Origin of the sequence: Paraburkholderia phenoliruptrix (assembly GCF_902859825.1) — a bacterium.
Classification (GTDB): domain Bacteria; phylum Pseudomonadota; class Gammaproteobacteria; order Burkholderiales; family Burkholderiaceae; genus Paraburkholderia; species Paraburkholderia phenoliruptrix.
In genome coordinates this window covers 113,408-171,078 of sequence record NZ_CADIKB010000003.1, presented here as the reverse complement: position 1 = coordinate 171,078, position 57,671 = coordinate 113,408, and the positions used below count along the sequence as shown (strand labels likewise).

Annotated in this window: 47 protein-coding genes (2 of these 47 running past the window's edge); 29 read left to right on the top strand and 18 right to left on the bottom strand. The window is 65.2% G+C overall.

Going from position 1 to position 57,671, the window contains the following annotated elements; all coding sequences use genetic code 11:
- The 3 genes in view from HV711_RS05375 to HV711_RS05365 are tightly spaced (at most 50 nt apart) and all read left to right on the top strand, a layout consistent with a single transcriptional unit that may run on beyond the window.
- Positions 1-752: the 3' portion of a glycosyltransferase family 9 protein gene (locus tag HV711_RS05375; RefSeq protein ID WP_035478116.1), read on the top strand. The gene continues 388 nt to the left of window position 1, outside the view; the window shows 752 of its 1,140 coding nt (coding positions 389-1,140); the start codon falls outside the window, past its left edge; it ends in the stop codon at positions 750-752.
- Entirely contained in the window at positions 742-1,698 is a 957-nt protein-coding gene (locus HV711_RS05370; protein ID WP_035478113.1) for a glycosyltransferase family 4 protein, read from the top strand. Before HV711_RS05375 ends, HV711_RS05370 begins: the two co-directional genes overlap by 11 nt.
- A 50-nt stretch (positions 1,699-1,748) precedes the next feature.
- Positions 1,749-2,756: a UDP-glucuronic acid decarboxylase family protein gene (locus HV711_RS05365; RefSeq protein ID WP_013591821.1), complete on the top strand. Its 1,008-nt coding sequence runs from the start codon at positions 1,749-1,751 to the stop codon at positions 2,754-2,756.
- On the opposite strand, the gene HV711_RS05360 is transcribed toward HV711_RS05365, so the two are convergent.
- The gene (locus tag HV711_RS05360) at positions 2,735-4,483 is read right to left on the bottom strand and encodes a RecQ family ATP-dependent DNA helicase (RefSeq protein ID WP_035478110.1); all 1,749 of its coding nucleotides are present in this window, start codon (positions 4,481-4,483) and stop codon (positions 2,735-2,737) included. The genes HV711_RS05365 and HV711_RS05360 overlap by 22 nt on opposite strands.
- A gap of 194 nt (positions 4,484-4,677) precedes the next feature.
- Between HV711_RS05360 and HV711_RS05355 the strand changes: the two genes are divergently transcribed.
- Positions 4,678-4,935 carry a hypothetical protein gene (locus tag HV711_RS05355; protein ID WP_028360205.1) on the top strand — a complete coding sequence of 86 codons (258 nt, stop codon included), beginning with the start codon at positions 4,678-4,680 and terminating at the stop codon, positions 4,933-4,935.
- Positions 4,936-4,992: 57 nt separating this feature from the next.
- On the opposite strand, the gene HV711_RS05350 is transcribed toward HV711_RS05355, so the two are convergent.
- The 6 genes from HV711_RS05350 to HV711_RS33400 all read right to left on the bottom strand — a co-directional run bounded on the left by HV711_RS05350 (position 4,993) and on the right by HV711_RS33400 (position 8,692).
- Complete coding sequence (locus HV711_RS05350; RefSeq protein ID WP_028360206.1) at positions 4,993-5,604, bottom strand: hypothetical protein; 612 nt, start codon at positions 5,602-5,604, stop codon at positions 4,993-4,995.
- A gap of 89 nt (positions 5,605-5,693) precedes the next feature.
- Entirely contained in the window at positions 5,694-6,863 is a 1,170-nt protein-coding gene (locus HV711_RS05345) for a zinc-dependent alcohol dehydrogenase (RefSeq protein WP_035478107.1), read from the bottom strand.
- 151 nt (positions 6,864-7,014) lie between these two features.
- Positions 7,015-7,317 carry a hypothetical protein gene (locus tag HV711_RS05340; protein ID WP_013591816.1) on the bottom strand — a complete coding sequence of 101 codons (303 nt, stop codon included), beginning with the start codon at positions 7,315-7,317 and terminating at the stop codon, positions 7,015-7,017.
- Positions 7,314-7,688 carry a phage holin family protein gene (locus HV711_RS05335; RefSeq protein WP_035478105.1) on the bottom strand — a complete coding sequence of 125 codons (375 nt, stop codon included), beginning with the start codon at positions 7,686-7,688 and terminating at the stop codon, positions 7,314-7,316. Before HV711_RS05335 ends, HV711_RS05340 begins: the two co-directional genes overlap by 4 nt.
- A 107-nt stretch (positions 7,689-7,795) precedes the next feature.
- Positions 7,796-8,077, bottom strand: a complete 282-nt coding sequence (locus HV711_RS05330) for a CsbD family protein (RefSeq protein WP_013591814.1) — start codon at positions 8,075-8,077, stop codon at positions 7,796-7,798.
- Positions 8,078-8,491: 414 nt separating this feature from the next.
- A complete protein-coding gene (locus tag HV711_RS33400; protein WP_244142657.1) occupies positions 8,492-8,692 on the bottom strand; it encodes a hypothetical protein in 201 nt (66 codons plus the stop codon).
- 393 nt (positions 8,693-9,085) lie between these two features.
- Between HV711_RS33400 and HV711_RS05320 the strand changes: the two genes are divergently transcribed.
- From HV711_RS05320 to HV711_RS05295, 6 genes are all read left to right on the top strand, one after another.
- Complete coding sequence (locus tag HV711_RS05320; protein ID WP_035478103.1) at positions 9,086-11,125, top strand: TonB-dependent receptor plug domain-containing protein; 2,040 nt, start codon at positions 9,086-9,088, stop codon at positions 11,123-11,125.
- A 1-nt stretch (position 11,126) separates the two neighbouring features.
- Positions 11,127-11,657 carry a YfiR family protein gene (locus HV711_RS05315; RefSeq protein ID WP_013591811.1) on the top strand — a complete coding sequence of 177 codons (531 nt, stop codon included), beginning with the start codon at positions 11,127-11,129 and terminating at the stop codon, positions 11,655-11,657.
- Positions 11,654-13,597, top strand: coding sequence for a putative bifunctional diguanylate cyclase/phosphodiesterase (locus HV711_RS05310; RefSeq protein WP_035478102.1), 1,944 nt, complete (start codon positions 11,654-11,656; stop codon positions 13,595-13,597). The genes HV711_RS05315 and HV711_RS05310 overlap by 4 nt, the downstream gene beginning before the upstream one ends.
- A 95-nt stretch (positions 13,598-13,692) precedes the next feature.
- Entirely contained in the window at positions 13,693-14,145 is a 453-nt protein-coding gene (locus HV711_RS05305; protein WP_035478101.1) for a MarR family winged helix-turn-helix transcriptional regulator, read from the top strand.
- A 30-nt stretch (positions 14,146-14,175) separates the two neighbouring features.
- The gene (locus HV711_RS05300; protein WP_028360213.1) at positions 14,176-14,739 is read left to right on the top strand and encodes an isochorismatase family protein; all 564 of its coding nucleotides are present in this window, start codon (positions 14,176-14,178) and stop codon (positions 14,737-14,739) included.
- A gap of 52 nt (positions 14,740-14,791) precedes the next feature.
- A complete protein-coding gene (locus HV711_RS05295) occupies positions 14,792-16,132 on the top strand; it encodes an MFS transporter (protein ID WP_014973081.1) in 1,341 nt (446 codons plus the stop codon).
- A gap of 15 nt (positions 16,133-16,147) precedes the next feature.
- Here the strand turns inward: HV711_RS05295 and HV711_RS05290 are convergent, their stop codons facing one another.
- A complete protein-coding gene (locus HV711_RS05290) occupies positions 16,148-17,671 on the bottom strand; it encodes a CoA-acylating methylmalonate-semialdehyde dehydrogenase (RefSeq protein WP_035478099.1) in 1,524 nt (507 codons plus the stop codon).
- Between the two features lie 333 nt (positions 17,672-18,004).
- On the opposite strand from HV711_RS05290, the gene HV711_RS05285 reads away from it, so the two are divergent.
- A complete protein-coding gene (locus HV711_RS05285) occupies positions 18,005-19,414 on the top strand; it encodes an MFS transporter (protein ID WP_014973079.1) in 1,410 nt (469 codons plus the stop codon).
- 75 nt (positions 19,415-19,489) lie between these two features.
- Here HV711_RS05285 and HV711_RS05280 read toward each other — a convergent pair whose 3' ends face one another.
- Entirely contained in the window at positions 19,490-20,560 is a 1,071-nt protein-coding gene (locus tag HV711_RS05280) for a hypothetical protein (RefSeq protein WP_035478096.1), read from the bottom strand.
- 66 nt (positions 20,561-20,626) lie between these two features.
- On the bottom strand, positions 20,627-21,034 hold the full coding sequence (gene hpaR / locus HV711_RS05275) for a homoprotocatechuate degradation operon regulator HpaR (protein ID WP_013591803.1): 408 nt from the start codon (positions 21,032-21,034) through the stop codon (positions 20,627-20,629).
- Positions 21,035-21,226: 192 nt separating this feature from the next.
- Between hpaR and HV711_RS05270 the strand changes: the two genes are divergently transcribed.
- From HV711_RS05270 to hpaI, 7 genes are all read left to right on the top strand, one after another.
- On the top strand, positions 21,227-22,000 hold the full coding sequence (locus HV711_RS05270) for a fumarylacetoacetate hydrolase family protein (protein ID WP_035478094.1): 774 nt from the start codon (positions 21,227-21,229) through the stop codon (positions 21,998-22,000).
- Positions 21,997-22,755, top strand: coding sequence for a fumarylacetoacetate hydrolase family protein (locus tag HV711_RS05265; protein WP_014973075.1), 759 nt, complete (start codon positions 21,997-21,999; stop codon positions 22,753-22,755). The genes HV711_RS05270 and HV711_RS05265 overlap by 4 nt, the downstream gene beginning before the upstream one ends.
- Positions 22,756-22,796: 41 nt before the next feature.
- The gene (gene hpaE, locus HV711_RS05260; protein WP_035478091.1) at positions 22,797-24,254 is read left to right on the top strand and encodes a 5-carboxymethyl-2-hydroxymuconate semialdehyde dehydrogenase; all 1,458 of its coding nucleotides are present in this window, start codon (positions 22,797-22,799) and stop codon (positions 24,252-24,254) included.
- 63 nt (positions 24,255-24,317) lie between these two features.
- The gene (gene hpaD / locus HV711_RS05255; RefSeq protein ID WP_028360220.1) at positions 24,318-25,181 is read left to right on the top strand and encodes a 3,4-dihydroxyphenylacetate 2,3-dioxygenase; all 864 of its coding nucleotides are present in this window, start codon (positions 24,318-24,320) and stop codon (positions 25,179-25,181) included.
- Positions 25,182-25,202: 21 nt separating this feature from the next.
- Entirely contained in the window at positions 25,203-25,604 is a 402-nt protein-coding gene (locus HV711_RS05250) for a 5-carboxymethyl-2-hydroxymuconate Delta-isomerase (RefSeq protein ID WP_035478088.1), read from the top strand.
- A 42-nt stretch (positions 25,605-25,646) separates the two neighbouring features.
- Positions 25,647-26,450: a 2-oxo-hept-4-ene-1,7-dioate hydratase gene (gene hpaH / locus HV711_RS05245; RefSeq protein ID WP_013591797.1), complete on the top strand. Its 804-nt coding sequence runs from the start codon at positions 25,647-25,649 to the stop codon at positions 26,448-26,450.
- An 8-nt stretch (positions 26,451-26,458) separates the two neighbouring features.
- Positions 26,459-27,262, top strand: a complete 804-nt coding sequence (gene hpaI / locus HV711_RS05240; protein WP_035478085.1) for a 4-hydroxy-2-oxoheptanedioate aldolase — start codon at positions 26,459-26,461, stop codon at positions 27,260-27,262.
- Between the two features lie 37 nt (positions 27,263-27,299).
- On the opposite strand, the gene HV711_RS05235 is transcribed toward hpaI, so the two are convergent.
- A complete protein-coding gene (locus tag HV711_RS05235; protein WP_035478083.1) occupies positions 27,300-29,633 on the bottom strand; it encodes a bifunctional diguanylate cyclase/phosphodiesterase in 2,334 nt (777 codons plus the stop codon).
- A gap of 617 nt (positions 29,634-30,250) precedes the next feature.
- On the opposite strand from HV711_RS05235, the gene bcsD reads away from it, so the two are divergent.
- Genes bcsD through HV711_RS05200 form a run of 7 tightly spaced genes read left to right on the top strand, consistent with a single transcriptional unit; the run spans position 30,251 to position 43,303 of the window.
- The gene (gene bcsD, locus HV711_RS05230) at positions 30,251-30,706 is read left to right on the top strand and encodes a cellulose biosynthesis protein BcsD (RefSeq protein ID WP_013591794.1); all 456 of its coding nucleotides are present in this window, start codon (positions 30,251-30,253) and stop codon (positions 30,704-30,706) included.
- 29 nt (positions 30,707-30,735) lie between these two features.
- Positions 30,736-31,596: a cellulose biosynthesis protein BcsP gene (bcsP, locus tag HV711_RS05225; RefSeq protein ID WP_035478082.1), complete on the top strand. Its 861-nt coding sequence runs from the start codon at positions 30,736-30,738 to the stop codon at positions 31,594-31,596.
- Positions 31,593-32,381: a cellulose biosynthesis protein BcsQ gene (gene bcsQ / locus HV711_RS05220; protein WP_035478081.1), complete on the top strand. Its 789-nt coding sequence runs from the start codon at positions 31,593-31,595 to the stop codon at positions 32,379-32,381. The genes bcsP and bcsQ overlap by 4 nt, the downstream gene beginning before the upstream one ends.
- Positions 32,378-34,582, top strand: coding sequence for a UDP-forming cellulose synthase catalytic subunit (gene bcsA / locus HV711_RS05215; protein ID WP_035478080.1), 2,205 nt, complete (start codon positions 32,378-32,380; stop codon positions 34,580-34,582). The genes bcsQ and bcsA overlap by 4 nt, the downstream gene beginning before the upstream one ends.
- Before the next feature lie 3 nt (positions 34,583-34,585).
- On the top strand, positions 34,586-37,246 hold the full coding sequence (bcsB, locus tag HV711_RS05210) for a cellulose biosynthesis cyclic di-GMP-binding regulatory protein BcsB (RefSeq protein WP_035478079.1): 2,661 nt from the start codon (positions 34,586-34,588) through the stop codon (positions 37,244-37,246).
- Between the two features lies 1 nt (position 37,247).
- Positions 37,248-38,441 (top strand): cellulose synthase complex periplasmic endoglucanase BcsZ, encoded by a 1,194-nt coding sequence (gene bcsZ / locus HV711_RS05205; RefSeq protein WP_035478078.1) that lies wholly within the window; start codon positions 37,248-37,250, stop codon positions 38,439-38,441.
- Positions 38,432-43,303: a cellulose biosynthesis protein BcsC gene (locus HV711_RS05200; protein ID WP_035478076.1), complete on the top strand. Its 4,872-nt coding sequence runs from the start codon at positions 38,432-38,434 to the stop codon at positions 43,301-43,303. Before bcsZ ends, HV711_RS05200 begins: the two co-directional genes overlap by 10 nt.
- A 69-nt stretch (positions 43,304-43,372) precedes the next feature.
- Here the strand turns inward: HV711_RS05200 and HV711_RS05195 are convergent, their stop codons facing one another.
- On the bottom strand, positions 43,373-44,641 hold the full coding sequence (locus HV711_RS05195) for a DUF2252 domain-containing protein (RefSeq protein WP_014973064.1): 1,269 nt from the start codon (positions 44,639-44,641) through the stop codon (positions 43,373-43,375).
- 311 nt (positions 44,642-44,952) lie between these two features.
- Here HV711_RS05195 and HV711_RS05190 point away from each other — a divergent pair, with 311 nt between their 5' ends.
- Both HV711_RS05190 and HV711_RS05185 read left to right on the top strand, forming a co-directional pair.
- Positions 44,953-47,631, top strand: coding sequence for a hybrid sensor histidine kinase/response regulator (locus tag HV711_RS05190; RefSeq protein ID WP_035478073.1), 2,679 nt, complete (start codon positions 44,953-44,955; stop codon positions 47,629-47,631).
- 193 nt (positions 47,632-47,824) lie between these two features.
- Positions 47,825-48,097, top strand: a complete 273-nt coding sequence (locus HV711_RS05185; RefSeq protein ID WP_013591785.1) for a hypothetical protein — start codon at positions 47,825-47,827, stop codon at positions 48,095-48,097.
- An 82-nt stretch (positions 48,098-48,179) separates the two neighbouring features.
- On the opposite strand, the gene HV711_RS05180 is transcribed toward HV711_RS05185, so the two are convergent.
- The 6 genes from HV711_RS05180 to HV711_RS05155 form a co-directional block, all read right to left on the bottom strand.
- Positions 48,180-49,544 (bottom strand): ATP-binding protein, encoded by a 1,365-nt coding sequence (locus tag HV711_RS05180; protein ID WP_035478071.1) that lies wholly within the window; start codon positions 49,542-49,544, stop codon positions 48,180-48,182.
- A complete protein-coding gene (locus HV711_RS05175) occupies positions 49,541-50,254 on the bottom strand; it encodes a response regulator (protein WP_013591783.1) in 714 nt (237 codons plus the stop codon). Before HV711_RS05175 ends, HV711_RS05180 begins: the two co-directional genes overlap by 4 nt.
- 17 nt (positions 50,255-50,271) lie before the next feature.
- Positions 50,272-53,412, bottom strand: coding sequence for an efflux RND transporter permease subunit (locus HV711_RS05170; RefSeq protein ID WP_035478068.1), 3,141 nt, complete (start codon positions 53,410-53,412; stop codon positions 50,272-50,274).
- The gene (locus tag HV711_RS05165; protein WP_035478067.1) at positions 53,409-54,530 is read right to left on the bottom strand and encodes an efflux RND transporter periplasmic adaptor subunit; all 1,122 of its coding nucleotides are present in this window, start codon (positions 54,528-54,530) and stop codon (positions 53,409-53,411) included. The genes HV711_RS05170 and HV711_RS05165 overlap by 4 nt, the downstream gene beginning before the upstream one ends.
- Before the next feature lie 18 nt (positions 54,531-54,548).
- A complete protein-coding gene (locus tag HV711_RS05160; protein WP_035478064.1) occupies positions 54,549-56,120 on the bottom strand; it encodes an efflux transporter outer membrane subunit in 1,572 nt (523 codons plus the stop codon).
- A 97-nt stretch (positions 56,121-56,217) separates the two neighbouring features.
- Complete coding sequence (locus HV711_RS05155; protein ID WP_014973058.1) at positions 56,218-56,508, bottom strand: EF-hand domain-containing protein; 291 nt, start codon at positions 56,506-56,508, stop codon at positions 56,218-56,220.
- Positions 56,509-56,872: 364 nt separating this feature from the next.
- Here HV711_RS05155 and HV711_RS05150 point away from each other — a divergent pair, with 364 nt between their 5' ends.
- Both HV711_RS05150 and HV711_RS05145 read left to right on the top strand, forming a co-directional pair.
- A complete protein-coding gene (locus HV711_RS05150; protein ID WP_013591778.1) occupies positions 56,873-57,118 on the top strand; it encodes a hypothetical protein in 246 nt (81 codons plus the stop codon).
- Positions 57,115-57,671 carry the 5' portion of a formate/nitrite transporter family protein gene (locus HV711_RS05145; RefSeq protein WP_028360235.1) on the top strand. Its footprint extends 352 nt past the window's final position, so only the first 557 of its 909 coding nucleotides appear in the window; the start codon lies at positions 57,115-57,117; its stop codon lies beyond the right edge, outside the window. The genes HV711_RS05150 and HV711_RS05145 overlap by 4 nt, the downstream gene beginning before the upstream one ends.

The following is a 57,671-nucleotide window of genomic DNA, read 5'->3' as shown; positions in this document are numbered from 1 at the left end:
ACGAAGCCCCGCGCGATGGCCTATTCATCGGCTGGCCGGACGATCTGCCGGAGCCGGAGCGCTACCTTGCGCTCATGCGCGCGCTCGGCGCCGACACCCACGACCGGCACTTATCTTTTCCGCTCAGCGACCGCGACGGTGAAGAGTACGCGTCACTCGCGGCTACGCACGGTATAGAGGCGGAGCGTCTCGTGCTGATTCATCCGGGCGCGCAATTGCCATCGCGACGCTGGCCCGCCGCGCGTTTTGCCGAAGTCGCGGACCGTCTTGCCGCCGACGGCTGGCAGATTGCGATCACGGGCACCGCCGCGGAAGCCTCGCTGACCGGCGAGGTGCTCGGCGCAATGACCGCGCCCGCCCTGCATCTGGCTGGCGCGACGTCGCTCGGCGGACTCGCTGCACTGGTTGCGCAAGCGCGGCTGGTGGTGTGCAACGACACCGGCATTTCGCATATCGCAGCTGCCATGGCAACCGCGTCCGTCGTGATCGCGTCGGGCAGCGACACACAGCGCTGGGCCCCGCTCGACCATGCACGGCATCGCGTACTCGCGGACTATCCGCCGTGCCGGCCTTGCATGTTCCGCGAGTGTCCGTATGGTCATCCTTGCGCGCTCAACGTCAGTGTCGAGCGCGTGGTCGAGACGGCGCGCGCGCAACTGGCCGGCGTTCAGGACGCTCGCCCCGCCGGTCCGTATGCATTACATACGCAGGCCGAAACAGGCCCTTTCGAGGAGTTGCATCATGCTGCGTAACTGCCGCCGTCTGCGTGTGCTGACATGGCACGTCCACGGCAACTATCTGTATTACCTGACCCAGGCGCCGCACGACTTCTATCTGGTCACGAAACCAGGCCATCCGCCCGGCTATGCAGGCAAGGTGGGCGTGCTGCCCTGGGGCGACAACGTCCACGAGATCAATGCGGACGACGTGCCCGATCAGGAATTCGACGTGATCCTGTATCAACACAAAACACATTGGGAATATGACCGCGAACACGTGCTGAGCGAAGCGCAGCGGCGTCTGCCGCGCGTCTATATCGAGCATGATCCGCCGCAGGAAAATCCGTTTCAGCAATGGCATTGGGTCGACGACCCGGACACGCTGCTCGTTCACGTCACGCACTTCAATCAGTTGATGTGGGATTGCGGCGTGACGCCCACGCGGGTGATCGAACACGGCGTGGTGGTGCCCGAAGGCGTGCGCTATACCGGCAAGCTCGAACGCGGCATTGTGGTGGTCAATCATCTTGCGCAACGCGGACGGCGTCTGGGCGCCGACGTGTTTGCCGACCTGCGCACACGCGTGCCGCTCGATCTGGTCGGCATGGATGCGGAACGGCTCGACGGCATCGGCGAAGTCGGCAATCTGGATCTTGCTGCATTCACCGCGCGCTACCGCTTCTTTTTCAATCCGATTCGCTGGACGAGCCTCGGTCTCGCCATTGTAGAGGCGATGACGATCGGCATGCCGATTGTCGGCCTCGCGACCACGGAACTCGCCACGGTGATTCGCAACGGCGAAAACGGCTTCGTGCATACCGACGTCAACGCACTCGTCGATGCGATGCATGAACTGCTGCGCGATCCTGCGCAAGCCCGGCGTCTTGGCGAAGGCGCGCGTCGCACAGCGCTGGAGCGATTTCATATAGATCGCTTCGCGCAGGACTGGCACGACGCCCTGCTGCAGGTCACCGCATGAGCTTCGGGTCGGGACGACCTGCGCCGAATCATCGATAAGGACGACGCAACATGAAAGAACTTACCCGCAAGCGGATTCTCGTCACAGGCGGCGCCGGCTTTCTCGGCTCGCACCTGTGCGAGCGGCTCGTAACGCAGGGCCACGACGTGCTGTGCGTGGACAACTTCTACACCGGCACGAAGGACAATATCGCGCACTTGCTGGACTGCCCGAACTTCGAACTGATGCGTCACGACGTGACGTTTCCGCTTTACGTCGAAGTGGACGAAATCTACAACCTGGCCTGCCCTGCGTCGCCCATTCACTATCAGCACGATCCTGTGCAAACCACCAAGACGAGCGTGCACGGCGCGATCAACATGCTCGGCCTCGCCAAACGCGTGAAGGCAAAGATCTTTCAGGCGTCGACGAGCGAAGTGTATGGCGATGCGCTCGTGCATCCGCAGAAAGAAGATTACTGGGGGCACGTGAACCCGATCGGACCGCGCTCGTGCTACGACGAGGGCAAACGCTGCGCGGAAACGCTCTTCATGGACTACCGCCGCCAGCATGGCCTGTCGATCCGTATCGCGCGAATCTTCAATACGTACGGGCCGCGCATGCATCCCGCCGATGGCCGCGTCGTCTCGAACTTCATGATGCAGGCGCTGCGCGGCGAGCCGCTGACGCTCTATGGCGACGGCTCGCAAACGCGTTCCTTCTGCTATGTGGATGACATGATCGACGCGTTCATCCGCCTGATGAACACGGACGAAGACCCGGGGGGCCCGGTCAATCTCGGCAATCCTCACGAAGTCAGCATGCGCGAGATTGCCGAGCGAATCGTCGCGATTACAGGCTCGAGCTCGCCGCTGGAATTGCACCCGTTACCGACCGACGACCCGTGGCATCGGCAGCCGGACATTTCGCGCGCCCGCGAGCTGCTCGGCTGGCAGCCGCACACCGCGCTTGACGACGGTCTGGAGCAAACCGCGCGCTACTTCCGCGCGCGGATCGAAGCAAGCTCCGAAGCGGGCGCGGCAAGCGCTCCCGCGGCTCAGCGGCCGGCTCTCACGTAGCTCGCGAGAAACGTGCGCGTGCTGCCGTCCGGAAACTGCACGGCCACCTGCTCGCCGCTCGCCAGCGCGACCTCGCCGGCGCCGTAACGCGGCACGCGCACTGCATCGCCGGGTGCCCAGACGTGCGGTTTTTCCGGCTCTTTCTTCTTGCGCGGCGCGGCCTCGTTGGCTGAAGTTGCGCCCGCAACGATCGCGTCCGGTGCCATATCGATCTGTGGCGGACGCACGCAGTTGTCGCACACGCCGCAGCGCTCCACAGCAGGCGTGTCGCCGTAATAGTCGAGAATGGCGCGCCAGCGGCATTGCCCGGTTTGCGCGTAGTCGAGCATCGCCTGCAGCGTTTCCCTGTCGTGCGCGCTCATCTGTTCGAACTGCTGCGCGGCCTTCTCCACCGTGTCGCGTGCGGACTCGCGCGTGTCGTCCCGCGTCCGCAGACGATAGCGGCGCTGCCGGTCGCGGCCCGCCACGCGTGCGTCGAGCAGCATGTTCAGCGCGACTTCCAGCTTGCCTGCGCCGACCTCGGGCAACGCGTCTTTGAGCGCCTTCAGCGTGACGCCTTTGGGTTCTTCGCGAAGCCGCGCCGCCAACGCGTCATACACGCGTTGTGCGAGTTCGACACTCGGGTAGCGCCCCGCCAGAAAGAACTGCTGAATGCGCTTATCGTTCAGATCGAAGAGCAGCACGCAGTCGGCGGGCTCGCCGTCGCGGCCCGCGCGGCCCGTTTCCTGATAGTACGCATCGAGGCTCCCGGGTATCTGGTAATGAATCACGAAGCGTATGTCCGCTTTGTCGATGCCCATGCCGAACGCGTTGGTGGCGACCATCAAACGGGTCGCGCCCGACATGAACTGCTCCTGCGCCTCCTCGCGCGCCGCGGCCGCCATCCGGCCGTGATAGCGCGAGACCGATTCGCCCGCTTCCGCGAGCCAGCCGTAGATGCGATCGACGTCGCGCACGGTCGCTGCGTAGACAATGCCCGCGCCGGCAAGGGACGCAATGAGCTTCGACAACTGCTCGCACTTCGCAGCCATCGCACGCGCCGCGCCGTCCTTGCCGCCCGCCGTGCTGACCTGCACGACGCGATAGCGCAGATTCTCGCGATACGTGCCCGTGCGAACCACGCGCGGGTCGCGCAACGCCAGCGAATGCACGATATCGTCGATCACGCGTTGCGTCGCCGTTGCGGTCAGCGCGAGCACGGGCGGTTCGCCCAGCGCCTTGACCGCGGCCGCGATCTCCAGAAACGCCGGGCGGAAATCGTGTCCCCAATGCGACACGCAGTGCGCTTCATCGACCACGACAAGGCCGACACGATTGTCCGGCCGCGCACGCAATGTCTCGATGAACGCGGGCTGCGCAAGACGCTCGGGCGTCACGAACACAATGCCGCTGTGGCCCGCTGCGATCCGTTGCAGCGCTTCGCGCTCGGCGCGGCTCCTGAGCGTACTGTTGACCAGCGTGCAGTCGATGCCCGCCGCCAGCAGCTTGTCGGCCTGGTCCTTCATCAGCGCAATCAGCGGCGAGACGACGAGCGTCATGTCGTCCAGATGCAGCGCCGGCAACTGATAACACAGCGACTTGCCGGCACCGGTCGGCATCGTGGCGAGCGTGTCGCGGTGTTGCAACACGCTGCGGATGATGTCCTCCTGGCCCGCGCGCAAACGGGCGATGCCGAACATGTCGCGCATGGTCTTGCGCATGCTGCGAAGCCGTTGGTCGACTGTCATGGTTGGAAGCGGGCGTCCTTGCAGGCGCAACTGCCTGCGGTGAAGTGAAAGAGGAGTCGAAGCGTATCTTCAGTACAGCAATTCACGTGCAGCACTCGGAGGCAGGCATGGCCTCACGCGCGCCGCGGGTATCGCGCTTGCTCGATTCGTCATGTGCATGAACGAATGCGTGAATCCACCAAAAGGAGAAAGCGATGAATCAGGAACCGTCCGATCCCGTCGAACGCGCGGACCAGCGGCGCGAACAACTGCGCGATGGCGACGTCAAGGTGAAGTCCGACGGCACGGTCGAACAGCGCCCGCATGGCAACATGGACGCCACGCTTATTCCAAAGGGAAAAGATCACCCGTCACAGGGGCCCTACACGCCCGAGCACGATCACGTCGATCCGGATCTCGAACCGGGCGGCGCGAAAGGTCATCCCACGGGTAAGGATGATCTCTCCGCGTGAACCGATGCGTGCCGTACCCGGTGCGCTGACGGGTACGCTCTTCGCCCTCATGCACCCTCATGCGCCGTTGTTGGCGCTGCCGATGCGGCCCGCTTCCGTTCGCGCAGACGACGGCTCGCCGCGCGTGTAGGGCGCCAATGCCTCGGGCGTGCGCATGTCGCGTGGCGTTTCGAAGTCCGCGAGCGCGGCGCCGCGCATGGCATCCGGCGAGCGGCCAAAGCCCGTGCGGTCGCTATAGTCGACCGGCGGCACGCTCGCTGCGTTAGCCGTGCACTTCGCCGCGTAGACGTCGAGCGCCGTGATACAGGCGACGTTGGCGGCCGCGACGCTCGCGCGTTGCCGGTCGCGCGCGCTCAACCGTTTCGACGATAGTGCCAGCGTGCCGAGGTCGAGTGCGTCGCCGCCCACACGCGCCCATAGGAACGGCCGAGGATTGCGCGACGCCAGAATGCCCACGCCGCACGCGATCTCACGCAGTCCGTAGAAACGCATGGCACCGCTTCCTGTCTCCACACCGGCGACGCGCGCCATCATGCGCGGTGCGACGAGCTCAGCGACACCCAGCGCAATGCTGAACCAGCCGAGGCCGCGCGCCACCGAATCCGGCTGCGGCAACTTGTCCTTCAGCGCGCGAGCGCCATCCTGCTTCGAGTCGTTACGAGATTCCATTCACATCACCTTCGTGGTGAAGAGCGGCGCGCGAGGCCGCTCCGGTAGTCAAAAGTGCAGCACGTCTGCGTGTTCGACCGAACAGGCACTCAAGGCTTGAGCACGACCTTGATGCAGCCGTCTTCCTTGTCGCGAAACGTCTTGTACATGCGCGGACCTTCATCGAGCGACACCGTATGCGTGATCACAAACGACGGATCGATCTGCCCTTCCTGGATGCGTCGCAACAGGTCGTCGGTCCAGCGGTTCACGTGCGTTTGTCCCATGCGCCAGGTGAGCCCCTTGTTCATGGACGCGCCGAACGGAATCTTGTCGAGCAAGCCGCCGTACACGCCCGGCACCGACAATGTTCCGGCGGGACGGCACACGTAGATCATTTCGCGCAGCACATGCGGGCGGTCGGTTTCGAGCATCACGGCCTGTTTCGCGCGGTCGTACATGGCGTCGAGCGAGCGCGTGGCGTGTGATTCCATGCCCACCGCGTCGATGCATTTTTCCGGACCCTTGCCGCCTGTCAGTTCCTTCAGCCGTTCGAGCACGCTCTCTTCCTTGAAGTCGATCGTGACCGCGCCGCCCGCACGCGCCATCGAAAGACGCTCGGGCACGCAGTCGATCACGATGACCTGCTTCGCGCCGAGCAGCACGGCGCTGCGGATCGCCATTTGCCCGACGGGCCCCGCGCCCCAGATCGCGACCGTGTCCGTCGGTTCGATATCGCATTGCACCGCCGCTTGCCAGCCCGTCGGGAAGATGTCGCCGAGAAACAGCACCTGCTCGTCGGTGAGGCCGTCCGGAATCTTCACATGCGTTTTATCCGCGTAGGGCACGCGCACGAACTCGGCCTGCCCGCCGGGATAGCCGCCCGTCAGATGCGTATAGCCGAAAAGGCCCGCCGTGGTGTGGCCGAACATCTTGTCGGCGATGTCCTTGTTGCGGTTGCTGCGCTCGCATACCGAGAAGTTGCCGCGTTTGCATTGATCGCATTCGCCGCAGATGATCGTGAACGGCACGACCACGCGGTCGCCAACCTTTAACGCCGTGTTCTCCTTGCCGACTTCCATCACTTCGCCCATGAACTCGTGACCCATGATGTCGCCGGATTCCATGCCGGGCATGAAGCCGCCGTACAAATGGAGATCGGAGCCGCAGATCGCGCAGCTCGACACCTTGACGATCGCGTCGCGTGGATGTTCGATTTTCGGATCCGGCACGGTGTCGCACCGGATGTCTTTCTTGCCATGCCACCTGAGCGCCTTCATATATTCCTCCGCACTGTACGGTTGATGTGCTCCCGGGCGGGCTCCGGACCTGCGCATAAGCAGGAGCGCGCCGCGCGAACGGCGTCGCGCGACCGTTGCTACATCGCGCTTGTAAATTCGCGGCGCCCGTATCGACGCACCGCGTCATGGGTCAATGCTGGAACACGCTTCGCGCGGACCTGGTGAGCCACGCCATCACGCTGGTGCGTGCCAGCGTTCCGATCGCCTTGCGCGGTCCGAGCAGCACGGCGGCGAGACCGGCCGCCAGCACCAGTGCCACGTAGGGCGTATCGGCGAGCGAGGTCATTACGTTGACGGCCGGCACGCCGGCCTTCATCGCTCGACGCGGCGTGCGCAGCGCGAGATTCGCGGCCAGCAATTGCGCTCGCGATGTCGCCATGCGCTGAAGAATGGCCGCACGGTGTTCCTGATGCCAGCGTGGATCGTGTTTCATTTCAGGGCATCCTTCAGGGCTTCGAGATCGCTCGACACTTCGTCGCGCAGCACGTGTAGCGGCTCGGCGGGCCTTTGCGTCTTCATCATCGCGAAGGTGATGATCGAGATGACCAGCCACGCGGCGGCGACGCCCCACGCGACAGCCACGACGTAGGGCGTATTCCACGCCGTGACGATGATGGCCACGCAAAGAAAAGAGAGGGTGAACATGGCGGCCACCGCGAGCACCACCATCGCGATCACCTCGCGTACCAGCCGCGCTTTGGCCTCGTCCAGTTCGAGCGCGAGGAGTTCGGCGTAGTCGACTGCTCGACTGGAACAGAAGCGCGCCACGTTGCGCCACTGGCTCACCTTGGTATGTATCGACATCGTGTATCTCCCGCCAGCAGTTGCCGTCGCGCGCGCTCGCCGCCGGATGTGCCGGCCGGCGGCGAGCGCTTCATCGGACGATGCAATCGGCTCTGTGCCAACCGTATCTAACGGTATTCCCTGTCGCGCACATCGCGCGCAGTCGCCGAGCGCAGCGCACCGAGTATGAAACCCGCGGCAGCTGCGATGGCAAGCGCGGTGAAGGGCCGCTCGGTGGTGGTCTCGCGCACGACGTCCGCGAGATCGGCCCACACCTGCTGAGCTTTGCCACCGAGTTCCCGCGCGGTGCCGGCCATTTGCGTGCCGGTGTCACCGAGCATTTCACCCGCCGTCTGTTCCAGCTTGCCGCCGATTTCCTTCACCGTTCCTTCTACTTTCCCTGTTTCCATGTCTGCTCTCCGTGGTTTGCGCGCACGAGGGTGCACGGCACTGGCCGCGCAGCCGGAGCTCCGGCATGCGTTGCCGTCACGCCGCAAGAAGCGCGCCGCGCGAACGCGTGAGGAAGAGCCGCCTGGTCAGCACGTGACAATGCCGCGAGTCATGCCGGCGCGCGCGAAACAAAAGCAGTGGAGAAGTGAACGACTAAATAGAAGAGAAACGATGAAGTAAGACCCGCGCGTTGCACGCGAGGCCGAACGCAAGACAAAAGCGCAGGGCAAAAGCGAAAAGCAAAAACGCAAATAGTCCGCGACCCGCGAATGCATGAATGAACGCATTCGCGCAACCAGGGCAATTCACGACACTCGGTGATGCGCTCGACGAGCCGCGCTCAAGCCGTGTCGAAAGAACTCACGAAGACAGGGTTAACCCGGCGAAAGCTCGGCGTCGAGAACACGCTGCAAGCTGTCGATCTTGCGAAGATGCACGCCCCACAGCTGGCCGCCGTCCTTGATGCGGCGCAAGCGGTCGTGCCAGTAGCTAAGAGGTAAAGCGGAGTTGTCGCGCGCGCTCGCATGCGAGTGCAGCAGCACGTGTTCGATATGGGCGAGGTCTCGTTCGATCATCGCCTGTCGCATGGAGCCGAGGGCTTGAGGTGAGAAAGTCTGTCGCATGGACGTGGCGGGCAGCAGTAAAAATAACGGAAAGAGCAAGCGCCGTGCCGGACCGTCTCGCGCGAGCCGTCCAAAACCGCCGAAACCCATGCCGGGCGCGCTACAAACGCAGGGGAAGCGCATTAAAACGAGCATCGCCGTCCCGCTTTCACGCGTGTTTGCGTCGCGTAAAAGCGACCTCTCCATGCCCCTTTTTACAATCGTCTCGCCCGCCACCCACACTTCGTGGCCGCGCTACGCGTTGCGGCGGCGGCCGTGCCGCTATCAAGCTTCGCCTCCGTCAGCCGATAACAAAAAGGTGACGATCCATTTCGAGGAGCGTTCCCCCAAGATCTATCGGCTGTCATGGCTCCCATTACGCGCGTTCACTCTTCCATTACGCACCGCCTGGTCATTTATTCGGTCGCTGGACTGGCGACGCTCTGTTCGCCCGGCGCATTTGCCGACAACAGAACCGCCGGCGGTATGGCGCCGGTCCCGGAGACGGCCGAGCTGGCCGCAATGCCGCTGGAAGCACTCATGGAGGTGACAGTCAATACCGCGTCGCGTTTCGACCAGTCCGTCACCGAGGCCCCGGCCGCAGTGGTCGTGCTGAGCGCCGACGACATCCGCCAATTCGGCTGGCGCACGCTGGCGGACGCGCTCGCCTCGCTGCCCGGCCTGTATGTCACGAACGATCGATCATACGAATACCTCGGCGCGCGCGGCTTCCAGCGACCCGGCGACTACAACAGCCGCTTCCTGCTGCTGATCGACGGCATTCGCACGAACGACGGCGTGTATAACCAGGCGCCGATCGGTTCGGACTTTCCGCTCGACATGGACCTCGTCAAGCGCATCGAGTATGTGCCGGGCCCCGGTTCGTCGGTGTACGGCGCCAATGCGCTCTTTGGCGTCATCAACGTGATTACGAAGAGCGGCAGCGATCTGGCGGGCGCGGAAGCCGCCGTCGCGGCGGGCAGCTTCGGCGAAAAGAAGGCGCGTGCGTCATACGGCTGGCACGGTGCGCACGGAGCCGACATTCTGCTTTCGGCAACAGCATATGGACGCAATGGCCAGGACCTCTATTACCCGGAGTTCGACACGCCGGACCAGAACCACGGCATCGCAAACCGGCTCGATTACGACCGCGCACAGGACTTTCTCGCGAAAGCCGCTTATGGCGATTTCCGGCTGAGCTTTATCTACGGCAACCGGACCAAGGGTATTCCCGACGCGCCGTACGGCGCGGTATTCAATGCGCCGTTCAGCGTCTCGGACACGCACAGCTATCTCGACCTGAGCTACCAGCATGCGCTCTCCGATGGGGTGATGCTGGCATCGCAGCTTTACTGGGGCCGCTACGACTATCGGATGCCGGCAATCAACGGTCCGCAACCTTACGTGGTCAACGTCGACGGAAGCCATGCGCTCTGGTATGGAGCGGACGTACACGCGACGATCTCGTCGATTGCAAAGCATCGCATCGTGATCGGCACGGACTTCGCGAGAGACGCGCGCCTTGATCAGTACAACTACAACGTCGCCCCGTACTCGCAGATTCTCGACGACCATCACAGCGGCAATCGCGCCGGCGTCTATATCGAGGACGAAATCACGCTGCCCGCGAATTTCACGCTGAATGCGGGCTTGCGTTACGACCAGCAGACGGCCGCGGGCGGCAACCTGAGTCCGCGCATCGGGCTCATCTACAAGCTCACGCCGCGCGACACCTTCAAGCTGCTGTACGGCGAGGCCTATCGCGCGCCCAATGCGTACGAGATGTACTACGCGATCAGCGGCCCGGACGGCCAGTTGGGAAATCGATCGCTGAAAGCCGAGCATATCTCGACGACCGAGCTCGTCTATGAGCGAGCCGTATCGGCCACGGGGCGCGCCACGCTTTCACTTTTTCAGTACAACGCGCGCGATCTGATCAGCGAGACGCTCGACTCATCGGGCCTTTTCATGTTCCGCAATGTCAACCGCGCGACCGCGCGCGGCGCCGAACTCGCCTATGAACAGCGGTTTGCGCTCGCGCGTCTGCGCGCAAGCTATTCCTATCAGATGGTTCACGACTCCGACACCGGCGCCGCGCTGCAAAATTCGCCGCGGCATCTCGCGAAGCTCAATCTCGCCGCACCCTTTTTTGCCGATGCGTTGATGACGGGACTCGAAGTGCAATGCACGTCGTCGCGTCTTGCGGCCGTCGGCGAGGCAGGCGGCTTCTGTCTTGCGAACCTCACGCTCAGTACACGCCGGCTGATTCGCGGAGCCGAGCTGTCTTTCTCGATCTATAACCTGACCGACAAACGGTACGCCGACCCAGTGGGCCCCGGCTTTACACAGGAGACTGTTGCGCAGCAAAGCCGGACCTTCCTCTTCAAGGCCGTCTACGGGTTCTGATATGGATCGCGTTCGCATCCAGATCATTGCGGCGTGTTTGGTGTTGGCGTCCCCGCTCGTCGTGCAGACATCCGTCGACGCGCAAGTGGATCTGCCCGCGCTCGAGGCCGCGTACATCTTCAACTTCGCGCAGTTCACCGACTGGCCTGCCGGCCGCCCCGCCGACAACATTCTGTCGGTCTGCGCGGATCCGGACAGCCCGCTCGGCCAGGCACTCGCGAGACTGGACGGCAAGCACGGCGGCAAGCAGGCGTGGCGCGTTCGCCCGTTGCCGCGCGGAGAAAAAGCGGCGGATTGCCAACTGGCGGTACTGACGACGGGCACCACGGTGAGCGCCGCGATCAAGGCTTTGCTCGGTTCGGACGCGCCGGTCGTGATCGTGAGCGAAGCGGATGCCGCGGACCAGGGCTGGGTGATTCGCCTCGTGCGCGAAGGCGAACATCTGAAGTTCGATATCAACGTGACCGAGGCTTCACGCCGGCGCATTACGCTCAGTTCGAAACTCATGCGGCTAGCAAGGACGGTCTTATGAAAAGTTTCCCGGTCTGGCGCATCCTTGCATGGCCGCGCGAACACGTGAATCTCGTCGGCGTCGCCATTGCACTGCTCATTTCGAGCGTCGTGCTGCTCGTGTATCAGGCGCTTTCGCTGCGCACGTCATTGACCGAAGACGTCAGCATGCAGGCTTCGGTGCTCGCCGAAAACCTGACCGCCTCGGCGATGTTCGGCGACCGCGACGCCACCGCCGAAGTGCTCGGCTCGCTGCGCAAAGTTCCGCACGTCGAAAGCGCCACCGTCTACACGCCGAGCGGCGACCTGTTCGTACGCTACACGCGCCCGGGGCTTAATCGCAAGGAGTCCCAGGAAGGCACGCTCTCACAGGTCGGCAGCACGCCGCGCCTCTCGCTCGCCGATATATTCGTCGCGGCGCCGATCATGCACAACGATCAGCTGCTCGGCAGCATCGTGATCGTGGCCACGACCGACGCGATCAAGATGCAGCTCGCACAATACGGCTGCTTCCTTGTCGGCGCATCGTTGTGTTCGGTGTGGATCGCCTCGCTCGTCATGCGGCGCATGCGCGATCGCGTCACGCGCGTGGAGAAGGATCTCGAATATCTCGCCTCGACCGATCCGCTGACAGACCTGCCCAATCGCCGCGCGTTCTACGACGAATTGACAACGCGCCTGCACAAGGCGAATACCGCCGACAAACGCGTCGCGCTGATGATGGTGGACCTCGACAACTTCAAGATCGTCAACGACACGCTGGGTCACGGCGCGGGCGACGAACTGCTCAAGCAGGTCGCGGAGGCCTTGCGCAATGTGGTACGGCCGAGCGACCTCGTGAGCCGCATAGGCGGCGACGAATTCGCCGTGGTGATCGGGCCCGACGCAAGCCGCGTCCGCGCGCGCGCGACCGCCGGCCGCATCGCGCGCAATCTGTCACGTCCGTTCATCCTGCACGGCAGCGATTCTGCCGTGACGGCGAGCGTGGGCTTCAGCGTCTATCCCGAGGACACGGTGGAAATGGCCGAGCTGGTCAGCAATGCGGACATCGCGCTGTACTCGGCGAAAAGCAGAGGCAAGAGCATTGCCGTCGAGTTTCAGAGCGAGATGACGGCAGAGGCGCAGCGCCGCGCGCGTATCGAGGCCGAGCTGCGCAAGGCCGTCGACCAGGATGGCCTCGATATCGTCTATCAGCCGCAATTCGACTGCCTGTCGGGACGCCTGCTCGGCGCGGAGGCGCTCGTGCGTTGGACGCATCCGTCCGAAGGGCCTATTTCGCCGGCCGAATTCGTGCCGATTGCCGAAAACAGTGACCTGATCGTGCTGCTCGGCCGCTGGGTTCTGTGGCGTGCGTGCCGCGACGCAGCCAACTGGAACGCCGGACGCAGCGCGGCCGTGCATGTGGCGGTGAACATTTCGGCGCGGCAACTGCGCGCCGAGGGCTTCACCCACGAAGTCTGCAATGCGTTGCAAAAAAGCGGCCTGCCCGCTTCGCTGCTCGAACTCGAACTGACGGAAAGTCAGTTGATGTCCAACATGTCAGTGGGCATTCAGGCCATGCAGGAATTGCGCGCAGCCGGCGTGCGTCTCTCGCTCGACGACTTCGGCACCGGCTACTCGTCGCTGTCGTACCTGCAATCTTTTCCGGTGCACAGCATCAAGATCGACCGCAGCTTCATCTGCCCGTTGCCAAACGGAGGGCAACCCATCGTCACCGCCATCATTTCGATGGCGCATAGCTTCGGGCTGCTGGTCGTCGCGGAAGGCGTCGAATATCCGGCACAACTCGAATGGCTCAGCGATGCGCACTGCGACGTCGTGCAGGGCTTTTTGACGGGCCACCCCATGTCGCTCGACCAACTGCTCGCCATCATTCGCGCGGAAGACGCACAAGACGAAGACAGGCGCGTCAGCCACCGAGCGCCGCTTCGAACACGGCCGCAACGCGCGCCGACCGCTTGACTGTCTGCTGGAATGCTCGCTTGAATGTCAGCTTGACCCTTGCGATATATGAAGGTAACCTACACAGGTAACCTTCATATAGGACCTACCTTCGCATGGTCAGGAACGATCCGCCGCTCGACTCCGACTCCCTGCACACGTTGGCCGAAGAGCTGCGTGTGCTGAACGGCAAGCTGCGCCGCCGTCTGCGCGAAGAGGCGCATCTCGGCGACTTCACGCCTTCGCAAATACAGGTGCTCGGTTTGCTGGAGCGCGAGGGCTCGGCCACCGTGTCCGAACTCGCGCGCGCCCACGGCATGCGCCCGCAATCCATGAGCGAAACACTTTCCGTGCTGAAGGCCGCGGGCCTCGTGAGCGGCGCGCCCGATCCGAACGACGGCCGGCAAACCGTGCTGAGCGTCACGCCGGCCTTCCGCAAGAAGATCAAGGCAAGCCGCGCCGCGCGCGAAGACTGGCTCTTTCGCACTATCCAGACGCGCTTTTCGGCGGCCGAGCAGCAGCAGCTCGCCACCGGCGTCGAATTGCTCAAACGCCTGATCGACTCGTAATCCGTCAGACAAACCTTCGCAGGAGCACGCATGGCACTGACTACACTCGATGCAAAGACCGCACTGGTCGTGATCGATCTGCAGCAAGGCATCGTGGCGATACCCACCGTTCACCCCGCAGCGGACGTCATCAGGCGCGCCGCCTCTTTAGCCGATGCATTCCGGCGCCACGCGCTGCCCGTCGTGCTCGTCAATGTGGCGGGCGGCGCGCCCGGGCGGGCAGAACAGGCGCGCCCCACCGGCAACTTTCCACCCGGATTCGCGGACCTCGTGCCCGAACTGAAGCGAGAGGCATCGGACCATCTGGTGACGAAACGGACGTGGGGTGCCTTCACCAACACGGATCTCGAAGCGTATCTGCGCGAGCAGGGTGTGACGCAGATCGTGCTGGCGGGCGTGTCCACCAGTATCGGTGTTGAATCCACGGCGCGTTTCGCGCACGAGCTCGGCCTGAACATCGCCTTCGCCGTCGACGCGATGACCGACCTGCACCTCGACGCTCACACGAACAGCCTGACGCGAATTTTTCCGCGGCTCGGCGAAACGGGCACCACGCAGGAAGTGCTCGACATGCTGGAGCGAACCCGCGCATGAGTCTGCGCCGCGAGCCACACATCAGTTGCGCGCCAGCGCGAAAGGAGGCCTGGTGAGCAGCACATTCCGTTCGCTGCGCAACTTCAACTACCGCATGTGGGCGAGCGGCGCCATCATCTCGAATGTCGGTACATGGATGCAACGCACGGCGCAGGACTGGCTCGTGCTGACCGAACTCACGCAGCACAATGCGACTTCTGTGGGTATCGTCATGTCGCTGCAGTTCGGGCCGCAAATGCTGCTGTTGCCGCTGACCGGCTATGCCGCGGATCACTTCGACCGCCGCAAGCTGCTGTTCGTCACGCAGGCGGCCATGGGCAGTCTCGCGCTCGGGCTCGGCCTGCTGACCATCACCGGACTCGTGCAGTTATGGCACGTCTATGTTTTCGCGGGACTGCTCGGCTGCGTGACGGCTTTCGATTCGCCCGCGCGTCAGACCTTCGTATCCGATCTCGTCGGCGAAGGCGATCTGGCTAATGCTGTTGCGCTTAATTCGACGTCGTTCAACGCGGCGCGCATGATCGGCCCGGCGGTGGCCGGCTTGCTGATTGCTTCGGTGGGAACGGGCTGGGTGTTTCTGATCAACGCGCTCTCTTTCATTGCCGTGCTGGGCGCGTTGCGCATGCTGCGCGTGCGCGAACTGCATGCGAAACCGCTTGCCGTACGCTCACGCGGCAGCTTCGTGGAAGGCTTCAGGTATGTGTGGAAGCGCCCCGATCTGAAGGCCGCGCTCCTCATGCAGTTCCTGATCGGCACGTTCGGACTGAACTTCCCGATTTTCATTTCGACGATGTCCGTCACCGCGTTTCATGCAGGCGCGGGCGAATACGGCGTACTGAGTTCGACCATGGCGGTGGGCTCGGTGACGGGCGCGCTGCTCGCCGCACGCCGCGCGCGACCGCGCATGGCCTTGCTGCTCGCCGCAGCGGCCATATTCGGCGTGGGCTGCACGGCGGCTTCGCTCATGCCGAACTACGTGCTGTTCGGCATCGTGCTGGCCTTTATCGGCGTGTCGACGCAAACCTTCAACACGTCCACCAACAGCCTCGTGCAACTCTCCACTGAACCCGCGATGCGCGGCCGCGTGATCGCGATTCTGCTCGCCATCGCGCTGGGCGGCACACCGCTCGGCGCGCCGGTGGTCGGCTGGGTCGCGGATCGTTTCGGCCCGCGCTGGGCGCTGGGCGTAGGCGCGGCCTCGGGATTTGCGGCCGCGCTGGTGGGCCTGCTGTATCTCGTCAAATACCGCGGCCTGCGCGTGTTTATCGACGCGGGGCGCCTTCGCTACAGCATCGACGACCCGCGTCAGGCGCCGCCTTATGTGAGTCCCGCCATCGCCGTGCAAAATGCGGTGCTCGATGAGGCGGAAGAAGAATCGTCTTCCGGCGTGTAAAGAGATCAGTACCGCTTACTTCGCCACCGGCATCGTAAATTCGGCGCCCTTGGCGATGCTGTCGGGCCAGCGCTGCATGATGCTCTTGTAGCGCGTATAAAAACGCACGCCTTCTTCGCCGTAGGCATGGTGATCGCCGAACAGCGACTTCTTCCAGCCGCCGAACGAATGCCATGCCATCGGCACCGGAATCGGCACGTTGATGCCGACCATGCCGACCTGAATCTGCCGGCCGAACGCGCGCGCCACGCCGCCGTCGGACGTGAACAGCGACACGCCGTTACCGAACTCGTGCGCGTTGATCAATTCGACTGCGCTCGCGAAATCGGGCACACGCACCACCGCGAGCACCGGGCCGAAGATCTCTTCCTTGTAGATCTTCATGTGCGTGCCGACGTTGTCGAACAGCGTTCCGCCGATAAAGAAGCCTGCTTCGCCTGCAACCGGATGCGCGCGGCCATCCACGATGAGATTCGCGCCCTCTTCCACACCCGACGCGATATAACCGGCCACTTTCGCCTTGTGCTCGGCGGTCACGAGCGGACCCATTTCGGCGTCGAGATGTTCGCCATTCTTGATGACGAGCGACTTCACGCGCGGCACCAGCTTTTCAATCAGCTTGTCGGCGACATTGCCCACTGCGACCGCTACCGAAATCGCCATGCAGCGCTCGCCGGCCGAACCATACGCTGCGCCGATGAGTGCGTCCACGGCTTGATCAAGATCGGCGTCGGGCATCACGACGAGGTGATTCTTCGCGCCGCCGAGCGCCTGCACGCGCTTGCCGCGCTTCGACGCCTCAGTGTGGATGTACTCCGCAATCGGTGTGGAGCCGACAAACGACAGCGCCGCGACGTCCGGATGGTCGATCAGCGCGTCGACCGCGACCTTGTCGCCGTTGACCACGTTGAACACGCCGTCCGGCAGACCGGCTTCCTTCAGCAGTTCGGCAATGCGCAGCGACGTCGACGGATCGCGCTCCGACGGCTTCAGCACGAACGTGTTGCCGCAAGCGAGCGCCACAGGGAACATCCACATCGGCACCATGACGGGAAAATTGAACGGCGTGATGCCGGCGACCACGCCGAGCGCCTGACGCAGGTTCCAGTTGTCGATGCCGCCGCCGATCTGGTCGGTGAAATCGGTCTTCAGCAGGTTCGGAATGCCGCACGCGAACTCGACCACTTCGATCCCGCGCACCACCTCGCCTTGCGCGTCCGTGAACACCTTGCCGTGCTCGCGCGTGATGAGCATGGCAAGCTCGTCGTGGTGCCGGTTGAGCAGCTCCTTGAACTTGAAGAGAATCCGCGCGCGCTTGATGGGTGCCGTTTCGCTCCATGCCGGGAATGCCGCTCTCGCCGATTTCACGGCGGCATCCACTTCTTCGACCGACGCGAGCGCCACCGAGCCCGTCACCTTGCCCGTCGCGGGATTGAAGACGTCCTTGAAGCGGCCACTGGTGGGCGCAACCACCGCGCCGCCGATGTAGTGGCCCAACTGCCGCACTGACAGCTTGTCCTGCTCGTTTGCTGCATTCATTTGGTACCTCGCGTTCGGGAAAGGCCAGGCGTTAGGCGCCGGGCGGGTAGACGGATTCGAGACCCGCCAACTGTATCGACGCAACGCCGCTTATTCCCGATACAGCCAAACAGAACCGCGCCTCACTGTATTGTTTTTTGCGTAGCAACTGTATTGGATTGCCGCGCCACTGCTCGCGAAAACGCGCGGATGCGGGGCGCTGTGACGCATCGCAGCATGCGCCGGCGCCCTGCCTGTCGCCGTGTAAGTCCTGGGTTGCATAGTTCGCGCGCCGGACGCCAAATGAAGCAGCCGCACGGGGCGGGTCACCGCATTTCGGTGAGGAGGCGCGACATGGCAACGAACGCAACGGCGAGTGGCCGCAAGCATCGCGGACAGGCTGGCAAGGCAACCGCCAGCGGCTGGATCGGCTCCGCCCTCGAGTACTACGATTTCTTCATCTACGCGCAGGCCGCGGCGCTGATTTTCCCGCAGCTGTTCTTTCCATCCGGCAATCCGAAGATCGCGATCGTCGCCTCGCTCGCCACGTATGGCGTGGGTTATGTCGCGCGGCCCATCGGCGCATTCGTGCTCGGACACTGGGGCGACACGCACGGCCGCAAGAACGTCCTCCTGCTATGCATGTTCATGATGGGTTTTTCGACGATGGCGGTCGGCCTCCTGCCGACCTATCAGCACGCCGGGCTGCTCGCACCGACGCTGCTCGTCGTACTCCGTCTGATCCAGGGCTTTGCAGTGGCCGGAGAAATCTCGGGCGCGAGTTCGATGATTCTCGAACACGCCCCCTTCGGACGACGCGGCTATTACGCGAGCTTCACGCTGCAAGGCGTGCAGGCGGGCCAGATTCTCGCGGCCGCCGTGTTCCTGCCGCTCGCCTATTACATGGAGGAAAGCTCCTTCAATTCGTGGGGCTGGCGCATTCCGTTTCTACTAAGCGCGCTCGTGCTGGTGGCGGGCTACATCATCCGCCGCGAAGTCGAGGAAACGCCGGCTTTCGCGAAAGAGGACGCGAGCGGCGGCGTGCCGAAGTCGCCGATTGCCGAGGCCTTCCGCTACAACTGGCCCGACATGCTGCGTGTCGTGGGCTGCTCGCTGATGAACGTGATTCCGGTCGTCGCGACGATTTTCGGCGCTGCGTATGCGGTGCAGGCGTCGTACGGCATCGGCTTTTCGAAGAGCGTCTACCTGTGGATTCCGGTGATCGGCAATATTGTTGCCGTGCTCGTGATTCCGTATGTGGGCAACCTGTCCGACAGGATCGGGCGGCGCCTGCCGATCATCGTCGGCGCACTGGGTGCGGGGCTGCTGTCGTTCGCGTATCTGTACGCCATCAGCATTCACAACGTGGCGCTCGCGATCGTCATGTCGATCCTCATGTGGGGCGTGATCTACCAAGGCTATAACGCGACGTTCCCGAGCTTCTACCCCGAGCTTTTCCCCACGCGTTCACGCGTCTCCGCGATGGCGATCGGGCAGAACGTCGGCACTACGATTACCGCGCTGCTGCCGGCCCTGTTCGCTTACGTCGCGCCGCCGGGATCGCACAACGTTCCGGTCACCATCGGCGCGATTACCTTTGCCATTACGGTCATCGCGGCGATTACCGCGTGGAGCGCACGCGAAAATTACCGTGTCAGGCTGAGCGATCTGGGGCAGCCCGACGCAGTACCGCTCGATAAACCCAGCTATGAGCGGTTGAGGGCCGAGACCCTGGCCGAGTCGAAAAAGGCCGTGACGTCCTAGCGCGCTGCCACTTTCCGGGCGCTTGACGCAGCAGCGCGGCTGGCAGGCGCCAGCTTGACGCTACTGTGCCGCGAACTAACGCCACTGCGCGGTCAACTCGTTCGCAAGCACCATTTTTTCGCGCACCCGTTCGACGAAGGCCGCGTCCACGCCGCCTTGCGCCTTCAGAAACTTGAGCGCCGCCGAATGAACCGCGCGCGTCGCTCCACCGTCTATTCCTCCGATGCGCGCGGCGCTGCGCCGCGTTTCCTCCACCAGATCGCGCGCGCCGCTGAAATCCGGCGAGAGCCCGATCTGCGCTTCAAAGCCGGCTCGCAGGCTCGCCGCATAGTCGCGCGACTGTCCGGGCAGATCCATGTCGACGAGCAGATCGACGCCTTGTCCCATTCGGCACGCGCCGAGAATCCATAGCGCGACAAACGCGCGGTACGCATTAGTACCCTCCGCGCTGCGCGCGTACTGCTCGCACGCCGTGGCGTAAGCGTCGTCGGAAGCGGGCGCGGCCGGCGGCAATTTCACGTCGCATACGTCGATCACGTGCTTCACCAACGGCTCGGTGCGATTCAAACCGAGCATCCGGAACGGTGCCGCCACAAAGAACGGGTTGCGCCACTGCTGATTGAGCAGCCAGCCGGAAGCGAATTGCGACGCGGGATTGCGCAGCACGCCCACATGCATGGCATCGGCAAACGCGTGCCTGAGCCAGGGCAATCGTCCTGTCGACCGGCAGAACTTGAGCACCGGCACGCGGCCCTGCCGGACCGCGTCTTCGCAAAGGCTGCGCAAATAGGCCGCTAGGGCGGGAAATTCCGCGTCCGGTACGTCGCCGAAACGGTCGATGCCGAAGGTTTTGCGGTATCCGGTCACACCGCGCACGCTTTCTGGCAGGAACGGCTTGTATTCGTCGAAGTAAGGCGCCTCGAGCGGCGGATGTCCCGACGTCAGCGTGGGACGGCTCGCGGCGATCCCTTCCGTGCTCAGATCGGCGAGTACGTTACTGAGCGGCTCGTAAAAACCCGTCACGGTGTTGAGCGCGCGAAGACGCGACCACACCCACGTGCCCGCGCTGCGCCAGCCCGTGTGCAGAAATACTGCCTGTTTCAGGGCACTTTTGGGTGCGGCGTCGGCCTCTTGTGACAACGGCATCGGACTCTCTTCGATTGGTTTTGGTGGCTTTCGAACTGCTCGCGGTGTGACGGATGTAAGACGCGTTCACTCGTCCTCTTCCGCGAGACCGGCGAGCAGATCGTCGACGGCGCGATAAACGCGCTCGACGATCTCCGGGCCGACCTTGCGCTCCACTTCGCGGTACTGCGCTTCCAGATCCTTCGAGATCACGCGCACGAGGTCCACGCTCGCATCGGTGAGCGAAACCAGCACGCGGCGCTGGTCTTCCGCGAAGCGCTCCTTCGTGATCAGCTCCATGCTCTCCATGCGCGCGAGCACGCCCGCCATGCTCGGGCTCGAAATCGTGCAGATGTCCGAGATGTGGCGCGGCTCCATCGGGCCGTGCTCATCGAGCGCGCGAATCACGCGCCATTGCTGCTCGGTCAAGCCGTGCGCGGTAATCAAAGGACGAAAGCGCTCCATCATCTTTTCTCTGGCGCGCAGCAGCAGCATCGGCAGGTTGCGGTGCAAAACTCGTGTGGAAGCGGACGAAGACATAGTGGACGATGATTGAAAGCAGCCGTCGAAGCTTAAGGGAAAACCCGCGATCAGCCGACTGGCTATTGACCCTGGATCATATCAAGCGCAATACTACTAACATGTTAGTATTCATGTCGAGCCCTTCTCCAGAGGCATAGCCACTTCATGTTTGCACTTGCCGATCATCTGCTGCACCCGGAAGGCGACGCGTTGCCGCGCGACGTGGATGCACACGCCGCGGCCGCGCTGCTCGCACGCGGCGTGGCGTGCCGGCCGCCCGTCAGCGGCGCGGTCTACGGGACCTTGCTGAACGACCGTGCCGCGCTCGAGGCGCTGGGTGATGCCGTGCACGCCGCGCCCTACAAGGCGCCGCCGAAAGCGCCGGTCCTTTATCTGAAGCCGCGCAATACGCTCGCGGGGCATCGCGCGAAAGTGGTCGTGCCCGACAACGAACTGGGCCTGGAGGTGGGCGCGTCGCTCGGCATCGTGATCGGCCGCACGGCGACGCGCGTCAGCGTCGAGCGGGCATTCCATTACATCGCGGGCTACACGCTCGTGGCCGATCTCAGCGTGCCGCATACGAGCGTGTACCGGCCCTCGGTACGATTCCGCGCACGCGACGGGTTTTGCGTGATCGGCCCGGCAGTGGTCGCCGCTCGCCATGTCGCGAATCCGGACGCACTCTCCATCGCGGTTTCGCTGAACGGTGCGCCTGCATTCACGGCGAACACGGGGTCGTCGGTGCGCAATGTCGCCCGTTTGCTTGCGGACGTCACGGACTTCATGACGCTCGCGCCCGGCGACGTCATCACGCTCGGTGTGCCGCACGGCTCGCCGGTCGCGCATATCGGCGACGAGGCCGTTCTTTCGATCGGAGAACTGCCGCCGCTTGGCGTGTCGTTCGTCGGCGCAACGCAACACGACGGAGAACAGCCATGATGCGCGGCCGTGTAGCGTATGCAGGCGCGATCCACGAAGCCTGTCCGCACGCAGAAGGCGTGCAACTCGCAGACGGACGCGTGCGCCGCGAAGAAGAGCTTGTCTGGCTCGCGCCTGTCGAAGTGGGCACCCTCTTCGCTCTTGGCCTGAATTACGCCGAGCATGCGAAGGAATTGCAGTTCAACAAGCAGGAAGAGCCTCTCGTGTTTCTCAAGGGACCGGGCACCGTGATAGGTCATCGCGGCTCGACTCGCCGCCCCGCCGACGTCGCTTTCATGCACTACGAGTGCGAGCTCGCTGTCGTGATCGGCCAGACTGCGCGCAATGTCGAGCGCGAAAACGCCATGCAGCACGTGGCCGGCTACATGATTGCGAACGACTACGCGATTCGCGACTACCTGGAAAACTATTACCGTCCCAACCTGCGCGTGAAAAATCGCGACGGCGCCACGGTGCTCGGCCCCTGGTTCGTCGATGCAGCCGATATTGAAGACGTAACGCAACTCGAACTGCGCACGTTCGTCAACGGCACACTGCAACAGCGCGGCAATACGCGCGATCTCGTGACCGATATTCCCGCGCTGATCGAATACCTGAGCGGCTTCATGACACTCGCACCCGGCGACGTGATTCTGACCGGCACGCCCGAAGGCATCGTCAACGTGAACGTGGGCGACGAAGTGGTATGCGAGATCGACGGCCTCGGGCGCCTCGTCAACACGATTGCCTCCGACGCGGATTTCGGCCGCGCCTGAGTGCCGCAGGAACCAGCGCGAAAACAGTAAAGGACAACGCAATGCGAATCGAACATCTGATCGACGGCAAGACGGTCGGCGCAAAAGACTACTTCGAAACCGTGAACCCGGCGACGCAGGAAGTGCTCGCCGAAGTCGCGCGCGGCGGCGAGCAGGAAGTCCATGCCGCGGTGCGCGCCGCAAAAGAAGCGTTTCCCGCTTGGGCGGCCAAACCTGCGGCCGAACGCGCGAAACTGATCCGCAAGCTCGGCGAGTTGATCGCGAAAAACGTACAGGATATTTCGGAAACCGAAACAAAAGACACGGGCCAGACAATCTCCCAGACGGGCAAGCAACTCGTGCCGCGCGCCGCCGACAACTTCAGCTACTTTGCCGAAATGTGCACGCGGGTGGACGGCCACACCTATCCGACGGACACGCACCTCAACTACACGCTGTTTCACCCGGTCGGCGTGTGCGCGCTGATCTCGCCGTGGAATGTGCCGTTCATGACGGCGACGTGGAAAGTCGCGCCCTGTCTCGCGTTCGGCAATACGGCCGTGTTGAAGATGAGCGAACTGTCGCCGCTGACCGCCTCGATGCTCGGCGACCTTGCGCTGGAAGCCGGCATTCCCGCCGGCGTGCTGAACGTGGTGCACGGCTTCGGCAAGGAAACCGGCGAGCCGCTCGTCGCGCATCCGCATGTGCACGCGGTTTCGTTCACCGGCTCCACCGCGACCGGCAACCGCATTGTGCAAACCGCCGGCCTCAAGAAGTTTTCGATGGAACTGGGCGGCAAGTCGCCGTTCGTGATTTTCGACGACGCCGATTTCGAACGCGCACTCGACGCCGCCGTCTTCATGATCTTCTCGAACAACGGCGAGCGCTGTACCGCCGGCTCGCGGATTCTCGTGCAGAAATCCATCTATGCAAAGTTTGCCGAACGCTTCGTTGAACGGGCGAAGCGTCTCGCGGTGGGCGACCCGCTCGCTGACAGCACCATCATTGGGCCGATGATCAGCCAGGGACATCTGGCCAAGGTCCGCAGCTATATCGAGCTGGGGCCGAAAGAAGGCGCCACGCTCGCGTGCGGCGGGCTCGACACGCCGGCTTTGCCCGACGCCATGCGCAAAGGCAACTTTGTGATGCCCACGGTTTTCGTGGACGTCGACAACCGCATGCGCATCGCGCAGGAAGAGATCTTCGGCCCCGTCGCGTGCCTGATTCCCTTCGACGACGAAGCCGACGCAATCCGCCTCGCCAACGACATCTCATACGGTTTGTCGAGCTACATCTGGACGGAAAACACCGGACGCGCGCATCGCGTCGCGGCCGCCGTGGAAGCCGGCATGTGCTTCGTCAACAGCCAGAACGTACGCGACCTGCGGCAGCCGTTCGGCGGCACGAAAGCATCGGGCGTGGGGCGCGAAGGCGGCACCTGGAGCTACGAAGTGTTCCTCGAACCGAAGAACGTGTGCGTCTCGCTCGGTTCGCATCACATTCCGCGCTGGGGCGTCTGACGCGCTGCACCTATCCCACGCGGGACGCAGCGCGTCTCGCGGCACAGACAGAAGGAGACCGCGATGGGCAAGCTCGCGCTGGCAGCAAAAGTGACACACGTGCCGTCGTTATATCTGTCGGAGCTCGACGGGCCGCATCAGGGTTGCCGTCAGCCCGCGATCGACGGCCATCATGAAATCGGCCGGCGCTGCCGCGAAATGGGCGTGGATACGATCGTCGTGTTCGACGTGCATTGGCTCGTCAACAGCGAGTACCACATCAATTGCGCGCCGAAGTTCGAGGGTGTCTACACGAGCAACGAATTGCCGCACTTCATCAGGAACATGCCGTACGCGTATCCCGGCAATGTCGGACTCGGCAATCTGATCGCGGAGGTCGCCAACGAAATGGGCGTAAAAAGCCGCGCGCACAGCGAGACCACGCTCGAACTCGAATACGGCACGCTCGTGCCCATGCGCTATATGAATAGCGACCAGCATTTCAAGGCGGTTTCGGTGGCCGGCTGGTGCATGTGGCATCAACTGGAAACGAGCGCGCGGTTTGGCCTCGCGGTGCGCAAGGCAATCGAGGAGCGCTATGACGGCACCGTTGCCATTCTTGCGAGCGGATCGCTGAGTCACCATTTCGCCGACAACGGTACGGCCGAGCAGTTCATGCACAAGGTCTGGAATCCCTTTCTCGAACAGATGGACCGCCAGGTGGTCGAGCTATGGCAAGCCGGCGACTGGAAAACCTTCTGCGAAATGCTGCCGCTTTACAACGAGAAATGCTGGGGCGAAGGCGGCATGCACGACACGGCCATGCTGCTCGGCGCGCTGGGTTGGGACCGCTATGAAGGCAAGGTGGAAGTCATCACGCCGTATTTCGGCAGTTCGGGAACCGGCCAGATCAATGCGATTTTTCCGGTCACACCGCTGCCCGCGTGAATCAACACTAAGGAGGTTATCGTGCCGCATCTGACACTCGAGTACAGCGCGAATCTCGCCGACAGCGAGCGTATCGGCCGCCTGTGCACTACGCTCGCTCAATGCCTCGCCGAACAGCGCGAGCAGGAACGGCCTGTCTATCCGCTCGGCGGCATTCGCGTGCGCGCGCTGCGTTGCGAACACTATTGCATTGCCGATGGACGCGCCGACGCAGCGTTTCTGCACGCCAACCTGAAGATCGCCGCGGGCCGCTCGGACGCCACTAAAAAGGCCACCGGCGACGCGCTCTTCGCGCGTATCAAGGAGCACTTCGCCGATGAGTTCGAACATAGCGGCCTCGCGTTGTCGCTGGAAATCAACGAATTCAGCGAAGCCGGCACGTGGAAACACAACAACCTCCACGCGCGGCTCAAAGCACAGTAGCCAGCCCGGGCATGCTCATGGCGGCTCCATAGAGAACTCATTATGTTAGATCAGCAAACTATTCGCGCGCTTGCGGCGCAACTCGATGAGGCCGAGAAGACGCGCACGCAGTTGCGCCACTTTTCGGCTGCGTATCCGCACATGACCGTCGAGGACGGCTACGCCATCCAGCGCGAGTGGGTCAAACTCAAGCTCGCAGAAGGACACGTGATCAAGGGCCGCAAGATCGGCCTCACGTCGCGCGCGATGCAGCGTTCGTCGCAGATCGACGAGCCGGACTACGCGCCGCTCCTCGACAGCATGTTTATCGAAAACGGCCAGGACATTCGCGCGGATCGCTTCATTGCGCCGCGTGTGGAGGTGGAGCTGGCGTTCGTGCTGAACAAGCCGCTCAAAGGCCCGGGCGTCACGCTGTTCGATGTGCTCGACGCCACGGCTTACGTCACGCCCGCGGTGGAAATCATCGACGCGCGCATCGAACAGTTCGACCGCGAGACGCGCGCCCCCCGCAAGGTCTACGACACGATCTCCGACTTTGCGGCCAATGCGGGCGTCGTGCTCGGCGGCCGGCCCGTGCGTCCGCTCGATGTCGATCTGCGCTGGGTCGGCGCGCTGCTTTACAGGAACGGCGCCGTCGAGGAAAGCGGGCTCGCCGCGGCCGTGCTCAATCATCCCGCCACAGGCGTTGCGTGGCTCGCCAACAAGATCGCCCCGTACGACGAAATGCTCAACACGAACGACGTGATTCTGAGCGGCTCGTTTACGAGCCCCATTGCCGCGAAGGCCGGCGACACTTTCCATGTCGACTACGGCCCGCTCGGCGGCATCGCTTTGAATTTCATTTGAGTGTGCCCATGTCTTTGCCGCCCAACCCCTTCAAACGCGCGCTGCGCGAAGGCACCCCGCAGTTCGGCCTGTGGGCCGCGCTTGCCGACGCCTATGTCACCGAGCTGCTCGCCACGGCCGGCTTTGACTGGCTGCTGATCGACAACGAGCACGCGCCGAACGACGTGCGCAGCACGCTTGCGCAATTGCAGGCGGTCGCCGCCTACGCATCGCATCCTGTCGTGCGTCCGGTGCGAAGCGACAGCGCCGTGATCAAACAGCTGCTCGACATCGGCGCACAGACCTTGCTGTTGCCGATGATCGACACCGCCGAACAGGCCGCCGATGCCGTCGCCGCCACGCGCTACCCGCCGCATGGCATTCGCGGCGTCGGCAGCGCATTGGCGCGCGCGTCGCGCTGGAACCGCGTGCCGGACTATCTCGCTCGGGCCGCCGACGAACTGTGCGTGCTCGTGCAAGTGGAAACCGTACAAGGCATGGTCAATCTGCCTGCCATTGCCGCGGTGGACGGCGTTGACGGCGTGTTCTTCGGCCCTTCGGACCTGAGCGCGTCGATGGGGCTGCTCGGCAAGCCGGGCGATGCCAGCGTGCGCGAGGCGATTCGCGGCGGCATAGCGAGCGTGCGGCGCGCGGGCAAGGCCGCGGGCGTGCTCGCGCCGGATCGCGCGATTGCAGAGGAATACCTCGCGGCAGGCGCGAGTTTTGTGGCGGTCGGAACCGATACCGGTTTGCTGAGCCGCGCGGCAGCGGACCTCGCCGCGTCATATAAGGACGATGTCGAGGCTCATGTTGTCGTGAAAGGCAGCTATTGAAAGCGCACCCACGCAGCGGCCATCGCCACGCGGCCCGTCATTCCCCCGCCGGCCACGGCAAGCCTTGCGCCGACCAGTCGAGCTCCACACCGATCACGGAACGCTCTTTCTCGAACTGCACGGCGAGCGTGACGGCAATGCACGGCCTGCCGCTCGCGAGCGAAAGATACGGATTACTGGCTATTGCCACACCCGGCAGCAGCACGGCGTTGCGATAGTACGGCCGATGATCCCAGCGTGCATCGCGTGGATTGGCCACCGGATGCAGCGACGTGCTTTCCTTGCTCCACGCCGGGCCCGGCACTTCGGCGCCAACCTGCCGCCCCGCGTCGTCGAGAATGAAGCAGCTCACGCAATGCTCGAACGTCGCGAGCGACGCGAAGGCGCGCTTCATCTCCGTGCCCGCGCGCAATGCGTCCGCAGCCTCGAGCAGCGCGACGCGGTACGGCTCCACGACAGATTCGAACAACGCATACTGATGCGCACGGCCTTGCGCGATCACGTCGAAAGCGTCGTCGATACGCAGATGGACCGAACCCGGCGGCGCGATCTCCGCTGCAGGACGTCCCAGCAGATAGCCTTGCGCGAAGTCCACATTCGATTCCACCGCGAGAATGAGTTCCTCGGTCGTCTCGACTCCCTCCACCACCACGAGCATGCCGGCCTGATGCAGCAGCGACACGAGTTTCGGCAGAATCGGCTGCCCGGTGCCGTGCCCCGTTGCGCGGATCAGTTCGCCGTCGAGCTTGACGATGTCCGGACGGATGCGCAGCAGCCGGTCCAGATTCGATTGACCCGCGCCGAAATCGTCGACGGCGATAAGGAACCCGTGCTCGCGGTACAGGGCCGCCGCGCGCGACATCTCGTCGACGCTGCCGCCGTGCGATTCCAGGATCTCGAGAATGACCTGCCCCGGCGCGAGCCCCACCCTTTGCACGATGCCGGCAAGCTCGTCGGCATAGCCTTCGGCGACGAAGGTGGCCGGGAGGATGTTCAGAAAGAGCCAGCCGTCCGCCGGCAGCGAGGCGCGCGCGTTGGCCAGATGCACGGCGTGACTCGCGCGGTCGAGCACGCCTTCGTCGCTGGAGGCCTTGGGCGCGAACAGCACAGCCGGCGGCAGCAGCGTGCCGTCGTTGAGTTCGCCGCGCAGCAGCGCCTCGAAGCCGACCTGCTTCTGATGCGACAAGCTGAAGAGCGGCTGAAAATGCGAGGTCAGGTAATAGTCTTCCCATCGATGCCGCGAGCCCGGCGCGCCCGCTGCGCCGCAGGCGTCCTCGATCAGCAGTTGCAGCGGCGCGTCGGGCAGCGGGCGCTCCGCGCACACGCGGTTGCGGCCCGAATGCTTGGCGCGCAGCAACGCCTCGTCGGCGCGATCCAGCAGCACCATGATGTTTTCGCCGCCACGGTGCTCCGCCACGCCGAAGCTGGCCGTCAGATTGCCGTCCGGGCGTTCAAGCGCGGCAATCGCGCCGCGCAACCGCTCGGCAAGACGCAGCGCCCCCGCCAGGTCCTCGCCCGACAGCACCGCGAATTCCTCGCCGCCGATCCGGCTCACGCTGTCGCCGTGCGTGGTCCCGTCGAGCAGAACCTGCGCGACCTGCCGCAACGCGAGGTCGCCCACCGCATGACCGAACCGGTCGTTCAGTGACTTGAAATTGTCGATGTCGACAAAAATAGCGCTGACCTGGCCGCCGCGCGCGACGTCGGCGAGGCGCCGCTCGGCCTGGGCGACGAAGGCGCGGCGGTTTTGCAGGCCGGTTAGCGGATCGGTCGCGGCCAGTTGCGCCAGCTGATCCTCGAGCAAAAAGTGATTGCGCCGGAATGCGTAGAAGCCGAAATGAAAGACCACGGCGGTGGGCATGCCGATCGCCGCCACCCACATCCACACGACAACGTCGGCGTCCGCGGTGCGTGGCGCGCCGAGCAGCAAGCCGATCGCCGTCGCATAGAAGAGCGCGCTGCCGACGAAGAAATGCGTCGGCGTCAGCCACAAGGGCGCAGCGCAAACCGGGATCACGACCATCGCCGGCAAAATCCACAAGAGCGGCTGTTGCGCGCCCGCGACATTCAGCGCCAGACCGACCACCAGCGTGATCGAGAAAGCCACGCCGATCGCGCCGAACGTCCACGTCGATTTCGTGCGCGGAATGGCCAGCACGAGCAGCGCCAGCACGAGGGCGCAGCCGAGCCGGTAGACGAGCGGCGCGGCCGCACCGCCCGCGAGGCCGCGTGCCGCCACGAGACACAGGAAAGCGACGACCGTGAACGCCATCGTGACCGTCGAGAGCGGACGCTGATGTTCAAGCGAGCGCCGGTGAAAGCGCTCGCGCAGGCCGGCATCGGCCAAGTGCTGCGGCGAGGTGAGGAGCATAGGATGGCTAGCGGGCGGGTCCGGTCACTCTATCCATGTATATCGGCAAACATCTGACAAATATTTAGCCTGCTCGCCAATTATTCGGCAATTAATACCCGTCCACTATTTGGCGTGCGAATGGGCAGGGCTGTGTCACAAATCCGACACGCGTTTTCCCGAAGGCAGCCGGATTGTTAAAGATCATAGAGGACGGGTTCGGCAATAAATTCCGGCTGTATTATTGCGCCCTGATTGTCGGCGGGACGCAGTTGAGGCCAGGGCCGAAAGGAACCGAAAGGCTAAAACCACGGCCCGGCGTGCCGTTAATACGGCCAGCGCTCTCCGGTTTGCCCGGGCAGTCAACTCGAAATCGCTGCACGGCCGCAGCGGCTTCTTTCGTCGGACAAAGCGTTCGCGCGTATCGGACAGGTGACGGAAAGTGGCTAAAAGTTAATGTCTTCAGTAGACTGCACCGGCATGTGCGGAAGCGTCTGGTTAATGCGGGAAAACTGACCTGCACTGACCTACGCCCCCTGCGCCGCGTGCAATGCGCGATTTACACGAACACCTTCCCTGCACCCGGCTGTCTTTGGCCGCTTTGAGCGGTTGCATACGACGGCCATTTCCCAGACAACATGGCTGCAATCCTGGATTACCTGCTGGACCGTCAACTGTCGCCGCAATGGCGAGGCATGCTGTCCGCTCTCGCCTCGGAGTTCGAGGCGCAGATTGGCCACGATGAACTGCGTCAGCTTATGCACCGTGTCGGCAGCCGCTTTGCGGCTGCGCATCCGCTGCCTGCCTGCGACTCGACCGCGGATCTCGCGCGGACCTTGAACGCGCGCTGGCAGGAAATCGATTGGGGCTATGTGGAACTGGCCGACGAACGCGAGTCGCTGCGCATTGTCCATTACTGCGCGCCGCTGCCGGCATTCGGCGCGAGCGCGCTCGCGTGGACGCCGGCGTTTCTCGAAGGCGCGTACCAGACGTGGCTGAGCGCGCTGGGTGCGCAGGGGTTGTCGGTCGTGCAGACGGGCCAGTATGCAGCCGACACGGCGCTCGAGTTTCGCCTCGGCCGTCACGCGCTGTAACACAACAACGATAGAGGCTGGCCGCGCGCATGACCGGTGCGCGCGAGCGAGTCAGTGGGGAATGGGGTCTTCGGCGGCGGCTGTGCATAAGGACGGACAACCCAGGACCGGGTCAGGCAGGTCATGACAAGAATGGCGGCATCATGAGTTCATCGAGCGACATCGAAAAACTATTCGATCATTTCGGCGGCGACGCCAACGCGTACCAGGAAATCGGCCGCGAGAACGAGGCCCACACGGCGCGTACGCGCTGGCCGCTGCTCGTGACGCTGGATCTGCGACAGCCGTCGATTCCGGCTATCGGACCGCATGGGCAGCAGCCGGCAACAGCGCACGCGGCCGAGCACGAGCCCGCCGCTGCTTCGTCCACAGCCGAACGCGACGAGGCCGCGCCGAAAGACGTCGCCTCGGTCCTGCGCGCGAAAGCGCCGCTTTTCACACGATCGCCTCGGCGCGACATTCCGCCGGTTGTCGTCCCGGCGCCGCCGCCTGTTGTGCCGCGTGGCGCTGAGCGCTTCGGCGTGGCTGAGGCCGCCGGCAAGGTGGCGACGACGTCCGCTGCCGGGTTGGAGAAGGCTGTGCCGCCGGTGGTGGGTGCGGCTGCAGTGGCTGCCGTGCCGCCTGTCCCACCGGCCCTCGCGCCCATCCACAAGCCGATGTTCGCGCCCGCAGCCGTACCTGCACCCGCGCCCCAATCCGGCTCTATCCTCGGCAAGCTCTTCAACCGCCAGCCCGAACCCACGCAACCCCGCGCCAGCGCGTCGGGCGCGGCGGCCGCCGAACCCGTCGCGCTGCAGTCGCTGTTCGACCGCCTGCGCGGCACGCCGCGCGGCGCCGCCGGCCAGGGCGCGCCGAACTCGTGGCTCGTCAACGGGCCGCGTCGCTCATGAAAGTCATTGCAGTAGTGTCCGCCAAGGGCGGCGTCGGCAAGACGACCCTCGCCGCCAATCTCGCTTCCGTGCTGGCCGCCGGCGGCCGCCGCGTGATCGCGCTCGACCTCGATCCGCAGAACGCGCTGCGCCTGCATTTCGGCGTACCGCTCGACAGCATCGACGGCCTCTCGCGCGCCACGCTGACCGGCGCCCCGTGGCAGTCCGTCATGTTCGACGGCGTGGACGGCGTGACCGTGCTGCCCTACGGCGCCGTGCTCGAGGAAGACCGCCGCCGCTTCGAGGCGCACGTCGACCAGGACCCGCTGTGGCTTGCGCACGCGCTGCGGACCTTGCGGCTCGATGCGTCCGACGTCGTGATCGTCGACACGCCGCCCGGTTCGTCCGCCTATGCGCGCGCCGCGTTGTGCGCGGCCACCTTCGCGCTGAACGTGGTGCTCGCCGACGCCGCCTCGTACGCGGCGATTCCGCAGATGGAGCGGCTGATCGACACCTACGCCGCGCCGCGCGCCGAGTTCGGCGGCGTCGGCTACGTGGTGAACCAGATCGACCAGTCGCGCCAGTTGACCAAAGACGTTCTCAAGGTTCTGCGCCAGATGCTCGGCGAGAAGCTGTTCCCGGGTGTGATCCATCTCGACGAAGGCGTGAGCGAGGCGCTCGCCTGCGACACCACGCTCATCCACTACGACCCGCTGAGCCAGGCCGCCGCCGACTTCCGCGCGTGCGGCACCTGGCTCATGGCGGCAGTCGACGCGATCGCCGTCACGCCGAGGAACGTCGTATGAGCACGCCGCAATCGGAGCCGATTGAAGCGATCGAACCGTCGCGCCTGGAACGTCTCGTCGACGCGCCGTTCTGGAATAGCCGCATTGTCACCGGTCTCGTCACACTGTTCGCGCTGGTGACGCTGTACTTCGTGTTCACCGTGCCGCTCGCTTTTTACGAGCAACTGACGTTCGCCACCTGCTGCTTCATCACCGCGCTGCTGTTTCGCCGGCTGCAAGGCCGTTACGCGACGATGGTGATGATCATGCTCTCGGTGGTCACGTCGGGCCGCTATATGTACTGGCGGCTTACCGCAACCACATACTGGGAGCATCCGCTCGACGCCGCATGGGGCCTGCTGCTCGTGTCCGCCGAAGTCTATTCGACGCTCGTGCTGATGCTCGGCTACTTCCAGACCGCGTGGCCGCTCAAGCGCAAGCCCATGCCGCTGCCCGCCTCGCGCGACGCGTGGCCGACCGTCGACGTCTTCATTCCGACCTACAACGAGCCGCTCTCGGTGGTGAAGCCGACCATCTACGCGGCGCTCGCGCTCGACTATCCGGCTGAGAAGCTCTCCATTCACGTGCTCGACGACGGCCGCCGTCCGGAGTTCAAGGCGTTCTGCGAAGAAGTCGGCGTCAACTGGACGATCCGCACGCACAACCGCCACGCGAAGGCCGGCAACATCAACGAGGCGCTCAAGATCACCAACGGCGAGTACCTCGCCATTTTCGACTGCGATCACATTCCGACCCGCTCGTTCCTGCAAATCGGCCTCGGCTGGTTCCTGCGCGACAAGCTGCTGTCGATGCTGCAAACGCCGCACCACTTCTTTTCCGCCGACCCGTTCGAGCGCAATCTCGGCACGTTCCGCAAAGTGCCGAACGAAGGCGAGCTGTTCTATGGGCTCGTGCAGGACGGCAACGACCTGTGGAACGCGACCTTCTTCTGCGGTTCGTGTGCGCTCCTGCGTCGCTCGATGGTCGAGGAGATCGGCGGCATTGCGGTCGAAACCGTCACCGAAGACGCGCACACCGCGCTCAAGCTGCACCGGCTCGGCTACACCACCGCGTACCTCGCGATTCCGCAGGCCGCGGGGCTCGCCACCGAAAGCCTGTCGGGCCACATCGGCCAGCGCATCCGCTGGGCGCGCGGCATGACGCAGATTTTCCGCATCGACAATCCGCTCACCGGCAAAGGCCTGAAGTTCGGCCAGCGGCTGTGCTACCTGAACGCGATGATGCACTTCTTCTACGGCATCCCGCGTCTCGTGTTTCTGACGGCGCCGCTGTCGTATCTCTTCTTCGGCGCGCACGTGATCGAGGCCGCCGCGAGCACCATCGCGATCTATGCGTTGCCCCACATGATGCATGCGAGCATCACCAATTCGCGCATGCAGCGCTCGTTCCGCCATTCGTTCTGGGCCGAGGTGTACGAGTCGGTGCTGGCGTCGTACATCACCGCGCCCACGCTGCTCGCGCTGATCAACCCGAAACTCGGCAAGTTCAACGTCACGGCCAAGGGCGGGCAGATCGAGAAGAACTACTTCGACTGGGCGATCTCGCGGCCGTACCTGTTCCTGCTGCTGCTGAACCTGATCGGCTTTTGCGTCGGCATCGTGCATATCTATCTGAACTGGCACACGCGCAGCATCGTGCAGACCACGCTCCTGAACCTCGGCTGGACGGTCTACAACATGCTGATTCTCGGCGCGAGCGTGGCCGCTGCGAGAGAGCGCCGGCAGATTCGCGCGGTGCACCGCGTGGCGATGGAAATGCCGGTCATGCTGAAGTTCTCCACGGGCCGCACGCTCGCCTGCAAGACCATCGACTACTCGGAAGGCGGCGTGGGCGTCGCGCTGCCGGCCGCGATTCAGGTGCCGATGCACGAGCGCGTCACCGTGTCGCTCTTTCGCGGCGACGAGGAATACGCGTTCCCCGCCACCGTCGGCTTCACGGCGCCGGGCCGCGTGGGCCTGCGCTTCTCCGCGATGACACGTGAGCAGGAATACGAGTTCGTGAAGACCACCTTTGCGCGCGCCGACGCCTGGACCGGCTGGGCCGAAGGACGCCAGCAGGACACGCCCCTGCGCGGCCTTTCGCATGTGCTGTCGGTCGGCGCGCGCGGCATCCTCGGGCTCTTCGAGCATCTTTACAACGACCTGCGAACCTCGCTGAAAAGCCGTCCGGTGGACGTCGAAAAGCTAAAAACCAAAGACTGATCTATGCGCAACAGGATGGCGAAGGGAAGCACCGAACGCTCGAAGCACGAGCGCAGCGACGTACGCAGTGACACACGCAGCGACATTCGCATTGGCACAGACTTGCAACCGCGCGGTGCATCCGCGCCGCGCGCTTCGCGACTTGCGCGCGGCGTGGCCTGCTGGCTCGCGTTGCAGACGGCCCTCGCGGCGCCGCTCGCGTCGGTGGCCGAAGCAGCGGCGACCAACGTCGGCAGCAAGACGGCAAATACTCCAGCGAGAGGGGTGGTCAACCCAGTGGCCAACCCGGCGGCCAATAGCGTGACCAACAGCGCGGCCAACAGCGCTGCGAAAGGCGGAGCCAACCTCGCGGCCACCGGCACGGGCAACGTCCCGCCCCCGAGCACCGCCGTCCCCTACGACGCCGCCATGATCGCTCAGGCGCCGCTCGCCACGCCGACTCCGGCGCTCGCCCCGTCCGCGGTAAAAGCGCTGGGCGTCAAGGCGCCGACTACCGCCGAGCCGGGCACCCTGGTGCCGGGCGGCCGCCGCCAGACGCTGACCTTCGCCGACCTGGGCGCGCTCGACCCGCTGCAACTGCGCGGCACCGACGGCCAGAACGGCGTGGCGTTCTCCGTGCGCGGCGACGAAGTGGTGACGGGCGCGATCCTGCATCTCGTCTATAGCTACTCGCCCGCGCTGCTGCCGAATCTTTCGCAACTGAAGGTGCTGGTGAACGGCGAAGTGGCCGCCACGCTGCCCGTGCCGCGCGAGCAGGCCGGCATGCTGGTCGCGCGCGACGTGTCGATCGATCCGCGCTTCGTCACCGAATTCAACCACCTGAACATCCAGCTGATCGGCCATTACACGACGAACTGCGAAGACCCGGCGAACTCGTCACTGTGGGCGACCGTGAGCAATGCGAGTTCGCTCGATCTGACCTATGCGTCGCTTGCCAGCAAGCCCGATCTCGCGGCCCTGCCGCAGCCGTTTTTCGACCGCCGCGACGTGCGCCGCCTCGAATTGCCGTTCGTGTTTCCGCACAAGCCGAGCGCCGGCACGCTCGAAGCCGGCGGCATCGTGGCCTCGTGGTTTGGCGCGCTCGCCGGCTATCGCGGCGCGATTTTCCCGGCGCAGCAGGACAATGTGCCGCTGTCGGGCAACGCGGTGGTGTTTGCGAGCGGCGACCAGCGCCCCGCCGGCGTGCAAACGCCGGCAATCTCCGGGCCGACGGTGGCCGTGGTCGACCGCGACGCGCCGGCGCGCGGCAAGCTGCTGCTCGTCATGGGACGCAACGACGCCGAACTGAAGATCGCCGCGCGCGCGCTCGGCATCGGCCGGAACATGCTCGCAGGACAGAGCGCGACCATCACGGGCCTGACCGAGCTTGCGAAGCGCGCGCCCTACGACGCGCCGAACTGGCTGCCGACCAACCGCCCGGTGCGCTTCGGCGAACTCGCCGAAGCGAGCGACCTGACCGTCAGCGGCTACGACGCCGACGCGGTCCACGTGAACCTGCGCGTGCCGCCCGATCTCTTCATGTGGCACACCAAGGGCGCGCCGATCGATCTGCGCTACCGCTACACGGTGCGGCCGCAGCGCGACCGCTCGTCGCTGAACATAAGCGTGAACAGGGGCTTCGTGCAGTCGCTGCCGATTCCCGTCGAGTCCGACTCGGTGTTCGAGCTGAGCCGCTACTTCGCGCGCGTCTTGCCCGACAAGACCGCCGAGGCGCGCCACACCGTGCATATTCCGCCGCTCCTGCTGACGCCGCGCGCGCAACTGCGCCTGCACTTCTACTACGACATTCCGAACACCGGCGAATGTCACGGCCGCCTGCTCGAAAACGTGATCGGCGCGGTCGACCCCAACTCGACGATCGACCTGTCGTCGTTCCCCCACTACATGGCGCTGCCCGACCTCGCGGCGTTCGCCAACAGCGGTTTTCCGTTCACGCGCATGGCGGACCTGTCGGAGACCGCGGCGATCCTGCCGAACGACGCCGATTCGAGCGACTACAGCCTGTATCTGCTGACCATGGGCCGCATGGGCGCGTCGACCGGCTACCCGGTGGCGGGCGTGACCGTGGGCACCGCCGACGACGTCGACCAATACGCCGGCAAGGACCTGCTCATTTTCGGCGCGCCGGGCAAGCAGCCGCTGCTGCAACGCTGGGCCAAGTCGATGCCCTTCTCCAACAACGGCGACTCACGCACCTTCCAGATCTCCGACATCGTCTTCAAGCTCGAGGACTGGTGGCACGGCGAGCGCGGCGTGGAGCGCCTGCCGGCGCGGGCCGACCTGACGCTCGTGAGTTCGAATGGCGATGCGCTCCTCACCGGCTTCGAGTCGCCGCTCAGGAAGGGCCGCAGCGCCGTCGCGCTGATCAGCGCGGCGGGCCAGTCGGACGCCGATCTGTCCTCGGCGCTGCTCGACGCCGACATGCTGCCGGAAATTCAAGGCGCGATGGCCGTGATTCACGGCCGCACAGTGACCATCGCCTCGAACGGCGACGCGTACTATGTCGGCCATTTGTCGCCGCAGGAATATCTGCGCTGGGCGCTGTCGTCGCATCCGCTGCTGCTGATGCTGGGCGGCGTGCTCGCGGCATTGATCATTGCCGGGCTGTTCTACCGGATGCTGCGCTCCATCGCGGCGCGCCGTTTGAAGGACTCACAGGATTGATATGCGGTTTGGAATCAACAGAAAACAGGGCCTCGCGGTGGCGCTCGGCCTGACTCTCGGGCTCGCGGCATCGGCGGGATCGGCCCGGCTCGCGAAGGCCGCACAGCCGGCCGCCGCGCCCGGCGCATGCGGCGACTGGAGCGCCTATCGCACGTTCGTCGAACGCTTCGTGCAGGCCGACGGCCGCGTGATCGACTACTCGACGCCGACTCAGCAGACCACGTCGGAAGGCCAGTCGTACGGCCTCTTCTTTGCGCTCGTCGCGAACGACCGCGCGACCTTCGACCGCCTGCTGAACTGGACGCGCGCCAACCTCGCGGCCAATCAGTTCGATCCGCAGAACCTGCGCCTACCGGCGTGGCTATGGGGCAGAAAGGCGGACGGCTCGTATGGCGTGCTCGATCCCAATTCGGCATCCGACTCCGACCTGTGGATTGCCTACGACCTGCTGCAAGCCGGACGCCTGTGGCACGAACCCGCCTATACGCAGCTCGGTCAGGCGCTCGCGGCGCGCATTGTCCGCGACGAGACGACGAGCCTGCCGGGCGTCGGTCCGATGCTGCTGCCGGGGCCGCAAGGTTTCAGGGACGGCGGCGTCACGCGTCTGAATCCGAGCTATCTGCCGCTGCCCGTGCTGCGCGCGCTCGCCCACGAACTGCCGAACGGCCCGTGGGCCAAGCTGGCGGAAAGCGCCTACAAGCTCGTCAAAACGACCTCGCCGCAAGGCTTCGCGCCGGACTGGGCCGCGTGGCAGAACGGCCAGTTCGTGGTCGATCCGAAGAACGGCGACATCGGCAGCTACGACGCGATCCGCGTCTACCTGTGGGCCGGTCTCGCCTCGCCCGCCGATCCGCTCGCGAAGCCGTGGCTCGCCGCGCTCGGCGGCATGCGCGCGAAAGTCGAGCAGAACGGCTATCCGCCGGAAAAGGTGTCGTCGACCAACGGCATGGCAAGCGGCGAAGGCCCGCTCAGCTACTGGGGCGCGCTCGCGCCGTACTTCAAGGCGCTCGGCGACGCGCACGGCCTCGGCCTCGCGCGCACACATCTGGCCGCGCTCGACGCAGGCGTGCCGGGCCGCGAACCGGTGTACTACGACAGGGTGCTGGGCTTGTTCGGCACGGGTTTCGTCGACGGACGCTATCGCTTTGACGAAAGCGGCCGTCTCGTGCCGGGCTGGAGAAACGCATGCGATTGAGCGCCCTTACCTTGTCGCTGCGCGTCGCGCTCAGCGTGCCGCTCGCCTGTTGCATGGCGGCCGCCGCGCCCGACGCGCTGGCGCAGGCATCCAAAGATCCGATGAGCGTGCTGATCGACCAGGGCAAGTACTGGCAGTCGCATCAGCGCGGCGACCTCGCCGAGCAGGCCTGGCAGAAAGTGCTGCGCATCGACCCCAAGCAGCCCGATGCGCTCTTCGGCATGGGCATGGTGCTCGCCGACCGCAAGGACGGCGCGGGCGCGCAGCAGTATCTGTCGCGCCTGAAGGCGGTTGCGCCCAACTATCCGCGCCTCGACGACCTCGGCCGGCGGCTTGGCGAATCGAGCCTGCGCGATCAGACGGTGAACGACGCGCGGCGGCTCGTGCAAAGCGGCCAGAGCGCGAGCGCCGTGCAGGAATATCAGCGGGCCTTGAGCGGCAAGCCGGCCACGCCCGAGTTGCAGCTCGAGTATTACCAGGCGCTCTCGGCCACGCCGCAAGGCTGGGACGAGGCGCGCCGCGGGCTCGAACAGCTCGCGCGCGACAATCCCGACGATCCGCGTTATGCGCTCGCCTACGCGCAGCATCTGACCTATCGCGACGTCACGCGCCGCGACGGCATTGCGCGGCTGCAGAAGCTCGCGGGCGACAGCACGGTGGGCGCGTCGGCGAAAAAGAGCTGGCGCCAGGCGCTGCTCTGGCTCGACGCGCGTCCCTCGGACTCGGCGCTGTATCAGGCGTATCTGCAAAGCGCGGGCGACGATGCCGCGGTCAAGGCGCGTTTCGATTCGATGGTGCAGCAGGACCGCTCGACGCGCGAGCGCGCGCAGGAAAACGCCGCCGTCGATGCGCGCGGCCGCCTGATCGCCGACGGTTTCGCCGCGCTCGACCGCAACGACCCCGCCGCCGCGCGCGTGAAGTTTTCGTCGGTACTCGCGAGTAGTCCGAACGATACCGACGCGCTCGGCGGCATGGGCATCGCCGCGCTGAAGCAGGAGCATTTCGCGGAAGCGCGCAACTATCTCGAGCGGGCGTCGCGCAACGGCAATCCGGCGCGCTGGAAGACCGCGCTCGACAGCGCCACCTACTGGACCTACACGAGCGACGCGATCGGCGCGCGCAGCAACGGCGAGCTCGCGAAGGCCAAGTCGCTGTTCGAACGCGCCATTGCAATGAATCCGTCCGACGTCACGGCGCAGGTGCTGCTCGGCGAAATGCTGCTCGCGAATCGCGACGCGGCCGGCGCCGAACAGGCGTACCGGATGGCGCTGCGCCGCCAGGCCGACAACCCGGACGCGATTCGCGGGCTCGTCGGCGCGCTCGCCGCTCAGGGCCGCGGCGACGAAGCGCTGCAATTCGCCAACCAGTTGAACGCGGAGCAGCAGTCGAAGGCGGGCGGCATCAACCGTCTGCGAGGTGAAGCGCAAGCGGCGCAGGCGCGCGCGGCCGAGGCGCGCGGCGACCTCGGCAGCGCGCGCAGTCTCTTTGAAGACGCGCTTCTCAACACGCCCGACGACCCGTGGTTGCGCCTCGACCTTGCGCGCATCTACGTGCGCCAGGGTGCCGTCGCCAACGCGCGCAGCATGATGGACGGGCTGCTCGCCGCGCATCCCGACATGACGGATGCGCTCTACGCGAGCGCCCTGCTCTCGGCGGAAACCCAGGACTGGTCGACTGGCCTGGCGCAACTGGAACGCATTCCGGCCGCGCAGCGCACCGACGCGATGGCGTCGTTGCAGCATCGGCTGTGGGTGCATCAGCAGGCGGAACTGGCGGCGCGCATGGCGAAAAGCGGACAGTTGCAGCAGGCGCTTGCGACGCTGCGGGCTGCCGAGCCGGTCGCGGGCAACAGCCCCGAACTGGTCGGCGTGATCGCGGGCGCTTACCAGCAGGCCGGCGACCCCAACCGTGCGCTGTCCCTCGTGCGCGGTGCGATGAGCGCGGCGCCCGGCAACACCGACCTCCTGCTGCAATACGCGGGCATTCTCGCCGCGACCCGGCAGGAGTCCGAACTGGGCATGGTGATGCGGCGGCTCGCGTCGATGCAGTTGACGCCGCAGCAGCGCACGGACTTCGGCAACCTGAATCTCGGCATCGTCATCAAGCAATGCGATCTCGTGCGTCAGCGCGGCGATCTCGCGAGCGCCTACGACGTGATCGCGCCGTGGCTCGCCGCGATGCCGGACAATCCCGACCTGCAAGCGGCGCTCGGCCGCCTGTATGCGACGGCCGGCGACGACCGCAATGCGCTCGAAAGCTATCGCGTCGCGTTGCGGCGCAAACCGGACGATCTCAACCTGCTGCAGGCCGCCATTTCCGCGGCGTCCGGTGCGAAGCAGTTCAGCTACGCGGAATCGCTCGCGAAAGAGGCGTTGAATGCGGCGCCCAACGATCCCGGCGTGCTCGCGACCGTCGGCCGTATGTATCGCGCGCAAGGCAAGCTGTCGCTCGCGTCGACGTATCTGCAGCGCTCGCTCGTCGCCGCCAATACGCCGCTCATGGCGAATGCGCCGCGCAACGGCGCCGCGAGCAACGTGCCGCGCGGCTGGGAGATCGCGATGCGCCGGATCGGTGCCACGCCGCTGCCCGGCACCAATCCCTTCGAAGGGAAAACCGCGACGGTCGCGCCGACCGAAGCCGATAACGCCGCGCTCGGCTTCAGTGCTCTGCCGAATGCCGCGCGCGCCTCCGTTCCGTACTCGCAGTCTTCATTGCCGACACAGACCGTGCCGAACTATCCGCCGCCCGCGCAGCCCGCGCCGTATGTTGCTCCGTACGTTGCTCCGTACGTTCAGCCGAATACGGCGCCCGGAGTGCAGTCGTATCCGCAGTCGTATCAACCGTCGTATCCGCAGCGAGGTGCGCAGCCCTACACGCAACCTTATGCGCAACCGCAGGCGCAACCGCAGGCGCCGAACAGCGCGCCGGCCGCGCTGCCGTACAACGCGCCTCGCCAAAGCGCCGACGCCGGGGGTTACGGTCAGGAGAGCTACGGTTCGAGCCAGTCCGGCGCGCCGTTGCAGCCGTATCCCGGACAGGGTGGTCAAGGCGCCCAGGCCGGCTTGCCGCAGATGCCGGCGTCGACCTTGAGGCAGCCGATGCAGCCGATGCAACAGCCGTATGACCCAGCCTATGCGCAGCAGGGTCAGCCGGCGCCGTATCCGCCGCAACAGTACGGCACGCCGGACAGCTACGCGCCGACCCCGTGGCCGATGTCGCCCGCCGCGCGCGAGGCACAGGCCAACGCCGGCGCGATGCAGCCTTACGGCTCGGCGACGGGTGCCGCCGCCAACGGCAAGCGCAGCGCGAGCAAAAAGCAGAGCGCGTCGAGAACCACCCGCAATTCGGCAGGTTACGCGCAGCAGCAGCCGTATTACGGACAGCAGGGTTATGGGCAGCAGCCTTATCAGCCGTATTCGCAGCAACAACCGTATGGCCAGCAGCCCTACGCTCAGCAGCCTTATCCACCCTACCCGCAGCAGCAGCCAAACTACGGCAATCAGGGCTATTACGCGCAGCAGCAACCGTATATCCCGCAACCGCCCACCGGCTATGCACAAGCGTATTACCCGCAACAACCGGGCATGAGCGGCAATGGCGCGAACTACGCGCAAGGCAATGTCGCCAACGCGCAAACGCTCGGCGTGGCGGACGAACTGGCGCAAGTCAATCGCGAGCAGGCGAGCACGATCTCGGCCGGCATCGTGTTTCGCAATCGCAGCGGCGAGGACGGCCTGTCCACGCTGACCGACATCGAGGCGCCGGTCCAGGGCCGCATCAAGGCGGGCAACGGTCATGTCGTCGTGACGGCGACGCCCGTCACGCTCGATGCGGGCACGGCAAGCGGCAACGTCTCGACGCTCGCGCGCTTCGGCGCGGGGCTCTCGAACAGCTCGTCGGCAACGGCGGCAATCGCGGGCACCAACAACTACGGCAGCCAGACGGCGAGCGGCGTGGGGCTCTCGGTCGGCTACGAGGGCCGCTCGCTTTCCGGCGACATCGGGGTGACGCCGATCGGCTTTCGTGAAACGAACATTGTGGGCGGCGGACAGTACAACGGCGGCATCACCGACAAGGTGTCGTATTCGCTGGCCGTCGCGCGGCGCGCGGTGACGGACAGCCTGCTCTCCTACGCGGGCACGCGCGACGCCGCGTCGGGTCTCGAATGGGGCGGCGTGACGTCGACGGGCGGGCTCGCCAGCCTCGCCTGGGACGACGGCACCAACGGGCTCTACGTGAACGCCGCGTATCAGTACTACCAAGGCCACAACGTCGCGAGCAATAACGCGGTGAAGGGCGGCGGCGGCGTCTATACGCGTCTCTTCAAGGACGCGGACCAGACGTTCACAGTCGGCGTGAATACGACGCTCATGCGCTACAACAAGAACCTGTCGTACTTCACGTATGGCCAAGGCGGTTACTTCAGCCCGCAACAGTATGTGATCCTGAATTTGCCGATCGAATGGACCGGCCGCAACGGCGCCTTCACGTACGACGTGAAGGGCTCGATCGGCGTGCAGCACTATCGGCAGGACGCGTCGAACTACTTCCCGCTCGGCGACTCGGGCGGCATGCAGGCGGCCGCCGCGGCGAACGCCGCGCTGATCGGCACGAGCGTGGACAGCAACGCCCAGTACCCCGGCCAAAGCAAGACCGGCGTCTCGTATTCGCTTAGCGCCGTCGGCGAATATCAGCTCGCGCCGCAACTGGCGTTCGGGGCAACGGCGTCGCTCGGCAATGCTTATCAATATCGCGAGTGGCTTGCCGCTGTCTACATGCGCTACAGCTTCACGAAACAGACCGGCCTGCAGCCCTTCCCGCCGACGCCGCTCAGCTCGCCGTATCTGTCGCTGTCGAACTAGCGTAACGGCATCTGCATTTGCCTTCTCCGGCCGGGTCGCGCATGGCGCCCCGGCCGCATGCAGGGCGCGTCAATCCTCCCCCGCGCCGGTCGCATACTTGCGGCAATGCTCGAGGTAGCCGGCCGCGTGGCTGCTCACCAGTTGCACGATGCTTGTCCACAGCCAGCCCGGGGCGTCGAGTGTCTTCGAGCGGTTCTTGCGCAGCTCGCCAAGCCATGCCTTGCGTTCGGCAAGGTCCATCTGCCGCGCGTGCGCCTTGCCGACCACCAGCGCAAGAAAGCGCGCCGCCTTCGTCGCTTCGTCGCGCGTCAGTTGTTCGATGGTCAGCTTCATGTCCTGCGGCAGCAGCTCGCGCAATACGACCGGCCGGTCCGCCAGACGCGCCGAGCGCATCCGCTCGCCGAGCGACGGCGACAGATGCCGCGCGCCTTCCACCACACGCTCGGCGTTATCGCGCGGCATTCGCACCCCGGAATAGCGAGGCGCCGCTGCCTGCGCGGCTTCCTTGATGTCGATGAGGCACGGGTCGCCGCCGTCCGCCGCCGCGCCGTCGATGTCGAGCAGCACCGCATAGCGCAGACGCCCGAGCGAGCTGCATCCCTTGACCCAGTATGCCGCGTCCAGCACCTGAACTTCCGCCTCGGCGCCTGCGCCGCGCAACGCAGTCGCAAGCGCGGCGATGGAGGCCTTCGTGAACAGCTTGTCGATCTCGCGCCGCTCGGGTTTTTCCAGCGGCCAGAAACGCGAACCGAGCGGAATGCACGGCTCGATGTCCTCGATACGCTCTTCCGCGAGATGACGCCACGAACGGCGGATGGCCTCCTTCATCACGACGCGCACCACCTCGGGCTTTTCCGCGTGGACGTCCGACTCGCCTGCACTGTCGTCGAAAGCGCGCTCGTAGCCGTCGGCGAGCGCTTCCATCATGTGCACGGTCGTCACGCCGGGCAGATCCGAGCCGCGCGCCGCCGTCGCGAGCGACAGCCCGAGCCGGATCAGATCGTGCGCGGGATTGCCGATCACCGTCTGATCGAGATCGCGAATCTGAATCTCCACGCGCCCATGCGAATCGGCGACCGGCCCCAGATTGCCGGTGTGGCAATCGCCGCAAATCCACACCGCCGGGCCTTCGGGTAGCGCGTGCCCCTCGATTCCGTCGAGCCATTCGTAGAACCTGGTCGTGCTGCCGCGCACGTACGCATGCGCGGAGCGCGCCATTCGCGCGTTGCGGCGCGCGGTGAGGAGCCGCTGACGCCCATCGGCTCGAGGAACATTCTTTGGACGCGGGCTGGCGGATTGCTTCGACAGCTTGCTGGTCGCGACGGGCTTTTTCGACATCGTACGGTCCGCTCTTATCGATAGACGAAGCCGGCGCGACACGCGTCGTCGCCGGCGCCCGTCGCGTGCATCGTCACACGCTCGGGCGATGAACCATCAGCAGAAATCGAGCCTATCGCTCGAAGCATTCTGTAAGGACGCACGCACGCGCTTATTGCCGCTTTTGAAGTGCGTGCGTGAAGGACGCAGGTAAAAGTTGCCCGCACTCCGGTGCGCACGCAACGAATGCGCGCACGCCGCGTATCGGCCCTTTACGTGGAGAATGCGAAACGGCAGACTGGAGACCCCGCGATTTACGTGGAGCGCGCAGCATGCCATTCCCGGCACACGATCACGGCTGTCCAGGCTGGAGCGGCGAAATGGCACGCCGCATCAGCGAGTTCGACTGGTCGGCCACCGGCATCGGCGCGATTGCGGACTGGCCGCGCAGTCTGACCGCGACGGTGCAGCTGCTGCTCGCTTCGCCTGTGCCGCTCGTGCTGCTGTGGGGCAAATCCGGCTACATGATCTATAACGACGCGTACGCCGTTTTCGCGGGCGGACGCCATCCCTATCTGCTGGGATGTCCTGTCGAAGCAGGCTGGCCCGAGGTCGCCGAGTTCAACCGTCATGTGATGCAAACGTGCCTCGCCGGCGGCACGCTCTCGTATCGCGACAAGGAACTCGTGCTGCTGCGCGAGGGCAAGCCCGAGGACGTGTGGATGGATCTCTACTACAGCCCGGTCGCCGACGACAGCGGCGCACCCGCGGGCGTGCTCGCCGTCGTCGTGGAAACCACGGGGCGGGTGCTCACCGAGCGCTGGCGGCAACGCGCCGAAGCCGAGCTGCACGAGACCAACGAACGTCTGCAACTCGCGCTCAATACGGGCGCGGTGCTCGGCACCTGCGTCGTCGACATGCAGACCGGCAAGATTACCGGCGACGAGCGCTTTGCCCGCACCTTTTCTTTCAGCGTGGAAGAAGCCGCCCAGGGCGTCGATCACAGCGCCGCGACGAAAATGATCCATCCGGACGATCAGTCGCTGCTCGAACGTCTGAGGACAGACGCACTGCGCGAAGGCGTGCCGTTTCGCGCCGAGTACCGGATCCGCCGGCCCGACGGCGAGTATGTGTGGGTGCAGGCAAACGGCCGGTGCGAGTTCGACGAACACGGGCAGCCCACGCGCTTTCCGGCGGTGCTGATCGACATCCACGAACGCAAGATCGCCGAACAGTCGCTGCGTCAGTTGACGGAAACGCTCGAACAGCGCGTCGCCGATGCGATCGCTGCGCGCGCGCTCGCTGAAGAACAGTTGCGTCAGTCGCAGAAAATGGAAGCGATCGGCAGCCTCACGGGCGGCGTCGCGCACGACTTCAACAACGTGCTGCAAGTCATCAACGGCAATCTGCAGATGATGGCCGCCGACGCCGGCGACAATCCCGCCACGTTGCGCCGTTTGTCCGCGGCGACGGATGCCGTCAAGCGCGGCGCGAAGCTGGCCGCCCATCTGCTCGCGTTCGCGCGGCGCCAGCCGCTCTCGCCCACCGTGCTCAATCCGCGCCGCCTGCTCGCCGGCATGACCGAGATGCTGCATCGCGCGCTCGGCGAAACCGTGCGGATCGAGACCGTGCTGAGCGAGCACCTGTGGCACGTGCAGGTCGACCGCAACCAGCTCGAAAACGCGCTGCTCAACCTCGCCATCAACGCACGCGACGCGATGAAGGCCGACGGCATGCTCACCGTTTGCGCCGCGAACCGTGTGCTGGACGCAGCGTTTTGCAGCGACAAACCGGAGCTGTCGCCAGGTGAATACGTGGTCTTTTCCGTCACCGACACGGGCGCCGGCATGCCGCCGGAAGTGCTCGAACACGCGTTCGAGCCGTTCTTCACGACCAAGCCGCATGGTCACGGCACGGGTCTCGGCCTCAGCATGGTGTTCGGCTTCGTGAGGCAAAGCGGCGGGCATACGCTGATCGAAAGCGAAGTGGGACGCGGCACCACCGTGTCGCTGTTCTTCCCGCGCTGCTGCGAGCCCGAAACCGCGGAATCCGCCGACGAAACCAGCGCGCCGGCAGGCGGCGGCGAAACCATCCTCGTGGTCGAGGACGACGCGGACGTGCGCCTGACCGTCGTGGAAATGCTGGCGCAGCTGGGCTACAAGGTGCTGACCGCTTCGAGTGGCGACGCGGCGCTCGACTTCATCAACAGCGACGTGCCGATCGACCTGCTGTTCACCGACGTGGTGATGCCCGGCAAGATCAAGAGCGTCGAACTGGCGCGGCGCGCCGCGGCGCGCGTGCCCGCGGTGCCGACGCTGTTCACCTCGGGCTACACGCGCGACGAGATCGTCCATCACGGCAAGCTCGACGCCGGTATCACGCTGCTGTCCAAGCCCTACCGCCGCGACGACCTCGCCCGCAAGGTGCGCAGCGTGCTGCGTGCGGCGCATGTGCCGGCGGCCTGTGCCGCGTCCGTCGGCAAGATGACCGACCGGGAAATCGCCGCGTGTGTGCCGAGCGGCGCTTATGACCCGGCGGGCGCGGACACGCAGGGCAGTCCCGCTGCGCCAGGCGGCGCCGCACGCGAGCGCGAACCCGCGCCCGAGGCTGACGCCGCGCCCAACGCATCGCCGGCGCGCACGCCGCCTCATGTGCTGCTCGTCGAGGACGACGCCGATTCCCGCGAGGCGCTGAGCCTGCTGCTCGGCGCGCTGGGGCTCGACTGCACGCCGGTGGGGAGCGCCGAAGAAGCGCTGCCGCTCGTGCCGGCGCAGCGCTACGACATTCTCTGCACCGACATCACCTTGCCCGGCATGTCGGGCGACAACCTCGCGCGCGCGGTGCGGCACGAGCAGCCGGACGTGCACGTGCTGCTGGTGTCGGGCTACGGCGCGCACGCGCCGATCGGCGAGCCCATTCCCGGCGCGCGGATACTCGGCAAACCGTTCGACCTCGCGCAATTGCGGCGCGAGCTCGCGGAATGGGTCGATCCGATTGCCGCGTCGTGGTAACGCTGCGCGGCGTTGCCGCGTATGCGCTTTTGGCCCCATGGCGCGCAATGCGGCATATATTGGTTGATATCGGTGCAACCACACGCGGCGAAGTGCGCGGCCCGTCCGCGCCCGGGTATGATGCCGGGCGCGCCCTGTTTTGCCGCCGAATGCGCGCGTGAGCCCGCGCCGCGTTTCTGTCACGAGAGCCATCATGCCTGCCCAACACGACCCCGCCCCCGCCGCCAGCCCGAGCCCCGCCAAGGCTGGGCGCAAAGAGCTCTCCATCACGGTGCGCAATCTTCTGATGGTAGCCGTCGGCGTCATCGTTTTCGCGATCGTCGCGGGCGTCGTGCTGTATGAGCCGATCGCTTACGGCGACCCGGTTCCTAACTTCGGCATCATTCTGATGCTGACGGTGCCGGTGATTGCCGGCGTCGCGTTCCGTGTGGGACTGGATGCGTGGCTGGATCGCGAGTCGACCTGAACGGGTTGCTGCAGCGGGCCAGGAACGTGCCGGGAGCGCGGTCATCGGCGCGCCAACCGCGCCGCTCTGCGGTAAGCCTGCATTAGCCGGCTCGGGCCGGCAAGACCACCCACACCTCCAACCCGCCGCCCTCGCGCGCGTGGAATTCCACCCTGCCGCCGTGCAGCCGCGCAATCCGCTCGACAATGGCGAGTCCCAAGCCCGTGCCGCCGCTATGCGCCCGTGCATTGCGGCCGCGCTGGAACGGCGCCTTGAGCTGCTCCAGCTCCTCCGCCGATAAGCCCTTGCCCCGGTCGCCGACGGCCACATACACCGCGTCATGGGTCGCCCAGCTGCGCACCGCGAGTCCGCTGCCGCCGTACACAATCGCGTTCTGCATCAGGTTCATCAGGAGCCGCATCATGCTCACGGGCCGGTAGTCGACGAGCGGCAGGCGCGCGAGCGACAGCTCGAACTCATGCCCCAGTCCGGCAAAGTCGCCGGCCAGCCGTTCGACCAGCGCATTCAGATCGCCAGGCTCGGCGGGCTCGCGCTCGCCGCTGCCCGCGTAGTCCATGAACTGCTGCAAGATGGTTTCGATCTGATCGAGATACGACTCGGCCGCCACCGCGAAGCTGCTGTCGCTACCGTCGGGCATCGCCATGGCCATCGAAAGACGCAGTTTGGTGAGCGGCGTGCGGATATCGTGCGAGATGCCGGCCAGCATCAGCGCGCGCGTCGCCTCGGCTTGTTTCAGCGCCTCTGTCATCTGGTTGAAGGCGCTGCTCACCGCGGCGATTTCGACTGGGCCGTCGGTCGGCAGCGGCGGCGGCGTCTCGCCGGCACTCAGGCGCCGCGCCGCATGAGTCAATTCCTGAAGCGGTCGGTTCAGGTGAAGCTGGATCGCATAGCCGGTCAGGGCCGCGAGCGCGGCGAGACCGAGCGAAAGCAGAATCGCCGCGTCGAGCCCATTGCCCTGCGCGTCTTCGGGGATCGGCAGCGCGATCCAGTAGGGCGCGCGAGGCGCCGCGGCGCCCGACGCAGCGGCCGGCGCATGCAGGCGAATCCACAGCCGCTGCCCGCCTTCGGTCTGCCAGCGCGCCTCCATGTCAGCGGGAAGATGCTTGCGCAAACTGTCGAGGAACACCTTGCGCTGATAGTTGCGATACGCGCGCAGCACACTCGGCGGCGGCTCGGCTTGCGCGCTGTCGGGAAGCCGCGTCCGCGTGTCGAGCCGTGCGGTCAGCGCGTCGCGCGCGCCGGCCGGCGTGCTTTGCAGCAGACTGTCGAGCGTCGTCACATAAGTGGCGAACACAGCGGCCGCACGCTCCACGCGCGGCCGCTGCACGTAATGCAGCAGCACGCCGAGCGAGCACACCTGGCTCAACACGACGAGCGCGATCAGCAAGGCGATGTTGCGCGCGAGCAGCGTGCGCGGCAATACGCCTCGCAGCAGCGGGCGGGTCATGAGTCGACGTCCGCGACCAGCATGTAACCGACGCCCCACACCGTCTTGATGAAGCGGGGCTTGGACGGATCGTTCTCGACGATCTGCCGCAGGCGCAGCACCTGCACGTCGATGCTGCGGTCGAGCGCGTCGTGGTCGCGGCCTCGCGCGCGGGCGAGCAGGTTGTCGCGGCTCACCGGCCGGTTCGGCGACGACGCCAGCGCGACGAGCAGCAGCATCTGCGCGGAATGAATGTCGAGCACGGCGCCGCCGCGCGTGAGTTGCTGTTTGACGACATCGAGCGTGAAGTCCCCGAAGCGCACACATTGCGACGTGACGGTGACATCGCCGGAAGCGATCTTCTGGCGACGCAATAGCGCATTGATGCGCGCAACCAGTTCGCGCGGCAGAAACGGCTTCGCGAGATAGTCGTCCGCGCCGGTTTCGAGCCCCAGCACCTTGTCGAGCGGATCGCCTTTCGCCGTCAGCATGAGGATCGGCAAGGTCTGGCCTTGCGCGCGCAGCCGCGCGCAGATCGCGAGTCCGTCTTCCTCGCCGATCATCAGATCCAGCACCAGCAGGTCGAACGGCTCGCGCTCGAGATAGCGGTCGAGCCGCTTGCCGTCTTCTGCAACTCGCACGTCGAAGCCCTGACCGCGCAAGAAACGCTGCAACATGTTGCGCAGCTCGATTTCGTCGTCGAGCACGATGATCTTCGCGGGGCGATCCATGCGAAAACTCCCTGGTTTCAGGCTTCCTTTTGTTCCCCGTGTGCCTTGCGCGCGGCGTGCCGTTCGGCCATGCGCTGCAGCAGCACATAGAACGACGGAATGAACAGCACGGCGATACAGGTCGAGGCGAGCATGCCGGAGAACACCGCAATGCCGAGCGAACGGCGCGCGCTCGCACTGGCACCGGTTGCGATCACGAGCGGCACCACGCCGAGTATGAACGCAAACGACGTCATCATGATGGGCCGGAAACGAAGGCGCGCCGCTTCAATGGCGGCCTCCGTCATGCCGACGCCTTGCAGACGCAAATGTCGCGCGAACTCGACGATCAGAATCGCGTTCTTCGCGGACAACGCGATCAGCAGCACGAGGCCGATCTGCGTATACAGATTGTTCGCTGTGCCTAGCAAAGCAAGCGTGCCCGCCGTGCCGAGCAGTGCGAGCGGGACTGCGAGCACCACGGCGGCGGGCAGCAGCCAGCTTTCGTATTGCGCGGCGAGCACGCAGAACACCAGCAGCACGCCCACCGCGAACACCCAGTAAGCGGAATTGCCGACGAGCTTCTCCTGATACGACATGGCGGTCCATTCATAGCCGACGCCGGCCGGCAGAATGCGCGCGGCCTCTTCCTCGAAAGCGCGGATCGCGTCGCCCGTGCTGTAGCCGCTCGCCGGATTGCCGTTGACGGCCGCCGCCGGCGCGAGGTTGTAAAGCGCGGCGACTGCCGGACCGACATTGGTGTGCCCGTCGATAAACGTGCCGAGCTCGACCATGTGGCCGCTGTTGCTGCGAATCTGCAAGCGGCGAATGTCGTCGGTGTCGCGGCGAAAGCCGCCGTCGGCCTGCACGAAAACCGGGAACGTGTGATTGAACGTCGTGAACTGATTTACATAGCTCGACCCGACATAGTCCTGCAACAGGTCGAAGACATTGCCGACCGGCACTTGCAGCGACTCGGCCTTCGCACGGTCGAGCGTGAGTTCGACGGTCGGCACCGCCGCGCGGAACGGGCTGAAAACGCGCTGCAATTCAGGGCGTTTCGACACGCCCGCAATGAGCGCATCCGTGGCGCTTTGCAGGCGCTGATAGTTCTGCGAGCCGTCGGTCAGCATGACCTGCATCTGCACGCCGCCACTGTTGCCGAGCCCCTGAATGGGCGGCGGCACGATCACGACCGAGCGCACGTCGGGCAGCTTCGCCAGTTCGCTGTTCATGCGCTGATAGAGCGAGCGCAGGTCCTTGCCCTTGCCGCGCTCGCTCCAGTCGTCGAGCGTCACGTAGATGAGCGCGGCATTGGCCAACGACGCATTGTTATCGAGCGGCGAAATCCCGCCGATCGACACCACGTGACTCACGCCGGGAATCGCGCCGATGCGCTTTTCGATCTCCGTGCTCGCCTCGCGCGTTCTGCCGAGCGAGGCCGCATCGGCGATTTGCGCGGCGATCAGCATATAGCCCTGATCTTCCAGCGGAATGAAGCTGGTCGGCACGCGCGTCAGCAGATAGGCGGACGCCCCGCCGAGCAGCAGCGCGATCACGAGCGCGAGCTTGCAGCGCGCAACGAACCACGTCACCACGCCCACGTAGCCTTTTTCGACGCGCGCATACGCGCGATCGAACACGCGATACACCACGTTCGGCGTGCCCGGCCGTTGATGCCGCAACCAGCGCACGCTCTGCACGGGCTTGAGCGTCACCGCATTGATCGCGCTGATAACGGTGGTCGCCACCACGACGAGCGCGAACTGCCGGTACATCTGACCCGTCACACCGCCGAGAAATGCCGAGGGCAGAAACACCGACACCAGCACCAACGTGATGCCGACAATCGGGCCGAGCAGTTCGTGCATCGCGTCGATAGCGGCCTGCTTCGGCGTCTTGCCCTGCTCGATATGCTGCGTGATGCCTTCCACCACGACGATCGCGTCGTCCACGACAATGCCGATGGCGAGCACAATCGCAAAGAGCGTCAGCAGGTTGATGGAGAAGCCCATCATATAGATCGCGCCGAACGTGCCGATGATGGTGACGGGTATGGTGGTGGCCGGCACGAGCATGGCGCGCCAGTTCTGCAGGAACAGCAGAATCACGGCGAGCACGAGCAATGCGGCTTCGAAAAGCGTCTTGTACACGTCGATCACAGATTGCCGCACGAAGATCGTGGTGTCGAACGGCAGTTGGTAGCTGACGCCCTTCGGCATGTCTTTCGCGAGGCGCGCCATGGTCGCCTTCACCGCGTTGCCGACTTCCAGCGCATTTGCTTCGGGCAACTGATAGATGGCGATGCCGGCGGCCGGCTTGCCGTCCAGGTTAAAGAACTGCCCGTAGCTCGACGAGCCGAGCTCCGTATGCCCGACATCGCGAATGCGCACGAAGTGGCCGCCGTCGTTCGAATCGGCCTTGACGATGATGTCGTCGAATTCGCGCGCGGTGGACAGTGCGCCGCGCATCGTCACCGTGAGCTGGAATGCCTGACCGCCCGCGTTCGGTTCGGATCCGAGCTGGCCCGCGCTCACGTCCTTGCTTTGGCTTTGAATGGCCTGCATCACGTCGGCGGCGGTGAGGTTGCGCTCGCTGAGTTTCTGCGGATCGAGCCAGACGCGCATGCTGTACTGCCCGGTGCCGAATACCGTCACGTCGCCGACGCCCGGCAGGCGCGCGAGCGTGTCGCGCAGATAAATTACCGCGTAGTTGCTGAGAAACAGCGAATCGTATTTCGGATCCGGCGATTGCAGCGTGTACAGCTGCAGAATCGCCGTCGAGCGCTTCCTCACGGTTACGCCTTGCTGCTGCACCGCTTGCGGCAATTGCGCGGTCGCAGCGGATACGCGGTTCTGCACGAGCACCTGCGCCTTGTCGACGTCGGTGCCCACCGCGAACGTGACAGTGAGCGTATAGGTGCCGTCGTTGGTGCTGGTCGACTGCATGTACAGCGCGTTTTCCACGCCGTTGACCTGCGTCTCGATCGGCAACGCCACGCGGTCGATCACGGTCGCGGCGCTCGCGCCCGGAAAGTGCGCGACGACCTGCACGGTGGGCGGCGTGATCGGCGGATATTGCGCGACCGGCAGATTGATCAGCGCGACGGCGCCGAGCAGCATCACGATCAACGCAATGACATTGGCAAATACCGGACGCTCGACAAAGAAGCGGATCATGAGCGGCCCTGCACGGCGGCGTCGACTGTCTGCACTTTCATGCCGGGCGCCACCGCGAGGCCGCCGCCCGTCACCACGCGGTCCGCTTGAGCGAGGCCGGCCGTGATGGCGCGCAATGACCCGTGCAGGCCTCCCGTCGCCACGCTGCGCTTCTCGATCACGTTGCCGGCGTTCACGATCAGCACGGACGCGCCGGCCTGCTCGCGCAGCAACGCGGTGTCGGGCACCAGCAGCACGTTTTGCGGCGCGCCCGCGGGAATATGCACCTCGACGGACATGCCGGGAATCAGATGCGCGTCGCGATTAGCCACATCGGCACGCAGTCTGATCGCGCCGCTGGCGGGGTCGACTCGCGTATCGACGAATTCGAGCACGGCGTCTTCGCGTTGCTGCGGGTTCGTGCCCGGCACGTTCACGCGCACGCGGTGCGGCGCCCGCGTAAAGAGGCCGATGCGATTCGCGTCGCGCTCGTTCAGCGTGAAGTTCACGTACACGGGCTGAATGCAGTCGAGCGTGGCGAGCTTCGTCGAGTCCGATCCGCCCACCACATTGCCGACGTCGAAAGCGCGGGCGCCGATGCGGCCCGCGAACGGCGCGCGTATTTCCGTGTAGCCCAGATTGATGCGCGACATGTCGCGTTTTGCGAGCGCCTGGTCGCGCGTGGTCTGCGCTTTTTGCAGCGACGATTCCGACGTTGCGTTATCCGACGTCAGCTGCTTCTGGCGCGCGAGTTCCTGCTCGGCGTTATCGAGTGCGGCCTGGTCGTAGACGAGCTGCGCGCGATACGTGTCCGGCTCGATGCGAAACAGCACCTGTCCCTGCTTCACGTTGGCGCCGTCCGCGAAACCAATGTCTTTCAGCACGCCCTGCACGCGCGCGACCAGCGTCACCGTGGCCGACGGCGCGACGCTGCCCATCAGATCCAGTTGCTCGCGCACCTCGCGCGGCTCGGGACGCATCACGCTGACTTGCGGCAACGGTGCATTTTCCGCGGCGGGCGCATTGCTCTCGTGACATGCGCTCAAGGCCGCGAGCCAAGCAACGCAGCAGAGCGCGCGCAACGCTTCGTGCAGCGAGGCATGCGCCGTTCGCCCGCCGGTTCCTTTTAGTGTGGCCATGTTCTTATTCCCGCACTGTCATTTGCCGTCCGGCGGCGCGCTCGTGCGCGCGCGCGCCAACGCGGAATTGGCCGGCGGATTGAGCAGACGCCCCCAGTCGGTGCGCCGTGCCATCTCGTCGGCGATCTGTTCGCTCACGACCTGCTGCCCCTGTGCCACTTCCCATCCGCCGCCGAGCGCGCGATACAGTGAAACCGCCGCGAGCGCGGCGATTCCCTGGTTTTGCGCGAGCGAGTCGCCGTCGCGCAACGCGGAACGCGAAGCGTCGAGCACCGAGTCGTAGGTGACCGAGCCCGACCGGTATTGCGCGTTGGCGAGCCGCAACGCGCGCTGCGAAGCGTCGGAGGCGCGCGCCGACGCCGCGAGCGCATCGAGCGACGTGCGCAGCGCGGCAATCGCATCCTCGACTTCTTTTTGCGCTTGCAGCACGGTGTTCTGATAATCGAGCACCGCTTCCTGAAACGCCGCGTCCTGAATGCGCACCGCATTCTGCAGTTGTGCTCTGTCGAAAATGGGCAGTGAAACGCCCGCCGAAAACAACCCGATCGTCTTGCTGCCCCATTGCGACAGTCCGATGCCGTGCTGTTCCCCGGACGACAGCCCAAAAAGTCCCGTCAACGAAAAGGACGGATACAGCTTGGCCTTGGCCGCGCCGATCAGCGCCGATTGCGCCGCAGCATTGAGCGCGGCCTGGCGCACGTCGGGCCGGCGCCGCAGCAGATCGGCGGGAATGCCGACGTCGATCTGCGTGGGCGCAACCGGGACCGCGCTGCTGCCCTTCAGTTGCGCGTCCATGGCGTCCGGCGGATCGGCAAGCAGGACCGCGAGCGTGTCGCGGTCCTGCGCGCGCGCCTTGATGAGCGGCGGAATCTGCGCCTCTGTTTCGGCAACCAGCGTGGCGGCCTGTTCGACGTCGAGCTGGCTCGATGCGCCGCGTGTGTAGCGCGCCTTGGTGAGCGCGAGGCTGTCTTGCACCGATTTGAGGTTCTGCTGCGCCACCACGATCCGCTGCTCGAGCGCGCGCAAATCGATGTACGCGTTGGCGACGTCGGCGAACATGGACACCAGCGCGTTGTCGTAGGCCGCTTCGGACACGCGCAGCTGGGCGCGATCCGATTCGATCTGGCGCCGGTATTTGCCCCAGAAATCGAGTTCCCAGCCGGCATTCGCGTGAAAATGCTCGGCCCATAAATGCGTGGGCGGCAGCGGTCCGACGCCGCTCGTGTTGATATGGTTCGCGCCGACTGAGACGCTGCCCGTCTGCGGCAGCAGATTCTCGACGCCGCTCGCGAGTTGCGCGCGCGCCTTGAAGATGTGCAGGCCCGCGACCTGCAACGACAGATTGCGCTGATAGGCCCGCTCTTCGAGCGCGGTGAGCACCGGGTCGTTGAACGCTTTCCACCACGCGGCCTCGGCGGCGGGCGCGGCCTGCGCGGCAGGCGGCAAGCTCTCGAACCACTGCTTTTCCAGCGTGGTCTCGGGTTCCTTGAAGTCCGGTCCGAGGCTCGCGCAACCGGCCAGCGCCGCGCTCATCGATACGACGCTCGATGCGCCTGCACTACGCAAACGGCGGGACGTGGCGGGTTTCATCGCGCGTGTCGGGCGTCAGGGGCTTGGTAAGTGTTGATTGAAAACGAAGTCGGGCGCGGCGCCGGCGTGCTGCAGAGGCGGCCGCATGGCGTGCCGCTCAGCGCGCGGCGGCGCGTTCGCGCATGTAGTTCTCGATCTGCGCCAGCGTGACGTAGCCGGTCTTCTGCGTGTCGATCTCGTCGAAATGGCTCGCGACCATCGGCATGCCGGCGGCGGCCTGCTCTCTCGTGAGCTTGCCGTCATGCGTGGTGTTGGCGTTCGCAAAACGCGATTGCAGCTGCTGAACCATGCGCTCGACACGCTGCGGATTGGCGGCCTGCGGAGCGGCCTGAGCGAACGTAACGGTGGACGCGCAGCACAGCACGAGGGCGGCGAGCAACTTTTTCATGACTGACTCCTTCGATAGAGCCACCGAGCGTCGCCTGCGTGTGCCGCGATCCGTTCAATGACAGGTCGAATTCTTGTTGAACCGCTGCCGCAAGGCAATTGCAGATTTATGTCGTTCGATGTCATGAAATGCCCGCCCGCCGTGCCGCGCGCGAAGCGTCAGGTGCAATCCGGCGAGGTTCCGTCGCAGCCATTGCCCTTGCTGGAGGATAGGACATGGCGGGAGCAACCACGCCTGGTGAATTCCCGTTGTCCTGACGAATCGGGGAACGCCGATTGCTCCCCATGAACCGAGTGCCAGAGCCGGTTTCCGGCACCTGCCTCAGGGTCCCCTCTGCTTGATGGTCTCTTCCTCTACACGTCACATGAGCTACCAGAACCTAGATAAGGAGATCGCCCATCTCGAACTGGTGTTCGGGCGGATCTCGGTGAACGACCCCATCCCGCTTTCGTACTGGGACAGCCGCCTGCGCATGCTGGCGCGCGCGCAGCTCGTGCCGACGCAACGGGCGCGGCTCGCTCGCCTCGAAGCCACGCTTGCCGCACTGCGGGAGTCCGACGAAGCAGTGTGCGAAACACCCGGCCCGCGCTGGAAGGATGTCCGCTCATGACGGAAGCGACACGCGAGAAGCAACGGCAGCCTTCCGCCGGATCGAAGGAAAACGAAGCGCCCCGCGCCGAGGACGCCGGCGCGGATTCGCCGCATCTGAACGAGGGCGAGCAGGACCAGGCGGCGCACCACACCGCGCCTCACGCGCTGGTGCTGCACGAGATCGTTCGTGAAGAGGGCGAAGCGGCGCTCGAGCGGACCATTGGCGCGCTGATCTGGTCGTCGCTCGCGGCTGGGCTTTCGATGGGGTTTTCGTTCCTCACGCAGGCGGTGCTCGAAGCAGGCATGCCGGATAGCCCTTGGCGCCATCTCGTGTCGAGCTTCGGCTACTCGATGGGCTTCGTGCTCGTCATCATGGGGCGGCAGCAGCTTTTTACCGAAAGCACGCTGACCGTCGTCCTGCCCGTCCTGACGCGGCGCGATCCCAGCACGCTGGTGAAAGCCATGCGGTTATGGGCCATCGTGCTGTTCTTCAACCTGGTGAGCACGTGGGTTTTCGCCGCCATGCTGCGCATTCCCGATGTCTTCGCGCCCGCGGTGGTCGAGGCATTCGG

What these genes read in the sequence shown, in the direction of transcription:
- HV711_RS05370 (WP_035478113.1), top strand. Translation starts at nt 742, where the DNA reads ATGCTGCGTAACTGCCGCCGTCTGCGTGTGCTGACATGGCACGTCCAC.
- HV711_RS05365 (WP_013591821.1), top strand. Translation starts at nt 1,749, where the DNA reads ATGAAAGAACTTACCCGCAAGCGGATTCTCGTCACAGGCGGCGCCGGC.
- HV711_RS05360 (WP_035478110.1), bottom strand. Translation starts at nt 4,483, where the DNA reads ATGACAGTCGACCAACGGCTTCGCAGCATGCGCAAGACCATGCGCGAC.
- HV711_RS05355 (WP_028360205.1), top strand. Translation starts at nt 4,678, where the DNA reads ATGAATCAGGAACCGTCCGATCCCGTCGAACGCGCGGACCAGCGGCGC.
- HV711_RS05350 (WP_028360206.1), bottom strand. Translation starts at nt 5,604, where the DNA reads ATGGAATCTCGTAACGACTCGAAGCAGGATGGCGCTCGCGCGCTGAAG.
- HV711_RS05345 (WP_035478107.1), bottom strand. Translation starts at nt 6,863, where the DNA reads ATGAAGGCGCTCAGGTGGCATGGCAAGAAAGACATCCGGTGCGACACC.
- HV711_RS05340 (WP_013591816.1), bottom strand. Translation starts at nt 7,317, where the DNA reads ATGAAACACGATCCACGCTGGCATCAGGAACACCGTGCGGCCATTCTT.
- HV711_RS05335 (WP_035478105.1), bottom strand. Translation starts at nt 7,688, where the DNA reads ATGTCGATACATACCAAGGTGAGCCAGTGGCGCAACGTGGCGCGCTTC.
- HV711_RS05330 (WP_013591814.1), bottom strand. Translation starts at nt 8,077, where the DNA reads ATGGAAACAGGGAAAGTAGAAGGAACGGTGAAGGAAATCGGCGGCAAG.
- HV711_RS33400 (WP_244142657.1), bottom strand. Translation starts at nt 8,692, where the DNA reads ATGATCGAACGAGACCTCGCCCATATCGAACACGTGCTGCTGCACTCG.
- HV711_RS05320 (WP_035478103.1), top strand. Translation starts at nt 9,086, where the DNA reads ATGGCTCCCATTACGCGCGTTCACTCTTCCATTACGCACCGCCTGGTC.
- HV711_RS05315 (WP_013591811.1), top strand. Translation starts at nt 11,127, where the DNA reads ATGGATCGCGTTCGCATCCAGATCATTGCGGCGTGTTTGGTGTTGGCG.
- HV711_RS05310 (WP_035478102.1), top strand. Translation starts at nt 11,654, where the DNA reads ATGAAAAGTTTCCCGGTCTGGCGCATCCTTGCATGGCCGCGCGAACAC.
- HV711_RS05305 (WP_035478101.1), top strand. Translation starts at nt 13,693, where the DNA reads ATGGTCAGGAACGATCCGCCGCTCGACTCCGACTCCCTGCACACGTTG.
- HV711_RS05300 (WP_028360213.1), top strand. Translation starts at nt 14,176, where the DNA reads ATGGCACTGACTACACTCGATGCAAAGACCGCACTGGTCGTGATCGAT.
- HV711_RS05290 (WP_035478099.1), bottom strand. Translation starts at nt 17,671, where the DNA reads ATGAATGCAGCAAACGAGCAGGACAAGCTGTCAGTGCGGCAGTTGGGC.
- HV711_RS05285 (WP_014973079.1), top strand. Translation starts at nt 18,005, where the DNA reads ATGGCAACGAACGCAACGGCGAGTGGCCGCAAGCATCGCGGACAGGCT.
- HV711_RS05280 (WP_035478096.1), bottom strand. Translation starts at nt 20,560, where the DNA reads ATGCCGTTGTCACAAGAGGCCGACGCCGCACCCAAAAGTGCCCTGAAA.
- hpaR (WP_013591803.1), bottom strand. Translation starts at nt 21,034, where the DNA reads ATGCTGCTGCTGCGCGCCAGAGAAAAGATGATGGAGCGCTTTCGTCCT.
- HV711_RS05270 (WP_035478094.1), top strand. Translation starts at nt 21,227, where the DNA reads ATGTTTGCACTTGCCGATCATCTGCTGCACCCGGAAGGCGACGCGTTG.
- HV711_RS05265 (WP_014973075.1), top strand. Translation starts at nt 21,997, where the DNA reads ATGATGCGCGGCCGTGTAGCGTATGCAGGCGCGATCCACGAAGCCTGT.
- hpaE (WP_035478091.1), top strand. Translation starts at nt 22,797, where the DNA reads ATGCGAATCGAACATCTGATCGACGGCAAGACGGTCGGCGCAAAAGAC.
- hpaD (WP_028360220.1), top strand. Translation starts at nt 24,318, where the DNA reads ATGGGCAAGCTCGCGCTGGCAGCAAAAGTGACACACGTGCCGTCGTTA.
- hpaH (WP_013591797.1), top strand. Translation starts at nt 25,647, where the DNA reads ATGTTAGATCAGCAAACTATTCGCGCGCTTGCGGCGCAACTCGATGAG.
- hpaI (WP_035478085.1), top strand. Translation starts at nt 26,459, where the DNA reads ATGTCTTTGCCGCCCAACCCCTTCAAACGCGCGCTGCGCGAAGGCACC.
- HV711_RS05235 (WP_035478083.1), bottom strand. Translation starts at nt 29,633, where the DNA reads ATGCTCCTCACCTCGCCGCAGCACTTGGCCGATGCCGGCCTGCGCGAG.
- bcsD (WP_013591794.1), top strand. Translation starts at nt 30,251, where the DNA reads ATGGCTGCAATCCTGGATTACCTGCTGGACCGTCAACTGTCGCCGCAA.
- bcsP (WP_035478082.1), top strand. Translation starts at nt 30,736, where the DNA reads ATGACCGGTGCGCGCGAGCGAGTCAGTGGGGAATGGGGTCTTCGGCGG.
- bcsQ (WP_035478081.1), top strand. Translation starts at nt 31,593, where the DNA reads ATGAAAGTCATTGCAGTAGTGTCCGCCAAGGGCGGCGTCGGCAAGACG.
- bcsA (WP_035478080.1), top strand. Translation starts at nt 32,378, where the DNA reads ATGAGCACGCCGCAATCGGAGCCGATTGAAGCGATCGAACCGTCGCGC.
- bcsB (WP_035478079.1), top strand. Translation starts at nt 34,586, where the DNA reads ATGCGCAACAGGATGGCGAAGGGAAGCACCGAACGCTCGAAGCACGAG.
- bcsZ (WP_035478078.1), top strand. Translation starts at nt 37,248, where the DNA reads ATGCGGTTTGGAATCAACAGAAAACAGGGCCTCGCGGTGGCGCTCGGC.
- HV711_RS05200 (WP_035478076.1), top strand. Translation starts at nt 38,432, where the DNA reads ATGCGATTGAGCGCCCTTACCTTGTCGCTGCGCGTCGCGCTCAGCGTG.
- HV711_RS05195 (WP_014973064.1), bottom strand. Translation starts at nt 44,641, where the DNA reads ATGTCGAAAAAGCCCGTCGCGACCAGCAAGCTGTCGAAGCAATCCGCC.
- HV711_RS05190 (WP_035478073.1), top strand. Translation starts at nt 44,953, where the DNA reads ATGCCATTCCCGGCACACGATCACGGCTGTCCAGGCTGGAGCGGCGAA.
- HV711_RS05185 (WP_013591785.1), top strand. Translation starts at nt 47,825, where the DNA reads ATGCCTGCCCAACACGACCCCGCCCCCGCCGCCAGCCCGAGCCCCGCC.
- HV711_RS05180 (WP_035478071.1), bottom strand. Translation starts at nt 49,544, where the DNA reads ATGACCCGCCCGCTGCTGCGAGGCGTATTGCCGCGCACGCTGCTCGCG.
- HV711_RS05175 (WP_013591783.1), bottom strand. Translation starts at nt 50,254, where the DNA reads ATGGATCGCCCCGCGAAGATCATCGTGCTCGACGACGAAATCGAGCTG.
- HV711_RS05170 (WP_035478068.1), bottom strand. Translation starts at nt 53,412, where the DNA reads ATGATCCGCTTCTTTGTCGAGCGTCCGGTATTTGCCAATGTCATTGCG.
- HV711_RS05165 (WP_035478067.1), bottom strand. Translation starts at nt 54,530, where the DNA reads ATGGCCACACTAAAAGGAACCGGCGGGCGAACGGCGCATGCCTCGCTG.
- HV711_RS05160 (WP_035478064.1), bottom strand. Translation starts at nt 56,120, where the DNA reads ATGAAACCCGCCACGTCCCGCCGTTTGCGTAGTGCAGGCGCATCGAGC.
- HV711_RS05155 (WP_014973058.1), bottom strand. Translation starts at nt 56,508, where the DNA reads ATGAAAAAGTTGCTCGCCGCCCTCGTGCTGTGCTGCGCGTCCACCGTT.
- HV711_RS05150 (WP_013591778.1), top strand. Translation starts at nt 56,873, where the DNA reads ATGAGCTACCAGAACCTAGATAAGGAGATCGCCCATCTCGAACTGGTG.